General features: G+C 55.2%; 52 protein-coding genes and 1 pseudogene (2 of these 53 cut by a window edge). 27 read left to right on the top strand and 26 right to left on the bottom strand.

Going from position 1 to position 57,671, the window contains the following annotated elements; genetic code table 11:
- From urtA to ACFFLD_RS16165, 6 genes are all read right to left on the bottom strand, one after another.
- Positions 1 to 1,285 carry the 5' portion of an urea ABC transporter substrate-binding protein gene (gene urtA, locus ACFFLD_RS16190; RefSeq protein WP_386042199.1) on the bottom strand. Its footprint begins 107 nt before the window's first position, so only the first 1,285 of its 1,392 coding nucleotides appear in the window; the start codon lies at positions 1,283 to 1,285; its stop codon lies off the left edge, out of view.
- 350 nt (positions 1,286 to 1,635) lie between these two features.
- Positions 1,636 to 3,162, bottom strand: coding sequence for a tripartite tricarboxylate transporter permease (locus ACFFLD_RS16185; protein WP_386042197.1), 1,527 nt, complete (start codon positions 3,160 to 3,162; stop codon positions 1,636 to 1,638).
- A complete protein-coding gene (locus tag ACFFLD_RS16180; protein WP_386042195.1) occupies positions 3,162 to 3,614 on the bottom strand; it encodes a tripartite tricarboxylate transporter TctB family protein in 453 nt (150 codons plus the stop codon). Before ACFFLD_RS16180 ends, ACFFLD_RS16185 begins: the two co-directional genes overlap by 1 nt.
- Positions 3,614 to 4,615, bottom strand: coding sequence for a Bug family tripartite tricarboxylate transporter substrate binding protein (locus tag ACFFLD_RS16175; RefSeq protein ID WP_386042193.1), 1,002 nt, complete (start codon positions 4,613 to 4,615; stop codon positions 3,614 to 3,616). The genes ACFFLD_RS16180 and ACFFLD_RS16175 overlap by 1 nt, the downstream gene beginning before the upstream one ends.
- A gap of 265 nt (positions 4,616 to 4,880) precedes the next feature.
- Complete coding sequence (locus ACFFLD_RS16170) at positions 4,881 to 5,612, bottom strand: response regulator (RefSeq protein WP_386042191.1); 732 nt, start codon at positions 5,610 to 5,612, stop codon at positions 4,881 to 4,883.
- A 56-nt stretch (positions 5,613 to 5,668) separates the two neighbouring features.
- The gene (locus ACFFLD_RS16165) at positions 5,669 to 7,342 is read right to left on the bottom strand and encodes an ATP-binding protein (protein WP_386042189.1); all 1,674 of its coding nucleotides are present in this window, start codon (positions 7,340 to 7,342) and stop codon (positions 5,669 to 5,671) included.
- A gap of 122 nt (positions 7,343 to 7,464) precedes the next feature.
- Here ACFFLD_RS16165 and ACFFLD_RS16160 point away from each other — a divergent pair, with 122 nt between their 5' ends.
- A complete protein-coding gene (locus tag ACFFLD_RS16160) occupies positions 7,465 to 8,214 on the top strand; it encodes a DUF481 domain-containing protein (protein ID WP_386042187.1) in 750 nt (249 codons plus the stop codon).
- A gap of 8 nt (positions 8,215 to 8,222) precedes the next feature.
- On the opposite strand, the gene ACFFLD_RS16155 is transcribed toward ACFFLD_RS16160, so the two are convergent.
- From ACFFLD_RS16155 to ACFFLD_RS16145, 3 genes are read right to left on the bottom strand one after another with little or no spacing between them, the layout of a single operon-like run.
- Positions 8,223 to 8,987: an ABC transporter permease gene (locus tag ACFFLD_RS16155; RefSeq protein ID WP_386042185.1), complete on the bottom strand. Its 765-nt coding sequence runs from the start codon at positions 8,985 to 8,987 to the stop codon at positions 8,223 to 8,225.
- Positions 8,988 to 9,040: 53 nt separating this feature from the next.
- The gene (locus ACFFLD_RS16150) at positions 9,041 to 9,823 is read right to left on the bottom strand and encodes an ABC transporter ATP-binding protein (protein WP_386042183.1); all 783 of its coding nucleotides are present in this window, start codon (positions 9,821 to 9,823) and stop codon (positions 9,041 to 9,043) included.
- Positions 9,824 to 9,825: 2 nt separating this feature from the next.
- Positions 9,826 to 10,902 (bottom strand): ABC transporter substrate-binding protein, encoded by a 1,077-nt coding sequence (locus tag ACFFLD_RS16145; RefSeq protein WP_386042181.1) that lies wholly within the window; start codon positions 10,900 to 10,902, stop codon positions 9,826 to 9,828.
- A gap of 310 nt (positions 10,903 to 11,212) precedes the next feature.
- Between ACFFLD_RS16145 and ACFFLD_RS16140 the strand changes: the two genes are divergently transcribed.
- The gene (locus ACFFLD_RS16140; RefSeq protein ID WP_386042179.1) at positions 11,213 to 12,766 is read left to right on the top strand and encodes a BCCT family transporter; all 1,554 of its coding nucleotides are present in this window, start codon (positions 11,213 to 11,215) and stop codon (positions 12,764 to 12,766) included.
- A 45-nt stretch (positions 12,767 to 12,811) separates the two neighbouring features.
- Here the strand turns inward: ACFFLD_RS16140 and ACFFLD_RS16135 are convergent, their stop codons facing one another.
- Together ACFFLD_RS16135 and folK are read right to left on the bottom strand one after the other, a co-directional pair.
- Positions 12,812 to 13,633, bottom strand: a complete 822-nt coding sequence (locus tag ACFFLD_RS16135; RefSeq protein ID WP_386042177.1) for a flagellin N-terminal helical domain-containing protein — start codon at positions 13,631 to 13,633, stop codon at positions 12,812 to 12,814.
- A 76-nt stretch (positions 13,634 to 13,709) separates the two neighbouring features.
- Complete coding sequence (gene folK / locus ACFFLD_RS16130; protein ID WP_386042175.1) at positions 13,710 to 14,153, bottom strand: 2-amino-4-hydroxy-6-hydroxymethyldihydropteridine diphosphokinase; 444 nt, start codon at positions 14,151 to 14,153, stop codon at positions 13,710 to 13,712.
- A gap of 160 nt (positions 14,154 to 14,313) precedes the next feature.
- Between folK and ACFFLD_RS16125 the strand changes: the two genes are divergently transcribed.
- Complete coding sequence (locus ACFFLD_RS16125; RefSeq protein ID WP_386042173.1) at positions 14,314 to 15,078, top strand: SDR family NAD(P)-dependent oxidoreductase; 765 nt, start codon at positions 14,314 to 14,316, stop codon at positions 15,076 to 15,078.
- An 87-nt stretch (positions 15,079 to 15,165) separates the two neighbouring features.
- On the opposite strand, the gene ybiO is transcribed toward ACFFLD_RS16125, so the two are convergent.
- The 5 genes from ybiO to trhO all read right to left on the bottom strand — a co-directional run bounded on the left by ybiO (position 15,166) and on the right by trhO (position 20,949).
- On the bottom strand, positions 15,166 to 17,553 hold the full coding sequence (ybiO, locus tag ACFFLD_RS16120) for a mechanosensitive channel protein (RefSeq protein ID WP_386042171.1): 2,388 nt from the start codon (positions 17,551 to 17,553) through the stop codon (positions 15,166 to 15,168).
- A gap of 153 nt (positions 17,554 to 17,706) precedes the next feature.
- Positions 17,707 to 18,138: a YqaA family protein gene (locus tag ACFFLD_RS16115; RefSeq protein WP_386042169.1), complete on the bottom strand. Its 432-nt coding sequence runs from the start codon at positions 18,136 to 18,138 to the stop codon at positions 17,707 to 17,709.
- Between the two features lie 17 nt (positions 18,139 to 18,155).
- Positions 18,156 to 18,977, bottom strand: coding sequence for an IclR family transcriptional regulator (locus tag ACFFLD_RS16110; protein ID WP_386042868.1), 822 nt, complete (start codon positions 18,975 to 18,977; stop codon positions 18,156 to 18,158).
- Between the two features lie 125 nt (positions 18,978 to 19,102).
- Entirely contained in the window at positions 19,103 to 19,909 is an 807-nt protein-coding gene (locus ACFFLD_RS16105) for an enoyl-CoA hydratase (protein WP_386042167.1), read from the bottom strand.
- A gap of 86 nt (positions 19,910 to 19,995) precedes the next feature.
- The gene (gene trhO / locus ACFFLD_RS16100) at positions 19,996 to 20,949 is read right to left on the bottom strand and encodes an oxygen-dependent tRNA uridine(34) hydroxylase TrhO (RefSeq protein ID WP_386042164.1); all 954 of its coding nucleotides are present in this window, start codon (positions 20,947 to 20,949) and stop codon (positions 19,996 to 19,998) included.
- A 223-nt stretch (positions 20,950 to 21,172) separates the two neighbouring features.
- On the opposite strand from trhO, the gene ACFFLD_RS16095 reads away from it, so the two are divergent.
- On the top strand, positions 21,173 to 21,862 hold the full coding sequence (locus ACFFLD_RS16095) for a pirin family protein (protein WP_386042161.1): 690 nt from the start codon (positions 21,173 to 21,175) through the stop codon (positions 21,860 to 21,862).
- A 113-nt stretch (positions 21,863 to 21,975) separates the two neighbouring features.
- Here ACFFLD_RS16095 and serA read toward each other — a convergent pair whose 3' ends face one another.
- Positions 21,976 to 23,220, bottom strand: a complete 1,245-nt coding sequence (serA, locus tag ACFFLD_RS16090) for a phosphoglycerate dehydrogenase (protein ID WP_386042158.1) — start codon at positions 23,218 to 23,220, stop codon at positions 21,976 to 21,978.
- A 321-nt stretch (positions 23,221 to 23,541) separates the two neighbouring features.
- Between serA and ACFFLD_RS16085 the strand changes: the two genes are divergently transcribed.
- The 5 genes from ACFFLD_RS16085 (at position 23,542) to ACFFLD_RS16065 (ending at position 28,214) form a co-directional block, all read left to right on the top strand.
- A complete protein-coding gene (locus tag ACFFLD_RS16085) occupies positions 23,542 to 23,829 on the top strand; it encodes an exodeoxyribonuclease VII small subunit (RefSeq protein ID WP_386042156.1) in 288 nt (95 codons plus the stop codon).
- The gene (locus ACFFLD_RS16080; protein WP_386042154.1) at positions 23,823 to 24,716 is read left to right on the top strand and encodes a farnesyl diphosphate synthase; all 894 of its coding nucleotides are present in this window, start codon (positions 23,823 to 23,825) and stop codon (positions 24,714 to 24,716) included. The genes ACFFLD_RS16085 and ACFFLD_RS16080 overlap by 7 nt, the downstream gene beginning before the upstream one ends.
- Before the next feature lie 87 nt (positions 24,717 to 24,803).
- Positions 24,804 to 26,729, top strand: a complete 1,926-nt coding sequence (dxs, locus tag ACFFLD_RS16075) for a 1-deoxy-D-xylulose-5-phosphate synthase (protein WP_386042152.1) — start codon at positions 24,804 to 24,806, stop codon at positions 26,727 to 26,729.
- Positions 26,730 to 26,761: 32 nt separating this feature from the next.
- Positions 26,762 to 27,526 carry a co-chaperone DjlA gene (gene djlA, locus ACFFLD_RS16070; protein ID WP_386042149.1) on the top strand — a complete coding sequence of 255 codons (765 nt, stop codon included), beginning with the start codon at positions 26,762 to 26,764 and terminating at the stop codon, positions 27,524 to 27,526.
- A gap of 64 nt (positions 27,527 to 27,590) precedes the next feature.
- A complete protein-coding gene (locus tag ACFFLD_RS16065) occupies positions 27,591 to 28,214 on the top strand; it encodes a glutathione S-transferase family protein (RefSeq protein WP_386042147.1) in 624 nt (207 codons plus the stop codon).
- A gap of 100 nt (positions 28,215 to 28,314) precedes the next feature.
- Here ACFFLD_RS16065 and cheZ read toward each other — a convergent pair whose 3' ends face one another.
- From cheZ to ribA, 5 genes are all read right to left on the bottom strand, one after another.
- Positions 28,315 to 29,001 (bottom strand): protein phosphatase CheZ, encoded by a 687-nt coding sequence (gene cheZ / locus ACFFLD_RS16060; RefSeq protein WP_386042145.1) that lies wholly within the window; start codon positions 28,999 to 29,001, stop codon positions 28,315 to 28,317.
- A gap of 288 nt (positions 29,002 to 29,289) precedes the next feature.
- On the bottom strand, positions 29,290 to 29,964 hold the full coding sequence (gene trhA, locus ACFFLD_RS16055) for a PAQR family membrane homeostasis protein TrhA (protein ID WP_386042867.1): 675 nt from the start codon (positions 29,962 to 29,964) through the stop codon (positions 29,290 to 29,292).
- A gap of 180 nt (positions 29,965 to 30,144) precedes the next feature.
- Complete coding sequence (locus tag ACFFLD_RS16050; protein ID WP_386042143.1) at positions 30,145 to 30,669, bottom strand: hypothetical protein; 525 nt, start codon at positions 30,667 to 30,669, stop codon at positions 30,145 to 30,147.
- Between the two features lie 22 nt (positions 30,670 to 30,691).
- Complete coding sequence (locus ACFFLD_RS16045; RefSeq protein ID WP_386042141.1) at positions 30,692 to 31,861, bottom strand: zinc-dependent alcohol dehydrogenase; 1,170 nt, start codon at positions 31,859 to 31,861, stop codon at positions 30,692 to 30,694.
- Positions 31,862 to 31,989: 128 nt separating this feature from the next.
- The gene (ribA, locus tag ACFFLD_RS16040) at positions 31,990 to 32,625 is read right to left on the bottom strand and encodes a GTP cyclohydrolase II (protein ID WP_386042139.1); all 636 of its coding nucleotides are present in this window, start codon (positions 32,623 to 32,625) and stop codon (positions 31,990 to 31,992) included.
- Positions 32,626 to 32,884: 259 nt separating this feature from the next.
- Here ribA and hemE point away from each other — a divergent pair, with 259 nt between their 5' ends.
- From hemE to ACFFLD_RS16005, 7 genes are all read left to right on the top strand, one after another.
- A complete protein-coding gene (gene hemE / locus ACFFLD_RS16035; RefSeq protein WP_386042137.1) occupies positions 32,885 to 34,000 on the top strand; it encodes a uroporphyrinogen decarboxylase in 1,116 nt (371 codons plus the stop codon).
- Entirely contained in the window at positions 33,997 to 34,863 is an 867-nt protein-coding gene (gene speE / locus ACFFLD_RS16030) for a polyamine aminopropyltransferase (RefSeq protein WP_386042134.1), read from the top strand. Before hemE ends, speE begins: the two co-directional genes overlap by 4 nt.
- A 255-nt stretch (positions 34,864 to 35,118) precedes the next feature.
- Positions 35,119 to 36,144, top strand: coding sequence for an amino acid ABC transporter substrate-binding protein (locus ACFFLD_RS16025; protein WP_386042132.1), 1,026 nt, complete (start codon positions 35,119 to 35,121; stop codon positions 36,142 to 36,144).
- Positions 36,145 to 36,252: 108 nt separating this feature from the next.
- Positions 36,253 to 37,443, top strand: a complete 1,191-nt coding sequence (locus ACFFLD_RS16020; protein WP_386042129.1) for an amino acid ABC transporter permease — start codon at positions 36,253 to 36,255, stop codon at positions 37,441 to 37,443.
- 16 nt (positions 37,444 to 37,459) lie between these two features.
- Positions 37,460 to 38,560 (top strand): amino acid ABC transporter permease, encoded by a 1,101-nt coding sequence (locus tag ACFFLD_RS16015; RefSeq protein WP_386042126.1) that lies wholly within the window; start codon positions 37,460 to 37,462, stop codon positions 38,558 to 38,560.
- 108 nt (positions 38,561 to 38,668) lie between these two features.
- Entirely contained in the window at positions 38,669 to 39,397 is a 729-nt protein-coding gene (locus ACFFLD_RS16010) for an amino acid ABC transporter ATP-binding protein (RefSeq protein WP_386042866.1), read from the top strand.
- A gap of 208 nt (positions 39,398 to 39,605) precedes the next feature.
- The gene (locus ACFFLD_RS16005; RefSeq protein WP_386042124.1) at positions 39,606 to 40,004 is read left to right on the top strand and encodes a RidA family protein; all 399 of its coding nucleotides are present in this window, start codon (positions 39,606 to 39,608) and stop codon (positions 40,002 to 40,004) included.
- 4 nt (positions 40,005 to 40,008) lie between these two features.
- On the opposite strand, the gene ACFFLD_RS16000 is transcribed toward ACFFLD_RS16005, so the two are convergent.
- Positions 40,009 to 40,596: a histidine phosphatase family protein gene (locus ACFFLD_RS16000; protein ID WP_386042122.1), complete on the bottom strand. Its 588-nt coding sequence runs from the start codon at positions 40,594 to 40,596 to the stop codon at positions 40,009 to 40,011.
- Positions 40,597 to 40,768: 172 nt separating this feature from the next.
- On the opposite strand from ACFFLD_RS16000, the gene phnD reads away from it, so the two are divergent.
- From phnD to ACFFLD_RS15950, 10 genes and pseudogenes are all read left to right on the top strand, one after another.
- Positions 40,769 to 41,761 (top strand): phosphate/phosphite/phosphonate ABC transporter substrate-binding protein, encoded by a 993-nt coding sequence (gene phnD / locus ACFFLD_RS15995; RefSeq protein WP_386042120.1) that lies wholly within the window; start codon positions 40,769 to 40,771, stop codon positions 41,759 to 41,761.
- Positions 41,762 to 41,817: 56 nt separating this feature from the next.
- The gene (gene phnC / locus ACFFLD_RS15990) at positions 41,818 to 42,615 is read left to right on the top strand and encodes a phosphonate ABC transporter ATP-binding protein (RefSeq protein WP_386042118.1); all 798 of its coding nucleotides are present in this window, start codon (positions 41,818 to 41,820) and stop codon (positions 42,613 to 42,615) included.
- Positions 42,602 to 43,414 carry a phosphonate ABC transporter, permease protein PhnE gene (gene phnE / locus ACFFLD_RS15985; RefSeq protein ID WP_386042116.1) on the top strand — a complete coding sequence of 271 codons (813 nt, stop codon included), beginning with the start codon at positions 42,602 to 42,604 and terminating at the stop codon, positions 43,412 to 43,414. Before phnC ends, phnE (ACFFLD_RS15985) begins: the two co-directional genes overlap by 14 nt.
- On the top strand, positions 43,408 to 44,217 hold the full coding sequence (phnE, locus tag ACFFLD_RS15980; RefSeq protein ID WP_386042114.1) for a phosphonate ABC transporter, permease protein PhnE: 810 nt from the start codon (positions 43,408 to 43,410) through the stop codon (positions 44,215 to 44,217). The genes phnE (ACFFLD_RS15985) and phnE (ACFFLD_RS15980) overlap by 7 nt, the downstream gene beginning before the upstream one ends.
- Before the next feature lie 68 nt (positions 44,218 to 44,285).
- The gene (locus ACFFLD_RS15975) at positions 44,286 to 44,714 is read left to right on the top strand and encodes a host attachment protein (protein ID WP_386042112.1); all 429 of its coding nucleotides are present in this window, start codon (positions 44,286 to 44,288) and stop codon (positions 44,712 to 44,714) included.
- 124 nt (positions 44,715 to 44,838) lie between these two features.
- Entirely contained in the window at positions 44,839 to 45,426 is a 588-nt protein-coding gene (locus ACFFLD_RS15970; RefSeq protein WP_386042109.1) for a PDC sensor domain-containing protein, read from the top strand.
- On the top strand, positions 45,423 to 47,534 hold the full coding sequence (locus ACFFLD_RS15965; RefSeq protein ID WP_386042107.1) for a methyl-accepting chemotaxis protein: 2,112 nt from the start codon (positions 45,423 to 45,425) through the stop codon (positions 47,532 to 47,534). Before ACFFLD_RS15970 ends, ACFFLD_RS15965 begins: the two co-directional genes overlap by 4 nt.
- Before the next feature lie 24 nt (positions 47,535 to 47,558).
- Positions 47,559 to 49,667 carry a methyl-accepting chemotaxis protein gene (locus tag ACFFLD_RS15960; protein WP_386042105.1) on the top strand — a complete coding sequence of 703 codons (2,109 nt, stop codon included), beginning with the start codon at positions 47,559 to 47,561 and terminating at the stop codon, positions 49,665 to 49,667.
- 303 nt (positions 49,668 to 49,970) lie between these two features.
- The gene (locus tag ACFFLD_RS15955) at positions 49,971 to 52,079 is read left to right on the top strand and encodes a methyl-accepting chemotaxis protein (protein WP_386042102.1); all 2,109 of its coding nucleotides are present in this window, start codon (positions 49,971 to 49,973) and stop codon (positions 52,077 to 52,079) included.
- Between the two features lie 229 nt (positions 52,080 to 52,308).
- Positions 52,309 to 54,167, top strand: a pseudogene (locus ACFFLD_RS15950) (methyl-accepting chemotaxis protein).
- 24 nt (positions 54,168 to 54,191) lie between these two features.
- Here ACFFLD_RS15950 and ACFFLD_RS15945 read toward each other — a convergent pair.
- Complete coding sequence (locus ACFFLD_RS15945; RefSeq protein WP_386042099.1) at positions 54,192 to 55,118, bottom strand: LysR family transcriptional regulator; 927 nt, start codon at positions 55,116 to 55,118, stop codon at positions 54,192 to 54,194.
- Positions 55,119 to 55,286: 168 nt separating this feature from the next.
- On the opposite strand from ACFFLD_RS15945, the gene ACFFLD_RS15940 reads away from it, so the two are divergent.
- Positions 55,287 to 56,063, top strand: coding sequence for a ferredoxin--NADP reductase (locus ACFFLD_RS15940; protein ID WP_386042096.1), 777 nt, complete (start codon positions 55,287 to 55,289; stop codon positions 56,061 to 56,063).
- A gap of 82 nt (positions 56,064 to 56,145) precedes the next feature.
- On the opposite strand, the gene glnK is transcribed toward ACFFLD_RS15940, so the two are convergent.
- Positions 56,146 to 56,484 (bottom strand): P-II family nitrogen regulator, encoded by a 339-nt coding sequence (gene glnK / locus ACFFLD_RS15935; RefSeq protein WP_027957942.1) that lies wholly within the window; start codon positions 56,482 to 56,484, stop codon positions 56,146 to 56,148.
- A 189-nt stretch (positions 56,485 to 56,673) separates the two neighbouring features.
- Positions 56,674 to 57,671, bottom strand: the 3' portion of a protein-coding gene (locus tag ACFFLD_RS15930; RefSeq protein ID WP_386042093.1) for an ammonium transporter. It continues 250 nt past the right edge of the window; only the last 998 of its 1,248 coding nucleotides appear in the window; the start codon falls outside the window, past its right edge — the gene reads right to left on this strand; the stop codon is at positions 56,674 to 56,676.

Here is a 57,671-nt window from a genome sequence, read left to right as displayed (position 1 = left end):
TCAGGTCACGCGAGCCAGGTAGATAGTCAGACCAGGCGTCGCCCGCCACGGTCGACGGCGTTTGCCAGACGATATCGAACTGGCCGTTGTCCTGGATTTCACCAATCAGCACCGGTTTGGTGATGTGATGGTTGGGCATCATGGCCGCATAGCCGCCGGAAAGGTTCGGCACGGTGACGCCGATGATGGCGTCTTTAACTGCATCCACGTCGGTGGTGCCCGCTTTGCGCACCGCTTCCGCCCACATATTGAAGCCAATGTAGTGCGCTTCCATGGGGTCGTTGGTCACGGCCATATCGTCGCCGGTGTACTCGATCCAGGCATCGATAAAGTCGTAGTTAGCGTCGTTATCCACGCTCATGAAGTAGTTCCAGGCGGCCAGGTGGCCGACCAGCGGGCCAGTATCGATACCGGTCAGTTCCTGCTCACCTACCGAGAAGGCAATGACCGGGATATCGGCAGCGTCGATGCCCTGGTTAGAAAGCTCGGTGTAGAACGGGACATTGGCGTCACCGTTAACGGTCGAGATCACCGCCGTCGGTTTACCCTCTTCGCCAAAGCGACGAATTTCCGCCACGATGTTCTGCCAATCGGAGTGACCGAAGGGCGTGTAATTGACCATGATGTCTTCGTCCGCGATGCCGTGCTCATCTTTTAGGAATGCTTCGAGGATGCGGTTGGTGGTGCGCGGATAGACATAGTCGGTACCGACCAGCGCAAAACGCTCGATACCCACTTCATTAATCAGGTACTCAACGGCCGGAATGGCCTGCTGATTAGGCGCGGCACCGGTATAAAAGACGTTTTCTGACGACTCTTCGCCTTCGTACTGCACCGGATAGAACAGCAGGCCGTTGAGCTCTTCGACTACCGGCAGTACGGATTTACGTGATACCGAGGTCCAGTTGCCGAAGATGACATCAACCTCTTCCTGGGCCAGCAGCTCCCGGGCGCGCTCGGCAAACAGCGGCCAGTTAGACGCGGGGTCAACGACAACGGCTTCCAGTTGGCGGCCCAGCAAGCCACCCGCCTCGTTCTGCTGTTCGATCAACATCTCGACGGTGTCTTTCAGGACCGTTTCACTGATCGCCATGGTGCCCGACAGGGAGTGCAGGATACCGACTTTGATCGGGTCATCATCCTGGGCGATGGCCTGAGTGCTGGCCCCCATCACAGCGGCGGAGAGTAGTGCGATAGCGAGACGGCCGGGGGAACGGCTTGAGCGCGCTTGTGGTTGATAAGAGAGTGTCGAGCGAGAGTGGGTATTGTGTTGCAATGTGGTCACTTGAACCTCCTTGCACCCCTTATGTTTGGGGTTTGTTGATTGGCTTCGCGCTTGGCGCTTTATTGTTAGCTGCCCGAACGCGTCCACTAGCCATTAGTACCTGCAAGGGGTGCGCCAGATTGGCACAAGGCTGACATAAACCTCTTTAATCAATTGTTTGGGAGTTGATTAAAAACTTCCAACCTCTCATAGTGCACCAAGATAAAACACCAACCCAAGGGTAAAGCACTACATCAATGCACCAAGAAGAGACAATGCACCAAATCGGCACCCGAGCTAGTGACCCATAAAAAAACGGGGCGCCGACTTTCGTCGGCGCCCCGTTTTAGCAGGCTTGATAGCGCTAACGCTTAATCGCTATCAGAGTTGCCTGTTTCAATCGGATTGCGCATCCGCCTACGCAGCAGCGGACCGATGATGTAGGGCAAGATCAACCCCATGCCCGCAAAGACCCACAGTCCAATGGCCAGGCCACTGTCCCAAAGTATCATCCAGTCACCGTCAGAGATATCCATGGCATGACGCAGGTTTTTCTCCATCTCTGGCCCTAGCAACAAGCCGAGAATGACCGGCACCAGCGGAATCTCCAGCTTGCGCAGAATATAACCGCCCACCCCGAACGCCACCATGAAGTAGAGATCAAAGGTGGTATTGCTGATCGAGTAAATACCCACGAACGCCACCATGGTAACAATCGGCAGCAGGTACATCGGCGGCACGGAAAGCAGCTTCACGAAGATACCTACCAACGGAATGTTGAGTATCAGGAGCAGGAAGTTACCAATCAATAGTGCCGCGATCACGCCCCAGACGATGTCGGCGTTCTGGGTAAACATCAACGGCCCAGGCGTGATATTGAGCGAGATCAACAGCGCCAGCAGCACTGCGGTCGTACCGCTACCCGGCACACCCAGGGTCAACATGGGCACCAAAGCACCGCTGGAAGCACCGTTGTTGCCAGCTTCTGGGGCAGCAACACCACGCGGGTCGCCTTGGCCGAAATTGCCTTTTTTGCCCAATACACGCTTTTCCAGGGTATAGCTTATAAAGCTGCCCAGGGACGCGCCGGCGCCTGGCAGCACCCCGGCAATAAATCCGAGTACCCCACCACGGAAGCTGGTCGGCAGAATGTCGCGAATATCTCTCCAGGAAAGCGTCAGCTTGTTAACCGACATCTTTTCCTTGCCGCCACCGGCACGTTCCTCAATAAAGAACAGCAGCTCAGAAATGGCGAACAGACCAACAATGGCAATAATGAAGTCGACGCCTTCGAATAGCTCAAGCACGCCGAAGGTGTAGCGCTGCACGCCCGTATTGTCGATACCGACAGTGGCGATCATCAGCCCGATACAGGCAGCCACCACCGTTTTGACGGGATTCTTACCGGTAATACCGCCCAGGGTGGCGAATGCCAACATGAACAGCGCAAAGTATTCCGCCGGACCAAACGTCAGCGCGAACTTAGCCAATAGCGGCGCCAGCAGGATCAAACCGACGGTAGCGACCAGACTACCCACAAACGAGGCAATCGCAGAGATCGCCAACGCCTCGGATGCCTTGCCCTTCTGAGCCATGGGATAACCATCGAGGCAGGTCATCATGGCCGGCTCGTCGCCGGGAATATTAAGCAGAATCGACGATATACGCCCGCCGTACATGGCACCGGCATACACCGAGGTCAGCATGATCAGCGCGGTGTCAGGGGCAAGCCCCAGACTGAAGGCCAGCGGAATCAGGATGGCCACACCATTGGCCGGGCCCAACCCCGGCAAGGCACCGATCAAGGTACCCAAAAAGGCACCTAATAGGGCGAACATCAGGTTATGGGGCTGCAGCGCAACGCCGAAACCATCCATCAGATAACCTAGCGTTTCCATCAGTTCATCTCCAGGAAGGACAGCAGACCCAGCGGTAAGGCGAGATCCAGCGCAAAACTGAACAGGAAGTAGACCACCACCCCGGAGATCGCCCCGGTTAGATAGGCAGCAACCGGGCGCGCGCCCATACGCCAGCAAAGCGTGCCCACGGCCAGGGCTGTGCTAATAATAAAGCCCAATGGCTGCAGCAACATGGCGTACAGAATCAGTACCACTATGGCGACGACCAGCTCGATACCGGTACGACTCCATGGCCAGGCATTGTCGGGGTCAGGGCGTACAATCAAGTACAGACTGGAAATAGCCAATACGACGGCCAGCAGCTTCGGAAAGGTGTCAGGGCCAACCGCCTCGGCCCCACCAAACGGCTCCGGGAACTGAGTAGCGGCCCAGCCGTACGCGACGGCCAGGACGATCATCAGGACCCCAAAGATGCGGTCGTTAAAGGTCATTACTGAATCAACCCGATATCTTTAGAAAGCTGTTCAATTTCGTTGATCTGGTTAAGAACAAACTCTTCGAACTCACCCGCCGTCATGTGAAATGGCATCAACCCGTTCTGCGCCATGACGTTCTGCCACTCTTCGCTCTCGTAAATGGTATCCATGGCGTCGGTCCAATACGCTTCAGCCTCGTCTGAAATATCAGCAGGCATGTAGAAGCCGCGCCAGTTGGGGCCAATGGCGTCAATACCTTGTTCGCGAGCGGTGGGAATATCAGCCAGATCACCGGGTAGGCGCTCTTCTGAAAGCACTGCCAACACGCGCAGATCACCAGACTCCATGAACCCTTGAGCTTCGGTGATATCGCCGGTGAAAGCATCCACGTGACCACCGATTACCTGAGTGAGCGCTTCACCACCATTGTTGTACGAAAGATAGGCAATGCGTGGAAGGTTCTCGACATCAGCGGCCTGCGCGGCAATCAATACTTTGAGATGATCCCAGCCGCCTTTGGCGCTACCGCCAGCGAACTTGACGCTACGCGGATCTTCTTTGAGTAACTCCATCATTTCATTGAGGTCATCGATTTCGGAGTCAGCGCCGACCGCGATAATGCCGTAATCAGCCCCTAACGCACCGATCCAGTTGACCATATCTGCCGATAGCCCGGGGAATTGACCTTGAGCCAAACGGGTAGTGGTGGCCGTCGAGGCTGCCACGAGCAGTTGCTCGTCGCCAGCACGCTTGCTCACGGTGTGTGCAAACGCCACGCCGCCACCAGCGCCGGCCATGTTGATGGTCTGTACATTCGCGGGCACCAGGTCAAGCTCTTGCATGACGTTACCCACGCTACGGCAGGTAAAATCCCAGCCGCCGCCAGGATCGGACGGGGCGATACACTCAACCTTACCTGTCGGCTCAAAAGCGACGGCATTGCTGGAAAAAGTAGTCATGGCGGCTAGCGGCAGAGCCAGCAGAGTCACCAGTTTGAAAGAAGATTGACGAGTCATAGCGTTCTCCACGTATTCAGTGTTGTTGTGTGGGTTATTGTTGTAGCAGCATTATCTTACAGTGAGGTTTTACGCCCCGAACGTTAAAAGAACGTGACCCTGACCGACAAGCTTGTGCGCATAAAAGACAAAAAGTTCTTTTTGGGCATTTTGTTCATTTTGCTCACGGCGATACACGACACTACCCTCATTACCCACGCTCATACGTATACGCTACGTACACGCATAAATACACCCTAGTTTATGGTGAGCCGCGTAGCGCGTCTTATAGCGAATCTAGCCATGCATGGGCAGCCTCAAGCAGGCGGTAACGCCGCTCCGGCCGCCCCACATCGCCGTAGCCTAGCTCGGCACTCACCGCCTGTTCCGCCACTAAAAACTCTAAATAGCGGCGTGCAGTGGAGCGGCTTGCGCCCATGATGCGTGCCATCTGCATGGCGGTGAGGGAATCTGACGCGTCGGCCAGGGCGTCGATGACTCGGCGCAGCGTCAGCCGGTCAATGCCTTTGGGCAGGGTCGGGGATTTAATACGCGAGGGTTCACCAGGCTGCAAGCGCGCCAGCACGTGGTCCAGTTCATCCTGATTCATTTCCACACGGCAGGCTAGCGCTTCACGCTCGCGGCGAAAGCGCGTCAACATTTGCGTCATTCGCGCGGCTTCAATCGGTTTGATCAGATAATCAAATACGCCGCCACGCAGCGCCTCGCTAATCGTCTCGACTTCTCTCGCCGCGGTCACCATGACGATATCCACGTGCACATAGTCACGGCGAATCGCCCACAGCAATTCCAGACCTTCCACGTCGGGAAGATAGGCATCCAGTAAAATCAGTTGAATGCTGGCAGCGCGCTCCGCCATGATCGCCTTCGCTTCGCTACCGTTACGCGCCATGCCGGCCACGTAAAAACCTTCGCTCTGCTCAATAAAGGCGCGATGGATATCAGCAATGCGAAAATCGTCTTCAACGACCAAAATGCCATATTGCCCTGCAGACATTACGTTCCCCCTAGCCGTTGTGATTATTGTCGTTGAGCGCGTGTTGGAAATAGCTTTTAAGATGGCTTCTGGCACAGTGAACGGTCGAGGACGGCGATAAAGCACGCACCGCCCAGCTCGCTCTCTTCCAGCGTCACGGCACCGCCGTGCTGGCGACAGAACCTGGCGACCAACGCCAGACCAATGCCCTGATGCTTACCCGTTTTGGTCGAAAAACCTTCCTGAAAAATCGACTCTGCGAGGTGAGGCGGCACGCCCGCACCATTATCCTCCACTTCCACCAGCAGTTGCTCGCCCAAGTCGGTGAAAAAAAGACGCACGTTAGGCGCTTCACTAGGCCCGTTAAGTGCCGCGTAGCAGGCATTATCCAACAAGTTGCCCACCACACTCATCATCACCTCCTGACCGGTAGGCGTTAACTTGCAGGAGAGCGAGCTCTGCTCATCAATTTTCAGCGTCACGCCCAGCTCGCGCGCCCGCGTCAGTTTACCCAACAGTGTGCCGCTCAGCACGGCATCGGCCACGTGGCGCATTAAGAAGCTCATCTGCGCCTGGGCACGCTCGGTTTCCTGATGGATGAGCGCTAGCGCCTCGGCGCTGCGATCAAGCTGCAGCAGCCCCGAAATAGTGTAAAGTTTATTGGAAAACTCATGGGCCTGGGCACGCAGCATATCAACGTCACGGCTAGCCTGTGTCAACGCCTGAGAGAGATCAATGATCTCGCGGCGGCTACGAAAGGTCGCCACCGCTCCCTCTATCTCGCCCTCATGCAGAATGGGGACACGATTGACCACCACCGGGTGATCACCTAACCACATTTCCTGGTCAAACTCCTGCTCGCCGCGCCTGAGCACCTCCAACAGCCGTGAATTGGGGACAATTTCCCGAATGGGCTGGCCCAGCAGAACATGCTCATCGGCTAAATTGAGAAAGCGCCGCGCCTGTTGATTGACCAAGGTAATCTGGCCTTCGCGATTAACCGCCAAAATACCCTCATGAATCGACTGCAAAATCGCCTCTTTTTCCATAGCCAGCCGTGCGATTTCATAAGGCTCCAGCCCTAAAATGACCTTTTTAAGATGCTGCGACAGCCAGTAAGCCCCCGCAAATCCGAAACAGACCATCAACGCCACCAGCGCCCATCCCAAGCTGGTATAGCGCACCACATCCTTCTCGACGCGGCTCATCATAAAGCCGACAGAAACCAGGCCAATAATATTGCCTTGTGCATCCCAGATAGGCGTTTTGCCCCGCATGGCTGTCCCCAACGTGCCGGTAGCCTCTGAAATATACGATTCACCTTGCAGCAGCGCTGGCCCATTATCCCCGCCCACCATTGGCTGCCCTAAACGCTCGGGTACAGGATGGGAGTAGCGAATCCCCTGCGTATTGCCTACCACCACATAGCGAGCCCCGGTTTCATGGCGAATGCGCTCTGCGATTGGCTGAATAATGCTGGCAGGGTCAGTGATTTCAAAGGCATTGATAATTTGCGGCATTGACGCCACCGCCTTGGCCACGGCCAGGGCGCGCTCGCCCATCTGATGGCTAATGATGTCCGCCTTGCGATGATTGAGATAGGTGCCCTGCGCCAGTAGCATACCGGCCAGCAACAGCCCCACTAGAAGCATTACCTGTAGACGGAAACTGCGTTTATACCAACTGCGCCTTTTGCGCGTTCGGTTCCAGCGCTGCAGGTCGGCTAATGTGCGGGGGCGATAAGCGGTCATAAGTAGACTCGAAAGGCGGACCGCAACATTATGGCACGCGCCAGCAAACGACGTTAATCACCGTCATTTTTGTCATCTTTCACTGATATAATGTCGCCTCGCCGAAACCAAGGAGGGATGTAGTGGCTATTGTTCGATGGATACTTTTGTTGTCCTGCTGGCCTTTGTGGCTAGCCACTGCTTATGCCAATCCTTTCTACGCCCCCCCTCCTCCGCAGGAAGATGCGCCGGTGTTCAGTGGCGATGCCGAACTGGGCTTTACTCGCCTTTCAGGCAATACCGACAGCCAAACATTGATCGGTAAAATGCGCTTAACGTGGTTGACGGGTAACTTCACCTATTCGCTGCGTGGGGAAGTGCGTAACGTTAGCAAGGGTGGCGATACAAGCGCTGAGCAGTACCTGTTGGCAGGCCGTGAACGCTTCGAGCTGGACGGCCCGCATTACCTGTTTGGGTTTGCCCGTTGGGAGAAGGATCGCTTTGCCGGTTATGACCAGCAGTTGTCGGCGATTGGCGGCTATGGACGGCAGATTTTAGCGAGTGACATACATATCTTATCGTTGGAGGCGGGGCCGGGCTATCGGCACGACAGGCTGCGTGACCATGGCAATTATCAGTTGCCGGTGGCCTATACGGCGCTGGATTACGTGTGGAGCGGGTTCTCTGAGTACGCCGACATTCAGCAGGAGATGTCGCTTGAGTATACCAGTCAGAACATTACCTCCCGCTCGCTAACGGCGCTCACCGCCAAGCTTAATTCCAAGCTGTCGTTGCGCTTATCCCATGAGATTAAACACAACTCCGCGCCACCTGACGACACCAGTGAGCGCACCGACACCACCACCACGGCCTCGCTGCTTTATCGTTGGTAAATCTACGTTTACTGGCCGCGATGGGCCCACCCCGTCATGCGTTTTTCTAGTTGGGCAAACAGCTCGTACATCACCATCGCCATAGCACTGATCACCAGCAGCCCAGCAAAGACCAGGCCCATGCGCATTTGCGAGCCAGCGCTCATCATCAAATAGCCAATGCCCTGGTTGGAGGCAACGGTTTCTGACACTACCGTGCCCACAAAAGCCAGCGTAATAGCGACTTTTAACGAGGCAAAAAAGTAGGGTAGCGAGCGTGGCAGGCCGACCTTCAGCAGCACATCCAAACGCCTGGCACCGAGCACCCGCAACACATCTTCCAACTCAGGCTCAAGCGTGGCTAAGCCAGTCGCCACGTTGACGACAATGGGGAAGAAGCAGATCAAGAAGGCAGTGAGTATCGCTGGCACCGAGCCAATCCCAAACCAAACTACTAAAATCGGCACAAAGGCCACTTTGGGAATGGCATTAAAACCGACTAAAAGCGGGTAACAGGCGTTATACAGAAAACGCGACGAGCCAAGAATAAAGCCCAGCACCAACCCCACCGCAACCCCCAGACCAAATCCGATCAACGTGGTCCAGAACGTTTGCCATGAGTGCATACCAATGGGCCCGGCGTAGGTCACCAACGCTTGGGCGGTTTCTAATGCGCTAGGAAAGATAAAGCTTGGGACCTCAAATAGACGAACCGTGACTTCCCAGATAACCACCAGGGCCACCACCGCCAACCAGGGCGCTAACCGTTCTATCAGTTTATTATTTACTGCCATGAATGCTTACCGTCGTAAAAGCACGCTCTAAAAGTGGCCATGCAGGATAACGTTCAGGTACTGCGTACTTCGCCTATTTGCGCACGCAGCTCTTGGACCAGGTCGATAAAAGGTTTTTGGTAGGTTAATTCCAGCGCACGGGGGCGTGGCAAGTCGATCTGGCGACGCTCAATGATGCGACCAGGACGGCGGCTCATGATATAGACGGTGTCGGCCAGAAACGCCGCTTCGCGCAGGTCATGGGTCACGAGCACCACCGTAAACCGCTGCTCTTCCCATAGATCGCGCAGCACACACCACAGCTCTTCGCGAGTAAATGCATCCAGCGCACCAAATGGTTCGTCCAGCATCAGTAGTCGCGGCTGATGAATCAACGCCCGACAAATAGAGGCACGCTGCTGCATGCCGCCAGAAAGCTGCCACGGATACTGGTCTTCATAGCCCTCCAACCCCACGGTTTTAAGCAGCTTGCGTGCCCAGCCAATAAACTCTTCGCGCCGCTTACGAAACTGATGACGATAGGGTTTAACGATTTCCAGCGGTAATAGCACGTTATCCAACGTCGTTCGCCAAGGCAGCAAATTGGCGTTTTGAAATGCCATACCGGAGATCTTTAACGGCCCAATAACCGACTCGCCATCGACCTGAACGGCACCACGAGTGGGTGAGTGCAGCCCGGTACACAGCTTCATAAACGTCGACTTACCACAGCCGGAAGGTCCTACGAAGGCAACGAACTCGCCTTCGTGGATGGAGAGATTGATATCTTCGATCGCATTGCCCGTCGCGTCGTAGGCGAGACTTACGTCATCAAAGCTGACAAACGCTGCCGACATGCCTATTCACCTTCCGACGTGAACAACATGCGCGCTTCCTGGGCAGGTAAGTAGCGTGACGTAAACACCTGTTCTGGCGAGGGTACCGAGGGCAGATCATAAGCGTCGGCCACCAGTTGAATCGCCTGGGCCAACCGCTCCTCATCGACACTGCCTACGCCCTGCTCACGCGCCTCTGGGGTATCGACGACGCTTTCCAGCGCTAGCTTCAGGCGCCGGGTCTCCATTTCCACATCAATCAGACCATCGCGATTTTTAACATACTCAATGGCCGCCTCAGGGTCGGCAATGGTCTCGCCCAACGCACGATTAAAAGCGCGTAGAAAGCCTTGTACGGCGTCAGGATTCGCTTCTGCGAAAGATTCGCTGGCGATGATCGCGTTGCCGTATAGCGGCACACCGTAGTCAGGGAACGGCATGATGGTCAGGTCTTCTTCACTCATGTCACGCTCTTCAAGGTTGAGCAGGCTAGTGAAATAGAAACCGGTAATGGCATCCACATCGCCACGGGTCAGCAGTGTTTCACGTAGGGTAGGATCGACATTTTGCCACTCCACCGCATCGGCTTCTAAATCATTGGCGGCGGCAAACACGCCCCAGGCGCGGTAACCGGTATCAAACGCTGGTGCGGCAATGGTTTTGCCGGCTAAGTCAGCCGGGCTCTCGATACCGCTGTCCTTGCGAGCAAACACCGCGGCAGGCGTGCCATCGTAAACGATATAGACGCCCTGGATGCCAGGGCCCTCGGGGTTCTCGGCAAGAAACTCGACCAGAGCGTTTAGATCGCCAAAGCCCATCTCATAAGCACCTGAGGCTACCCGGTTGATAGCACCGGCTGAACCGCTGCCTGAATCGATTTGAACATCCAGGCCTTCGTCCGCGAAGTAGCCTTTCTCCTCCGCCATTAGAAAAGGCGCGGAGGGACCTTCAAACCGCCAATCCAACTGAAAGCGAATCGAGGTGTCGTCAGCGTGGCCGACAGCAGGAATCAATACCAGTACTGCCGTGCAACCAGACACTAGCGACAAGGCAAAACGGGGTAAAGCAATAGCGTTGCGGAGAGCATTAATGAGCGTCATCGGAACTACCTTGTATACAAACATGTTATGACAGCTGCCATTGCAGCAACACTGCCAAATCTAATTTTATTATTATTTTTCAGCGACTTATTTATCAACCAGGAAGCGCCACTCCTGCTGAATGCGCCACAATAGAGCGATTGCACCCTGATTATGCACCAAGTTAAAACATATTAGACGTTGGTCTATATCGCTGGTATACTATGTTCAGTTTCCTGTCCTCGCGCCATTCTTTGAATGGCGCTTTTTTTTTGCTGCGCTTTCCGCATTTGCGCTGTTTCCTCATGTTCCACCACAGGTGTTCTTATTGATGAACCAACCAACCCCCGATGCTGAAAGCCATCAGCGTTCCTCTCTTGGCGACCCCATCGTACTCACGCTAAGTATTGGATTTATTGTGGCCTTTCTAGGTCTATCCTTTTACGACATCTCGCTTGTGGCTGATGCCATCAGCACAAGTTTCAGTTGGACGGCGCTGGTATTCGGCAGCTACTTTCAGCTCTTGCTGCTACTCACTTTCTTTATTGCCATGGGCATTGCAGCAACCCCGGCGGCCAAGGCTAAAATTGGCAATCTGGATGCACCAGAAATGAGCACGTTCAAGTGGCTTTCGATCATTCTGTGTACGCTTTTGGCAGGTGGCGGCGTGTTTTTTGCCGCTGGTGAGCCCATCTCTCACTTTTTGGTCACGCCGCCCGCCTTTGACACCGAGCCAGGTACGCCCGAGGCGGTGGCTGGCGCCCTGGCGCAAGCATTCACGCATTGGGGATTTATTGGCTGGGCGGTGCTCGGCTCGTTATCCGCTATCGTGCTAGCCCACGCTCACTATGTGAAAGGCCAACCGCTTCAGCCGCGCACCCTGCTTTACCCGCTGTTTGGCGAGCGCCTTCTGCGAGGTCCATTAGGCGGCATTATTGATGCCTGCTGCGTCATTGCCGTGGTGGCCGGCACGGTCGGGCCGATCGGCTTCCTGGCAACTCAGGTAAGCTTTGGTCTGCATGAAGTATTTGAGCTTCCCAATAATTACACCAGCAAGCTGCTCATCTTGGCAGTGCTGGGCGTTATATATGTGCTATCCGCCGTCAGCGGTGTGCATAAGGGCATGCAGATGCTCAGCCGTTTCAACGTTTTCCTGGCCCTGGCGGTCGGGGCGGTGATTCTGGTGTTTGGCCCCACGCTGTTTTTATTCAACAGCTATTTTGCTGGTATGGGCACTTATATCAGCGATTTTCTCCCCATGGCGACTCAGACCGCTGACACCGCCCCTGCCTGGTGGTTGCAGTGGTGGACGGTGTTTTTCTTTGCCTGGTTTATCGGCTTTGGCCCGCTGGTGGCGATTTTTGTGGCACGTATCTCTCGCGGTCGCAGTATCCGCGAGATGATTATTGCGGTGGCAATACTGGCGCCTGTCGCTACCACGGTCTGGTTCACCCTGCTGGGCGGGTCGGGTATCTATTACCAGATGACCGGTGTCTTTGATTTAACCGAGCCACTAAGCAACTTTCAGTTTGATGTGGCTACCCTGGCCGTTGCTCAGTCGCTGCCGGGCGGCGCCTTTATGACCATGGCCATCTTGCTGCTCACGACCATCTTTGTGGCGACGACAGGCGACTCCATGAGCTATGCCATTGCGGTGGTAGGTGCCGGCCATGACGACCCAAGCGCGATCATGCGAGCGTTCTGGGGAATTGCCATGGCGGTGATGGCGGGGGTGCTTTTGCATATGGGAGCGGGCCAGATCGCGGCGTTGCAACAATTTATTGTCGTCACCGCCATTCCCGTCTCGTTCATTCTGTTGCCCTCACTATGGGATGGACCCAAGGCCGCTTATGCCATGGCCCGCGAGCAGGGCATTATTGACTAAGTAAGCGGCGCATATAGTGCTGTCTAACTTATAGCTCTGCCACCCTTACAGTCCTTCCAGCAGCCGTAGAATCATCTGCGGCTGCCGGTTGACCTGCGCCAGCATCGCGATGCCCGCTTGCTGCAGGATCTGAGCCCGCAGAAGGCTGGAGACTTCCCGTGCGTAATCGGCATCCTGAATACGTGACCGGGCAGAAGAGGTGTTGATAATGCTGTTATCCAGGCCTTCAATGACGCTTTCAAAGCGATTCTGCACAGCCCCCATATAGCTGCGTTGACGATCCAGCTTCTTGATCGCCTCATCCACCCTATCTATAGGATTTTCTGTCCCACTACCATCGTTCAGCACGCTTAGGCCTTCCAGCCCTAATCCCTGCAAGTTCATGGCTTCAAAACGAACGGCAATGGTATCGCCCGCGTTCGCGCCGACCTGAATGTTGAGCGATTGAGTCTCATCAATCAGCCCAATCCCATTGAACTGACTTTGCCCTGCGATGCGGTCAATCTCTTCCAAGCGCTGACCAATCTCGGCCTGAATAGAAACAAGATCATTAGACGAGTTGGTGCCGTTAGCCGCCTGTACGCTCAGTTGGCGAATGCGCTGCAGATTATCGTTGATCTGATTAAGAGAGCCTTCTGCTGTCTGCACCATGGAGATGCCGTCGTTGGTGTTGCGAATCGCCTGGTGCATACCATTGATTTGCGCCGTCATGCGATTGGCAATGGCTTGACCAGCGGGATCGTCTTTAGCGCTATTGATACGCAACCCAGAAGAGAGCCGCTGCATGGCGGTCTGCATCGTTTGCTGACTGCTGCGCAGATTATTCTGCACCACTAGGGACATTAGGTTGGTATTTAGGCTGAACAACGCATGCCTCCGGGAGCATTCGCCAGCCTGATGGCTGACAGCTATAGCATTACTATCGGCCTACAGAAAAAAATAATTAGGGATTAGCGGGCATCAGGAAACGACCACTGCCGTCAAGAATTTCATCGATCGGCTTTTTGACGTAGTCGTACTGGTAATACCCCTCGTCCACTATTTGCCCATCCCACGCCACAATGTCCAGATCCATGGTGCGCGGCCCCGACTTTATCGCCCCTCGTACCCGCCCCAAGCGATTTTCCACCTCTTTGAGGTAGCTGCGAAATGCCTCACGCTCCAACGGCGTGCTCACCAGCAGCGCCGCGTTTAAAAAATCAGGCTGCTGCTGGTAACCCACCGGCGGGGTGCGAATAGCATTTGAATAGGCCAGCAACTCACACTCATGGTTAATAATATCGAGAGCTTGAACAAAATAGTGTTCAGGATCGATATTGGATCCCATCGAGATGAAACATTCGTGGCGCGCAGCAGCCCGCTTGGCTGGCAACGTCGTTGGCGACATAGCGACATCCTTTCAAGCAAGTGACGTCTTATCAAGTTGCTTTGCAGGCTTATCAATACCGCCAAGCAGGCCTCACGTGCAAGCCCGGTTATAGGTGATTGACAAACGTTGCGCTCACGCAGACAGTTTTGCTACCCCATTACAATAAAGGCAGGGCGATATGCACCAACAAGCTGCGTTAATAACGGGTGGTGCCACCCGCTTGGGTCGATACTTTTCCGAAGCGCTTGCTGATGCGGGGTACGATATCGCCTTGCACGTTAATCGATCCCGAGCAGAGGCTGAAGATGTCGCTCGCGTTATTCGCGCTAAAGGACGCCAGTGTGAGTTATTCCCCTGCGATTTTTTAAGCGATAGCGCCAGTGAGGAATTAAGCGCCTTAGTGCGCTCGGCAAAACAATGTTTTCCAGGCCTTTGTCTGCTGTTAAATAATGCCTCCGCCTATGAGCCTGCGTCGATTGCGACCACCGAACTCGCCACGCTGGAAACCCAATTTAGAGTCAATCTGTTTGCTCCGCTTTTACTTATCCGTCACTTTGCTGAGTCAGTTCAAGCGGGCCAGGTGGTCAATATCATTGATAATAAAGTGGCCTATCATCAATACCCTTATGCGGCGTATCTTCTGTCGAAAAAAAGTTTAGCCGAGATGACCCGCATGGCGGCGCTTGAGTTCGCGCCCCACCTGCGTATTAACGGCTTAGCCCCCGGCGTGGTACTGCCAGCCTCACGGCGTACCAGCGATTATATTGACTGGCGGCTTGACGGTATCCCCGTCAAGCAACAGGGCACTCCCAATCACTTGGTGCAGGCGCTGCATTATCTGCTCAATAACGATTTTGTGGCCGGACAGATTTTGTTTGTCGATGGCGGTGAGTCGATCAATATTGAGGGGCGACACTCGGAAAACTATCCCGGCAAACGATAGCGGTAAAAACGGGACGCCTTATACGCAACGGGGCCGCCAAAAGGCGGCCCCGTTGCGGATTTAAAACACTCCTTCCATCACGACACGTTAGGTTTCATCCACGTCATCGTGGTCGGGCTTATGATGGTCGGGTTCCTGAATTTCCTGCACCTCTTGCTGGCTGTCGTGCTTCGCAATAGGCGCCTCTTCGACCTTCTTCTCTTTAGCCGTCGACTCCAATACCCGTACGTGTGCAGGCGGTGGATTGCCGTTTTTATTATCGCCAAAGTAAAGCGTAGTGTGCGGGAAGGGGATCTCGATACCCGCCTCATCAAAGCGCAGTTTCACCAGGCGATTATAGGCACGGCCGACGCCCCACTGATCGCCCGGTGTGGTTTTAATCACCACACGAATATTCACCGAGCTATCCGCAAGGGCGGTCACGCCCGCAACCGTCAAGTCGGCCAACAGCTTGTTGCCGAATTCTTCACTCGCTTTGAGGTCCTCAAAGGCCAGCTTGAGTTGCTCAATCGCCTCATCAATGCTTTCGCTATAGCCAATACCGTATTCGCCCACATGGTTACCGTACTCACGCATGTAGTTCGAGACCGTATCGACACTGGAGAATGGCACAATGTGATAAGTACCGGATAGATCGCGGATGCCGACAGAACGGATGCTGAGTCGCTCAGCCGTCCCGGTGACGCCGCCTACCGTGACCACATCCCCGGTGTTCATGGCATTTTCAATCTGGATGAACACCCCGGTGATAACGTCCTGCACCAATTTTTGAGCACCAAAACCTATCGCCAAACCCAGTACACCAGCACCGGCAATTAGCGGGCCTATATTGATGCCAATCTCCGCCAGCACAATCATTCCGGTGATCGTCACCATGGCAATAGCCAGCGCATTACGGAACAAGCTAAGCAGTGTTTTTGCCCGCGCGGAGGGCTCGCCATAACCGGTTTCGGGATTGAGCTTGTGCTCAATCAAACTCGCAAGCCCCAGCCAAACGGCGAGCGCAACAATCAAAATTACCGACACGCTAATGAGGTTACCCACCAGGTTGGCACCGCGCTCGGAGGCATACCAGGCGGCTAAATCAAAGGCGCCCCAGGCATTAAGCACGACCATGATGACCACGATCAAAATAACCGTGCGTAGCACACGCAACGCATTGGGAACGTAGCTATTCAAACGCTTTTCAAGTAGCGGTAGCTTGCGGCGAAGATCGTCCGACAACGTAATACGCCGACCAATGGTCTGGGTAAGGAAAGACGACACCAACAGACCGACGACAATCGCCGCCAATGACTTCAAGGTGGCGAACATGACAAATGGCAGCGCATCGCCAGGGCGCGTTAACGTCAGTACAAAGACGATTAAGAAGTACAACAGCGCGAAAAGATGCCATGTACGGGCAAATAGCTGGAGAGACACCCGGCTCGCGGTTAGCGTGGATTTGGCCGCCATCTCATTTAAGTTATTGCGCAGGCGAAGGCGGTTTTTAAGCACCACCGCTACCGCATAGATAAACGCCAACAGCATGATCAACGTGCCGAGCGCCTGGCCCAGCGAGGCCGCTATATAGAAATTAACCAACGGCACCACGACCATCAGGCCATACCCCACCATGCCGATTAAGCGGGCTAACCAGCGATTCCAGTAAGACGCTTCTGGCGCAGAAATCGGCAGTAAACGCAGCCCTTCATAGCGTGACGAAAACAGCATTCGCACACCCGCCTTGAGCAGTTCAATAATTAAAAAGGCGTTTAAAAACAGTGAGGCGCGAGTAGAAAGCTCCCCAGCTTGGCCGATGGCGAAGGTGGCCAACAAATTGCCGCCCACGTAGGCCAGACCGACAATTAACACATCGACAATCGCCGCAATCACCACACAGACGATCAAACGCAGTACCGGCGTTAAATTACTTCCCTTTAGCGACCAGATACTGATTTTAGTAAATAGCGGTTTCGCCAATCGCCGAAAAATCATAAACATCGCGAACGTGGCGACAATCACAATACCTAGATTGATCGCCGCACTGGTGAACGCGGACATATCGAAAACGCTGTCGCCCTCATTAACTTCGAATAACCCTCCAATGAGCCCTACTACTTGCTCAAACTGGCCACCGACATCGCTCACCACACGGCTGGTTAGCTCTGCTAACTGGCGCGGCAAAGAAACGTCTTCAGGCGCTATTTCGCTCCCTTGTGCGGCGGCTTCAGGAGACAGCTCGTTGGCAACGCCAGCGGGTAGCGCCGTTGCCTGATTACGCAGCATCTCAATCAACTCCTGCCGCGATTGCTCATTCTCCAGGAGACTCGCCAGCGCCTCATAGGACGTCGGCTCGACCGGGGTGGAAGAGGCGTCTCCGTCGGCACTCGCCGATGTACTGGATGTACTCTGCGCCAGTGCTGGCGTCGCCATTAAGGCCAGCATGGCCAGTAGCCAGACCCCTAGCCAGGGTAATAAACGAAGTGGCTTCACACCTTGATCTCCTTTGGTGAGTGTTGTGTTCAATCTAACGGCTAGTTAATTTTAAGCAAGTACACTAGGCACTCGATGATGCACATACTTTACACTGCCAGCGCAGCTGGTTAAAAGTTGTACAGGGTAACATGTGTTAGTTAATGATGGGTTTCATTGGCAGAGCGGGGCTAGCCAATAGTGCGCCAACAGGATGACGACGGCATAGCGAGCGCCTTTAGCCACCACAATCCATGCCAGCGCCCGCCACCATGGGAGGCGAAACACACCGGCCAACACGGTGAGAGGATCGCCAATCACAGGCGTCCAGGAGGCCAGAAGGCTTAACTCGCCAAACCGATGATACCAACGCTCAGCGCGGGCCAAGCTCCTCGGCGAGGCAGGAAACCAGCGGCGGTCCTGGAACTGACGGGCATAGCGCCCCATCGCCACGTTAACCATACTGCCCAGTGTATTTCCCGCCGTCGCCACGGCCCACAGCATCCAAGGCGGCTCGCCTACACACCATAGTCGCGCCAGCCATACTTCCGAGCCTCCGGGCAGTAGCGTGGCGCTGGCAAGCGATACTAGAAACAGGCTCAGCATGGTCTCAGCAGCCGCCGCTAACGCGGCACCTGACCGCCCAACTGCTGAGTGATCTCATCCGCGGTTTGACGAACCAGTGCCCCCAGGGATAACAAGCGGGCTTCGGGAATACGCGCCATGGGGCCGGACACCGAAATGGCAGCAAAAGGCGTCGAATGCTCGTCAAAAATACACGCGGCAACACAGTGCAAGCCAATGGCGTGCTCTTCCCGGTCACAGGCAAACCCTTGCATACGAATTTGCTGCATTTCAGTTTGCAGCGTGTCTGGCTGATAAAGCGTATTAGCCGTCACGCGTACAAGCTCGCCCTCTTCAAGCAGCCTCGTTCGCTCGGCCTCTGGCGTCCATGCCAACAGCGCCTTACCCACGCCAGAAGCATGCAGCGGGGCACGGGAGCCAAGCCGAGTGATCATCCTCATCATCTGAGGAGACTCATGCTGGGCGAGAAATACCGCCGTGGTTCCGTCGCGAACGCCCAGGTTAGCGGTCTCGCCGGTTTCAGCCGTTAAGTGGCGCAGAAAGGGCCGGCTGGTGGCCACCACATCGCGCGCTTCAAGATAGCTGTTGCCGATGCGGAAGGTTTTAACATCGATTCGCCACAACCCCTGCTCATTCTCCTGACTCACAAACCCCTGGCTTTGCAGGGCTTGTAGCAGCCGGTGAGTCGTCGAGGGCGCTAATTCGGCCTTCTCGGCCACCTCAGAAAGGGCCAACCCAAGAGGGCTAGCCGCGAGATACTCCAGCAGCCTCAAGCCACGTACCAGCGACTGGCTATGCCCGCCGCTGGCTTTAGCGGTATTCGCCGGACGACCGGGCGTCCTGCGCTTGGCTTCACTCACCTGATTCTCTCCTAAAAGGCCCATTCAAGGTGGCCTCCCCTGTCCACGCAAAAGCCTCAGGATAACGTGCTACGACACCGCTGTCGCGTTTATGGAAACGGCTTCCACTCATTCTTGCCGTTTTCTTAGCGATGCTGCCACCGCGGTGGCCGCTTCGCTATAAAGGCATCGATCCCTTCTCCAACATCCTCAGCCAGCATATTGCAGGCCATGGTTTCACTGGCAAAGGCGTAGGCTTCATCAAGTGGCAGGCTGAGCTGGCGGGCAAACATGGCTTTTCCCGTCCGCACTGCCACGGCGCTTTTAGCACAAATACTGGCCGTCAGCGCTGCGGTGGCCTCGTCCAATGCATTGTCCTCGGCAACGCGGTTAATCAGCCCCCAATCAGCGGCCTGCTCGGCGCTGATAAATTCACCCGTCAGGAGCATTTCCATCGCGCGCTTAGCTGAAATGTTGCGTGAGAGCGGGACCGCCGGGGTGGAACAAAACAGGCCAACGTTAATGCCGGAAACAGCAAAACGAGCGCTGCGTGCCGCTACCGCCAGATCGCAGCTTGCCACCAGTTGGCAGCCAGCAGCGGTAGCGATGCCCTGCACTTTGGCAATCACCGGCACCGGCAGATGAACAATCGCCTGCATCACTTCGCTGCAGCGGGTAAACAGTGCTTGGTAGTAGGCTTTATCGGGATTGGCACGCATCTGCTTTAAATCATGCCCGGCGCAAAAGGCTTTGCCCTCTGCCGCGAGCACCACGCAGCGCACGTGGCTATCTTCGGCAATATCAGCCAAGGCCTCGAGTAAGGCTTGGAGCATGGCTTCCGACAGCGCATTGAAGCGCTCTGGGCTGTTCATGGTCAACGTCGTGACGCCATGATCATCTCGGCGGTGCACCATAGCGTCAGTTGAAGAGGGGGCGTTAGAGATGATGGGCATGGTCAACTCCTGATATGAGTAACACGTTGCCCATCAGTCTAGCGCACAAGCGTTACGAGCAATGCTTGTGCGCGACGACATTTTTATCAGGATTTTTTCATCAGACGTGTATCACGACCTAGCGGATGTGGTTCGCCACGTGACTTGGCTATGTCAATCTGGCGCTGGCGTTCACGCGCGGCGGCACGGGTTTTCTCCGGTAGCGAATCGATGCAGTGGGGGCAGCTAATGCCCGGCTCATACGCGGAGGACTGCATGTCTTCAGCGGAAATCGGCATGCGGCAAGCGTGGCATTGTTCAAACTCACCTTTGCTTAAATCGTGACGCACCGTGACTCGGTTATCGAACACAAAGCACTCACCCTGCCACAGCGATTTCTCTTCGGGGACTTTTTCAAGATAGTTAAGGACGCCGCCCTTCAGGTGATAAACCTCTTCAAAGCCCTCTTTCAACATAAAGCTGGACGCTTTTTCACAGCGGATACCGCCGGTACAGAACATGGCGACTTTTTTATGCTTTTCCGGGTCGTAGTGCTCGCGCACGTAGTCAGGAAACTCGCGGAAAGTGGTGGTTTTAGGGTCAATCGCCCGAGCAAAGCTACCGATTGCCACTTCGTAGTCATTACGGGTATCAATGACCAGCACCTCGGGGTCAGCGATGATGTCGTTCCACTCTTCCGGCTCAACATAGGTGCCGACGGTGTCATTGGGATCGATATCGGGCACGCCTAGCGTGACAATCTCTTTTTTGAGTTTCACCTTGGTGCGATAGAAAGGAGTTTCGTCGCAATAGGACTCTTTATGATCGATATCGGCAAGACGCGGGTCGGCGGTCAGCCAGGCCAGCAACGCATCGATACCCTCGCGCGTACCGGCCACCGTGCCGTTAATACCTTCTTTGGCGAGCAGCAACGTGCCTTTGACATCGTGCTCGACCATGGTCTGGCGCAGCGGCTCACGCAGCGCTTCAAAGTCATTTAACGTGACGAATTTATATAGCGCCGCCACGACAATCCGCGGCGTATCGGTAGGGATAGACATGCAAGACTCCAGGTAGTCGCCCCCGCAAAGGGCGGACCGGGTTAATAGAACGCGGGTATTCTAGCGCAAACGGCGTGATGCTTGAATCCTGCTGAGTCAATGCCGTTCAGCCAGCGCCATATCGATCAATTTAATCGATGCCATCATACAGAAACCTTCACCCCACTGGTGCGCTTGCAAGCGTATATTGAGCCCCATCCATTACGATCAGTGGGAGCATCTTATGAAGATTCGTCGTGCTAATGAGCGGGGCTACGCCGATCATGGCTGGCTGCGTTCATTCCATACCTTTTCATTTGCCAATTACATGGACCGAAACCACATGGGCTTTCGAGCCCTGCGAGTCATCAACGAGGATCGCGTAGCGGCTGGCCATGGCTTCGGCACTCATCCCCACCGGGATATGGAGATCATCTCCTATGTGCTGGCAGGTGAGATGGAACACAAAGACAACATGGGCAACGGCGAGGTAATGCGCCCAGGCGACGTTCAGCGCATGTCCGCCGGTACCGGCGTGTTGCATAGTGAGTTCAATCACTCTGCCGACAACGAACTGCATTTCTTGCAAATCTGGATTGAGCCCAAGCAATTGGGAATTGCCCCAAGCTATGAGCAGAAAGCCTTTCCTGCTTCTGAACGGCAAGGCCAGTGGCGCCTAGTAGCCTCGCAAGAGGGCCACGAAGGCTCTGTGAGCATTAATCAGGATGTTAATCTGTACGCAGGCTTATTTAACGCTGGCGAACAGGTAACCGCGCCACCCTCACGCTATGCGTGGGTGCATGTGGTGAAAGGCGAAATGAACGTCAACGGCGAAACGCTTCACGCAGGCGATGCCGCTGCATTTACGCCGGATGAGACAATCAATCTCACCGGTAAGCAAGCTGGCGAAGTGTTGCTGTTCGATCTAGCGTGATTATCAAGCAACACGGGCAAGTCCGGTCACTGACCGGAGGAACTTCACAAAGCAAAACGGCGCCTTACTGGAGGCGCCGTTTTTTTATGCCGGTGTGACTCAATACCGCTGTTTTAGCTATTCTGCGACGAGTAGAGCGCCCGAATTTTCAGCGTATGATCTACCTGCTTCAATGCTTCCAGCGCTGGCGGGCCGTAAGCTTTATCGACATCAATGACCACGTAACCCACTTTTTCGTTGGTCTGCAGATACTGACCCGAGATATTGATGTCATTTTCAGACAATACGCGGTTAATCTGCGATAGCACGCCCGGCACGTTGTCATGAATATGCAGCAAGCGATGCTTGTCCGGGTGAGCGGGCAGCGCCACCTCCGGGAAGTTGACCGAGGTAACGGTGGTGCCGTTGTCGGAGTAAGTGATCAGTTTTTCCGACACTTCAATACCGATGTTCTCCTGAGCTTCCAGGGTAGAACCACCGATATGCGGTGTCAGGATCACATTCTCCAGGCCCCGCAGCGGGCTTTCAAACTCTTCCTCGTTGCCTTTTGGCTCAACCGGGAAAACATCGACCGCCGCGCCGTTGAGATTACCCGCTTTCAGCGCCTCGGCAAGCGGTTCGATTTCCACCACGCTACCGCGTGAGGCGTTGATAAAGATCGCGCCGGGCTTCATGGCGGCGATCTCTTTTGCGCCGATCATCCAGCGGGTCGAGGCAAGATCAGGCACATGCAGGCTCACTACATCAGCGCGACCCAGCAGTTCTTCAAGGCTTGCCACCTGGCTTGCATTACCCATGCCTAGCTTGGTGATCACATCATAAAAGATCACATTAAAGCCCAGCGACTCGGCCAATACCGAGAGTTGCGCACCAATGCTGCCATAGCCGACGATACCTAGCGTTTTACCGCGTGCCTCGTGGGAGTTCTTCGCTGACTTCAACCAGCCACCCTGGTGGGCGCGAGCGTTTTTCTCAGGAATACCACGCAGCAGCATGATCGCTTCCGCTAACACCAGCTCAGCCACAGAGCGAGTGTTGGAGTACGGCGCATTAAACACGGCGATACCGCGGATGAGCGCGGCGGTTAAATCGACCTGATTGGTGCCGATACAGAAACAGCCAACGCCGACCAGTTTTTCCGCCGCCTCGAACACGCGCTCAGTTAACTGGGTGCGGGAACGAATACCGATGAAATGAACATCGCGAATTTTGTCGATCAATGCATCTTCATCAAGCGACGTGGGCAGATGCTCGATATTTTCATAACCGGCGTTGTGAAAATTGTCCACCGCGCTTTGGTGGACGCCCTCAAGCAGCAGGATCTTGATCTTGCTCTTGTCCAGGGACGTTTTGGCCATGGCTGAATCAACCTCTATGGTCGGCGGCATGCGCCGTGTATCGGTTCACGGGAGGCGCATATCGTAGCACAATCAGCCCCTTTCAGGCGGGGTTTGAATGATGAAAAGTCTGCGTTCTGATGATGAATCAGGCACAAGTCACATGGTCGGCGAAAGGAAGAGAGCAGACGCCGCCCCCCGGCCTCGGTGTATACTGTCGGGCTATGATTTGAAGACACGCAATGAAGACACCCTTTATAGGCACATTCATCGCCCTGGCAAGACGAGTAGTGAACTGACTGTCGTGCCAGAAGGGCGTCATAAAAACGGTAGGCATGGCCAATGAGCGACACGACACTCCCCCCACAGGATTTTGCCGCGACGGTTGAGCAGCTTGAAACCATCGTTGAACGTCTCGAGTCAGGCGAGCTCTCATTGGAAGATGCCCTGACTGCGTTTGAACAGGGCGTTCGGCTAACCCGTGATGCACAACAGCGCCTGGATAGTGCCGACCTCAAGGTGCGGGCACTCAGCGAAGACAGCGAAGGACAGTTAAACGTAACGCCGTTTGCTGGCCCTGCCGCCGCCCAGGACGCCGCCGATGAAAGCGAGGAAACGCCCCCATGGTAGCCATACCACCGAGTGCGCTGGACACGCTGCGCCATGCCAGTAATGCCCGGGTAGACGCCACCCTAGCGGCGCTGTTTGAACAACGCCCGGCTGTGGCGCCAAGGCTTGAAGCCGCCATGCGCCATGGCCTGCTGGCGGGCGGCAAACGCCTACGCCCGCTGCTTGTGTATATGGCGGGCCACGCGCTTGGCGCTGAAGATGAGGCGCTAGACGCCCCTGCCGCCGCGATTGAGCTCATTCATGCCTACTCGTTAATCCATGATGACCTTCCCGCCATGGACGATGACGACCTGCGCCGTGGCCAGCCCACCGTCCATAAAGCGTTCGATGAAGCGAGTGCGATCCTGGCTGGCGATGCGCTTCAGGCGCTAGCATTTGAAGTACTGGCTAATACTGCCCACCCCCGGCTGGGTGATTTAGTCCATACGCTGGCCTCGGCCTCGGGGCGTGACGGCATGGTGGCAGGACAGGCGCTGGATTTAGACGCCGTTGGCGGCCATCCCGATGTCGACGCCCTCGCCCATATGCACGCTCACAAGACCGGCGCATTGATCGTCGCTGCCGTACGCCTGGGTGGCTTGGTTGCGGTTGCCGACGATGATCCTCGCCTGAACGCCCTTATTCGCTACGCGCGCGCCATTGGTCTAGCCTTTCAGATTCACGACGACATACTGGACGTCACCGGCGATACCATCATCCTAGGTAAAACGTCAGGCGCCGATGCCGCTCGCGCCAAGCCCACCTATCCCAGCCTGCTGGGCCTGGAAGGCGCACAACGCAAAGCGCATCACCTCATTGACGAGGCCATTGCCGCGCTTGCCCCACTCGGTGAGCGTGCTGCACCGCTGGCCGATTTAGCTTATTACATGATCGAGCGTGACCACTAAACAATGTCACTGAATTTATGTCTGTGAAACGATGCCCTTGAAACGATGCTCTTGAAACGATATCCATGAAACAATGTCTGTGAAAACATGCCCATGAAGCTGTTCGACGAGATCCCCCGCGAGCGTCCATCGACGCCGCTGCTCGACTCCTTTGATCACCCCGCTGCCCTGCGGGCCATGAACGACGCTCAACTCGACCAACTGGCCGATGAGCTGCGCGCCTATCTGCTCTATAGCGTAGGGGTCTCGGGTGGCCACTTTGGTGCCGGACTCGGCGTAGTCGAGCTGAGCATTGCCTTGCACCACGCATTTAATACTCCCCATGACCGGCTGGTCTGGGATGTGGGCCACCAGGCTTATCCGCACAAGATCTTGACCGGCCGCCGCGAAACGATGCTGAGCATTCGCCAACACGGCGGCTTGGCGGCGTTTCCCCGCCGTGCCGAGTCCGAGTACGACACCTTCGGTGTAGGCCACTCCAGCACCTCGATTTCGGCCGCGCTGGGAATGGCGCTGGCCGCCAAGGCCCGCGGCGATAAGCGCCGTGTATGTGCCATTATCGGCGATGGCGCCCTGACCGCGGGCATGGCGTTTGAAGCCCTTGCCCACGCGGGCCATGTGGATGCCAACTTATTAGTCGTGCTCAACGATAACGAAATGTCGATATCCGAAAACGTCGGCGGCATGGCGACCTATCTCGCCCGGGTACTCTCCAGCAAGCCCTACCTCAAGATGCGCGAAGAGGGTAAAAAAGTTTTGTCGCACCTGCCCGGGGCGCTGGAGCTTGCTCGGCGTACCGAAGAGCACATGAAAGGCATGGTCAGCCCTGCCACCCTGTTTGAAGAGATGGGCTTCAACTACGTGGGCCCCATTGACGGCCATGATCTCGACACGCTTACCGAGACGCTAGAGAACTTGCGCGACCTGGATGGCCCGCAGTTTCTGCATATTAAAACGGTCAAAGGCAAAGGCTTTTTACCCGCCGAGGCGGACCAGATTGGTTATCACGCCATTACCAAGCTTGAAAAGCCAAGCGCGGCTGCCATTGCGGGCGCGACTAAGAAACCGGTGATCAAGCAAGCCGCCGTCAAGAAAAAGTACTGCAACGTATTTGGCGACTGGCTGTGTGATATGGCCGCCGCTGATCCACGGCTGATGGGCATCACGCCGGCCATGCGCGAAGGCTCAGACCTGATTCGCTTTTCTAAAACGTATCCAGAGCGTTATTTTGACGTGGCCATTGCCGAACAGCATGCGGTGACGCTGGCAGCGGGCATGGCTTGCGAAGGAATGAAGCCGGTGGTCGCGATCTACTCCACCTTTTTGCAGCGCGGCTATGATCAATTGATTCACGACGTCGCCGTTCAGAACCTGGATGTCACGTTTGCTATTGACCGCGCCGGGCTGGTGGGTGAAGACGGCCCGACTCACCACGGCAGCATGGACCTCTCATTTCTGCGCTGCGTTCCCGACATGGTGATACTAGCGCCCGCCGATGAAGCCGAGTGCCGTGCGATGCTCAGTGCCGCCTATCACCACCCGGGGCCTGCCGCGGTGCGCTACCCACGTGGCACCGGCCCTGGCACGGAAATCCCCACGCACCTGGATCCGCTCACGATTGGTAAAGCCGAGCTACGCCGCCACGCCGCCAGCGATGGCGTACGTATCGCGCTGCTCGCCTTCGGCAGCATGAACGGCGCGGCGGCGGAGGTGGCTGAACGGCTCAACGCGACGCATATCAACATGCGCTCCATCAAGCCGCTGGATCGTGATGCCGTACTGGACGCCGCCGACGAGCACGAGCTGCTAGTCACCCTGGAAGAGAACGTGATTGCCGGCGGTGCAGGCAGTGCCGTGAATGAGCTGCTCAACGCTGAAGGGGTGCAAGTGGAAGTGCTTAACCTAGGCTTGCCAGATGCCTTTGTGGAGCACGGGACGCCGACTCAGCTACTTGAAGACTGCTATTTGGATACCGACGGCATAGAGCGCGCAATTCGTGCTCGGCTGCCTTAAACCCTTGCTTTACCGCTACTTTTGAGATTTTTATGCTACTGCTTATTGTAATTTTCGGCCTGATAGGTCTTGCATTCGGAGGCCCCATAGGGCTATTGATTGGCGGTGGCTTAGGCTGGTGGCTAGGGCGACAGCTGAGCCGTCGCCTGAATATCGCCCGTATGCGCATCCAGGAAGGGTTTCTGGAATCTATCTTCTCGGTGATGGGCTGCCTTTGCCAAGCTGACGGCAATGTCACCGAAGGCGAGCTGGATGTCGCCGAGAAGCTATTTGACCAAATGCGTTTACAGGGCGAACAACGGGCCAAGGCGCGCGCGGCTTTTGAGCGTGGTCGTGCCGCTGACTTTGACCTGGACGCAGAATTGGCTACCGTTCAACGGCTTACCCAGCGCCAGCCCGTGCTGCGCCAGGTCTTTATTCAAGTTCAGCTATCCGCCATCGCCGCCGATGGCGTACTTCACCCCGCCGAACACGAGATGATCCTGCGTGTGGCCCGCGGTGTAGGCTGCAGTGATGCTGAAGTCCAGCAGATTGAAGCGATGCTGCACGGTGCTGCCGCCAACTCCCAGGGCGCCAGCGAAGAAGCCCTTAAAGATGCTTACCGCGTACTGGGCGTTTCTGAAGACGCCAGCGATGCAGAGATCAAGAAAGCCTATCGCCGCCTGATGAGCCAAAACCATCCTGATAAACTGGCGGGTAAAGGCTTGCCCGACAGCATGCGGGATGTTGCTCAGGCGCGCACCGGCGAAATCGGCAATGCTTATGAGCGTATTCGTGAGGCGAGGGGGAGCGCTTAGCAAATCGACAATAGCATTGCCGCCCGCTAGATTAAGGACCGATGATTATCGTCAGGAGCTTGTCATGATCACGCTATATAGCTTTCCCCACTCCCGCTCGCATAGAGTGTCGTGGACACTTGAAGAACTCGGTCTTGAGTATCAATGCCGACACGTGGCGTTGGATAAAGGGGAGGGTCAGACGGACGCTCACTTAGCGCGTCATCCAGACGGTAAAGTGCCGGTTATCGAGGATGGTGACGTATGCCTGTTTGAGTCCGCGCCCATTTGCCGTTATCTGGCCGACACCTATGGCGATGGCGCGCTGTTACCAAGCGATCCTGTCGCCCGTGCCCAGGTGGACCAATGGCTCAGCTTTATTGTTACCGAACTTGAGCAGCCGTTATGGAATCAGGCCAAACATACCTTTGCCCTGCCTGAAGATAAACGTATTGCTGCCGTGCTTCCGGTCTGTGCCTGGGAGTTTCAGCGGGCACTAAGTGCTCTGGAACGACGCTATAACGGCCAGGAATATTTGGTAGGGAATACCTTTACCCTGGCGGATATGTTTTTAGCCCATACCCTGTCGTGGGCAGTCAGCATGAAACACCGTTTGCCGGAGAATCTGCAGCGCTACCGCGAACGCCATAACCAACGCCCGGCGATGGCGAAAGCGGCAGAAAAGGAAAAAGCCGCCGCAAGCGCGTAAGCCAAGCAGCCGCATTTCAATGTTGCTTTCCAACGTCGTTTTCCAAGACCGGTTGCCTGCTCCTCGTTAGGGCGTGGCAACGGTCATGGTCAAACGTCCGTTAAAATCCAAGCTCATCCAGTAGATCATCGACCTGATCTTGCCCTGCCACTGCATCCGGCTTGGTTTGTCCTACCTGGGGCCCATTACGTAGCTTGGCATGCTCATCGCGATGGTCTTCACTTTGAACTCCCTCAGTAATGGCGGGAACGTTCTCCACCAATACCTGCACAAGGTGCTCTTCGATTAACTTGATGACCTCCACCATTTTCTTGATGACCTGACCGGTCAGATCCTGGAAGTCTTGCGCCATCATGATTTCAAGCAACTCTTTTTGCGTTGCCGCTGTTGCCTGAGGAAGCGTCTCGCTCAAATAGCGTTGCGTGTCGGCTACCAGGGAAGGATCGCCCTCGACCTGGGTAAGTTTTGCTGCCTCCGTGTGCCAGCGCTCATTAAGAGCCGCCCCATCATTATCCAGTGTATCCTGGAGAGGCTGGGCGCGTTCAACAGCATTTAATGCGCGCTCAGCGGCCTGCTCGGTCATGGACGCCACATAGTTAAGCCGGTCATTGGCATCAGGGATTGCTTGTGCTGCCTGGGAAATTTGCTGATCCAGCCCCAGTTCTTTCATGCTGTCGCGCAGCAGGCGCGTTAAATGGCCAATTCGATGCACCATTTCATCAGTACTGTCTTTTTTCCCTAATACCGACGGCATCGTCGTATCGTGGGCGCTCTTAACAGTGCTCATGACCATCCTCTTGTTGGAAAAATATAGTGAATATCATTTTTGTTACGGTGTTAGCCGCCATTTTTTAGCTATCCGCGATGGTGTTAGGCCGCTCGACGTTAATTACATCCACGTAATTACTCGCCTCTAACTATTACTGTCGGCGTAATCATCTAAAACTTAAGGTTAACCTGTAAGAGAAAGCTACTGGCGGGCATCAAATCTTCTTGGCGACACTGGATTGCCCCGTTTATAAGACGGGTTCATATCGGCAAAGAGGAAAAAGAAGTGATGTGGAGGGGCCAACCGCTAGGCGGCCGATACATGAGGCAGCACAGCGCTATAGACGGCAAAGTAATGGCAGATGCTGCCGACAATGACGAATAGATGCCAAATAGCATGGTTATAGGGAATAGCGCGCACGGCATAGAAGATAACCCCTAGCGTATACACCACACCTCCGACGGCCAGTAAGGTGATGCCCATCGTCGATAGGCTTGCGGCCATCTCTCCGGCGGCCAGCACAATCATCCAGCCCATCAGCAAGTAGATCGCTACGCGCAGTACCGCCAAGCGATGGGGCCAGCACAGCTTGCAGGCAATGCCTATCAGCGCCAGCGACCACACCGCCGTAAACAGTACCCAGCCCGTGGGGCTACGCATATTAACCAGCAAAAAAGGCGTGTAAGTCCCTGCGATGAGTAAGTAAATCGCACAATGATCAAGTAACTGAAAACGCTGCTTCCAGCGTCGATGCTGAGTGCCGTGATAAAGCGTAGAAGCGGTATAAAGGAGCACCAGCGTAGCGCCATACAGGCTTAAACTAACGATTTTCCATGGATCGACATGGGCCGCAAAGCTCGCCGCGGCTATCAGCACCACCATTCCCACCAGGCTGAGTACGGCGCCAATACCGTGAGTAATACTATGCAAACGCTCTTCGAGACGACTAAATTCATCAAGCACTGGGCCGGTATCGGTCATAGATACGTCCTTCAACTAGTCTCCTTTCTTTATAGCCTATTCAAGTAACACAATGATGACATTTCATCTTGAGGCATTCACGTAAGGTAGTTTCTTTGCCCTGAAAGACAAAAACCGAACCCAGAATCGTTACCAGGTTCGGCCTACTATTTAGCCTTCATCGCCCTCCCCTGTAGCCTGCTACAAGGTGGGAGAAGGTAAATCAGCTTTCATATCAGCGGGCACTTCAAAGTCTTGAGCAGCGCCGCGCGCATTCGCCAACCCTTGAGGAAAGCCGCTGCGGTGGCTGTAATCGGGAGTGATACCAGCCTGGTAGGCATGACGTTGGCTTAATGACTTGGCACAAGCGTAATCAAGGGCGGTGATAATCCCAACGGCCGTTAAGGCCAAATAGACGTTCTGCTTTTTAGGATTACGGTCATCTTTTAAGGCATACGACAGTACTGCCAGATCAATGATATCGCCCCCTACCCGACTCCACATGGCGGGCTTGGGATTATCGGTAAGCGCTCCAATGCCGCTCATCACGCCTCTTGCGCCACAGGCGCGCAGGCTATTTTCACGCCCTTCCATGCCAAGCTGACGGGTAACCTTGCCTGGCGCTAACAGCTGGTAGAGACCGATCCCCAGGCTTAGCCAGCCAAGCCCACGGGCGAGTTTGTCTGACGAACCTAGCGACTGAGTCATATCTGTGTGCTTATGCATACCTACCTCCATGGCGGGGGATTCAGGGTTTGAGAACGACCTTGACGCAACCATCCTGTTTATCGCGGAAGGTCTTATACATCTCAGGCCCTTGGTCCAATCCTACAGAGTGGGTAATCACAAAGGAGGGATCGATCTGGCCCTCATCAATGCGCCGCAACAAATCATCGCTCCAGCGTTTAACGTGGGTTTGACCGGTACGCACGGTCAGGCCCTTGTTCATCAGTGCACCGATGGGGAGCTTATCGATAAGGCCGCCGTATACGCCAGGAATTGAGAGCACCCCTGCAGGGCGGCAAACGTAGATCATTTCGCGTAGCACATGGGCTCTATCGGTTTCCATCATCATGGCTTGCTTGACGCGATCATAAACAGAATCAAGTGACCGTGTGGCATGCGCTTCAAGGCCTACCGCATCGATACATTTCTCAGGCCCTTTGCCCTGGGTTAATTCCTGCAGTCGACTCAGTACGCTCTGTTGATCAAAGTTGATGGTAATAGCGCCACCAGCCTCTGCCATCGTAAGCCGCTCAGGGACATTATCGATGACAACCACTTGCTTTGCGCCCAGCAATACAGCGCTTCGCACACAAAACTGACCGACAGGGCCTGCCCCCCAAATCACCACCGTATCAGTCGGTTGAATATCGCACTGTACTGCGGCCTGCCAGCCGGTAGGGAAGATATCCCCCAGGAACAGTACCTGTTCGTCCGTTAAAGTGCTGGGCACTTTAATATGGGTGGTATCAGCAAACGGTACCCGCACAAATTCTGCTTGACCGCCTGCGTACCCACCCGTGAGGTGCGAATAGCCGAACAGGCCTGCGCCACCGTGACCAAACACCTTATCGGCCAAGTCTTTATTACGGTTGGAGCGTTCACACACCGAATAATTACCGCGCTTGCACTGCTCACACTCACCGCAGAAGATAGTGAAAGGAACGACGACTCGATCACCTATCTTTAAATTCTTTGCTTCGCTTCCAACCTCCATCACCTCGCCCATGAACTCATGACCGACGACATCACCCGACTCCATACCCGGCATAAAATGATCGTAAAGGTGAAGGTCAGAACCGCAGATCGCACAGCTACTTACGTTAATAATGGCGTCGCGAGGATGCTCAATTTCAGGATCCGGTACCGTATCGTAACGAATATCGTTTTTTCCGTGCCAACAGAGTGCTTTCATCGCTGCTTCTCCTTAAACATTTTATCCGCATTAGCATCCCGCTATGTATCAACATAGCTCAGCAGGAGGATAAAAAAGGTTAAAAAAAAGCAAGCTGGCGACGCTCTCAACTCATCAAACCGCGGTTATCACCCCTTACGCTCAATATCCACATCGCTTGCGTGGGTAAAATCATCCAGCGCCATCATATGGCCAAGTTTACCCGCCTTAGTGGCAAGATATTGCTCGTTATGGGGGTTCAAACCGGTGGTGATAGGTAGCCGCTCGACCACATTTACGCCGTCACGCGTTAGCGCATCGACCTTGCGAGGGTTGTTGGTCATTAACTTAAGCGACGTAATGCCTAGGTGATTAAGCATCGGCACACACAGGTCGTAACGGCGCATATCGGCACCAAAACCAAGCTGCTCATTGGCTTCAACGGTATCGGCACCTTGATCCTGAAGATGGTAGGCGCGGATCTTGTTTAACAAGCCGATACCACGCCCTTCCTGGCGTAGATAAAAAAGTACGCCCCGGCCCTCATCGGCGATGCGTTTGAGCGCCTCCTGCAACTGGTAGCCGCAGTCACAACGCATTGAAAAGAGCGCATCACCCGTTAAACACTCCGAATGCACGCGTCCCAAAACGGGCTCGTCACCGGTCACATCGCCCAGCGTCAAGGCGATATGATCCTTGCCAGTGGCCTCGTCTTCGAAGCCATGCATGGTAAATGTTGCCCAGGGGGTGGGCAGCCGAGAAGCGGCGATGAAGCGAATGGTCACAGGTTACCTCGCTGATTAACCAAACCAGTTAACCACACCAGTGTTGGCAAAGTGGGCAGCTATTCTAACAGGAAGCAGCGTCCGCCTCACGCGGGTGATGCAGAGAGGTGCGGCTTAATAGCAGAGAAAAATTGACAGGATGCGACGTTTTTTGCCACTGATCACCCCGCCCCAGCTTCTAACTTCAAGTACAATTGCCCTTATAGGATTACCAATACACCCCTGTTCGATGCGGGTAAATTTCTTAAGAGCCAGTTTTATGACCACGACACCGCTACAAAATGATCGTTTCCTGCGTGCCTTGGCACGCCAGCCGGTAGACCGCACGCCAGTGTGGATGATGCGCCAGGCAGGCCGCTATCTTCCGGAATACCGTGCCAGCCGGGCCGATGCGGGCAGTTTCATGGATTTGTGCAGAAACCATGACTTGGCCTGCGAAGTCACCCTGCAGCCGTTAGAGCGCTACCCATTGGATGCGGCCATTCTGTTTTCGGATATTTTGACCATTCCGGATGCGATGGGACTGGGACTCTATTTTGAAACCGGCGAAGGTCCTAAATTCCGCAAAACCGTGCGTACCCAAGAAGAGGTCGCGGCATTAAGCGTTCCCGACGCCGAGCGCGATCTGGATTACGTCATGCGTGCGGTATCCACCATTCGCCGCGAGCTGAACGGTCGCATGCCGTTGATCGGCTTTTCCGGCAGCCCCTGGACGCTGGCGACCTACATGGTAGAAGGCGGCTCCAGCAAGGATTTCCGTCACCTGAAAACCATGCTTTATGACACGCCGGACACCATGCATCAACTGCTGGATACCCTGGCCCACGCGGTGACCGATTATTTAAATGCGCAGATTCGTGCCGGTGCCCAAGCGGTACAGATTTTTGATACCTGGGGCGGCGCGCTCTCGACCCCTGCTTACCTTGAGTTCTCGCTGCGCTATATGGAGCAGATCGTTGCTGGCTTGATCCGCGAGCACGATGGCCGCCGCGTACCGGTGATCTTGTTTACCAAGAATGGCGGCCAGTGGCTTGAGCATAGCGCCTGCGCTGGTGCCGATGCACTAGGCATCGACTGGTCGACCGAGCTCTCAGACGCCCGCGCCCGCGTGGGCCATAAAGTAGCCCTGCAGGGCAACCTTGATCCCAACGTGCTGTTTGCCCGCCCTTCGGCTATTCGCGCCGAAGTCGCCCGCGTGCTGGAAAGCTACGGCCACGGGCCGGGCCACGTATTTAACCTGGGCCACGGCATCAGCCAATTTACCAACCCGGATAATGTCACCGCCTTTATGGAGGCGCTGCACGAGCTAAGTCCTCAGTATCATCGGGATATCCCTAAGTACTCCAACGCCTCTCACTCAGGAGCCGATTCATGAGCGAATTACGCGACGACCAGTGGTTTACCGAAGTGTTTGATAGCCACGGCAGCGCCTTCTCGCTGAAAATTTCTGAAAAGCTGCTGGATGTGCAAAGCCAATATCAGCACCTGGAGGTCTATGCGACCGAGACCTATGGCAACCTGATGGTGCTTGATGGCTGTGTGATGCTGACCGATCGCGATAACTTCCTCTATCACGAAATGATTGCTCACCCGGCGCTGTTTACTCATCAAAACCCTAAACGGGTCGTTATCATCGGCGGTGGTGACTGCGGCACCCTGAAAGAAGTACTGCGCCACCCCGGCGTGGAGCAAGTCACTCAGATTGATATCGACGAAGAAGTCACCAAAGCATCGACGCGCTTCTTCCCCTCGTTGGTAGAATCGAATAATGACCCGCGCGCCGAGCTGCTCTTCGCGGATGGCGTCAAATGGGTAGACGATGCACCGGATGAGAGCATTGATGTACTCATTATCGACTCGACCGATCCTGTCGGTCCTGCGGAAGGCCTGTTTAAAACCGATTTTCTCAAGCGCTGCCACCGCATTTTGAAAAGCGGCGGCGTCATGGTCCAGCAAAGCGAATCGCCGCTGTACCACAGCGGTTCCATTATTCGTGAACTGCGCCGTGATATGCGCGAAGCAGGCTTTGAAAGCGTGGCCACCCTGCCCTTTCCCCAGCCGGTTTATCCCTCTGGTTGGTGGAGCGTGACGCTAGCGGGCAAAGCCATCGAGGTAAATGCGTTCCGCGAGCAAGCGGCCGCAAGCCACGACATGCCTCTTGAGTACTACAGCGTTGACGCCCACCGTGGTGCGCTCGCTCTCCCCCCGTTTATGCGTAAGGCATTCGCCGCCGAGTAAAACCCCTTCCAACGCCCCTTTTTAGCGCCGCCTTCCTCGCTTTGCACCTTTCCAGGGCGATTCGAGATAGGCGGTCGTATTTTTTTTGCATCTAGACGTTCGTCTTGAATTCGTTGAGTAGCGTTGAAAAGCGCTGAATCAACGCCTGTACCCTTGTTGGCATCTTCCTTGCTAGGTTTAGTGACATGCTGCGGCATGCATTACGATTTTAATAACTATTTCAATAACTACTTCTATAACGAAGAGGGAAACTAAATGTTCAATAAAAAACACCTTGCACTACTGGCATCAGCAGGCTCACTGAGCTTGGTGGGAATGGCGACAGCTCAAGCTGACACCCTGTCAGATACCATTGAGCGCGGCGCGGTTCAGTGTGGTGTGAGCGATGGTTTACCGGGTTTTTCTGCACCAGACGATGATGGTAACTGGCAAGGCTTGGACGTTGATGTGTGTCGTGCAGTCGCCGCAGCGGTACTCGGCGATGCGGATGCCGTTAACTACATTTCTCTGAACGCCGTAGAGCGCTTCACCGCTCTGCAATCAGGTGAGGTTGATGTACTTTCCCGTAACACCACCTGGACCACCACCCGCGACACCACACTGGGTCTAAATTTCACCGGGGTTAACTTTTATGACGGTCAGGGCTTCATGGTCGCTCGTGATCTAGGCATTACCGGTGCCGATGAGCTTGACGGTGCGTCTATCTGCATCCAGTCCGGCACCACGACCGAATTGAACCTGGCCGACTACTTCCGTGCCAATGACATGGAATTCAACCCGATCGTTTTTGACACCTCTGAACAAACCGTGGGCGGCTACCAAGCGGGCCGTTGTGACGTGCTAACGTCCGATACCTCTCAGTTAGCGGCGCTGCGCATTCAGCTAGACGATCCTACAGGTTCAGTAATCCTCTCTGACGTTATCTCCAAGGAACCGCTTGGCCCGGTTGTACGTCAGGGTGACGATCTTTGGTTCAACATTGTGAAATGGTCACTGTTCGCGATGATTAACGCCGAAGAGTACGGCGTCACCAGTGAAAATGCTGAAGAGATGCTCAACTCAGAGAATCCCGATGTCGCTCGCCTGCTAGGTCAGGATGGCAACTACGGTGAAGGCATGAACCTTGACGCTGACTGGGCTTATAACATCATCAGCCAGGTAGGTAACTACGCCGAAAGCTTTGAACGTAACGTCGGCATGGGCTCTCCGCTGGAAATCGAACGCGGTGTTAACGCGCTGTGGAACGATGGCGGCTTTCAGTACGCTCCCCCGATTCGCTAAGCGTCTCGCTTGACCCCGGCCCGCCGCGCTTACCAAGTACGTATTTAAAGTACGTAAAGCAGTAGGCGGGCCATTTGATTGACCTTCCGTGTAGCGGAGACGCCACCCATGTCTGTAAGACCCAATGTTCGCCCTGCTGGCCACAAGCCGCCGTTTTGGCGAGATCGCGCTAAACGCGCCCTTATCTTTCAAATCATTTTAGTCGCCGTTGTAGCGGCTTTCCTGATCTATATTATCGGCAATACCCAAGCCAACCTGAATGCCCGTGGTATTACCACCGGGTTTGGCTTTTTAAACAACACAGCCGGCTTCGGTATTGGTCAAACGTTAATCGAGTACTCTTCCCAAAGCACTTACGCCCGCACCTTCTTCATTGGCTTGCTCAATACGCTGCTGGTCGGTGGACTGGGGGTCATAGCCGCCTCGATTATCGGTTTTATTGTTGGTATCGCGCGGCTATCGCCTAACTGGCTGATCGCCAAGTTAGCCAACGCGTATATCGAAACCTTCCGCAACATTCCGCTGCTGCTGCAGATTTTCTTCTGGTACTTCGCGGTTCTGCGCACGCTACCAAGTGCGCGCGAGAGCATGGCGTTTGGAGAAGCCATTTTCCTTAATGTGCGCGGGCTTTACTTGCCTCAACCGCTGTTTGAATCCGGTTTCGGGCTTATTCCTATCACGTTTGTGGTGGCGATCATCGCCAGCATTGCGCTGATTGTCTGGAACAAGCGCCGCCACGAAGCGACCGGCAAACGCTTACCGGTTTTCTGGATGTCGCTGGTGATTATTTTTGGCCTGCCACTGCTGGTATTAGTAGCCACCGGCGTCCCGGTCACCTGGGAAATGCCGGTACTGCGTGGCTTTAACTTCGGTGGTGGGATAACCATCATTCCAGAATTTTTGGCGCTATGGCTGGCACTGTCTATCTACACCGCGTCGTTCATTGCCGAGATTGTGCGCTCAGGCATCCAGGCCATCCCCCATGGCCAAACGGAAGCCGCCCAGGCGTTAAGCCTGCCACGCAAACTGGTATTGCGCCTGGTAGTCATTCCGCAAGCCATGCGCGTCATCATTCCGCCACTGACCAGCCAATATCTCAACTTAATTAAAAACTCTTCACTGGCCACTGCCATTGGCTACCCCGACCTGGTGTCGGTGTTTGCGGGCACTACGCTTAACCAGACCGGTCAGGCTATCGAAGTCATTGCCATGACCATGGCGGTTTATTTGATCATCAGCTTGCTGGTGTCCATGTTCATGAACTGGTTCAACGCTCGCGTTGCACTGGTAGAACGCTAGGCCGGAGGCGACACTAATGATTCACAATAAAGACACCATCCCTCAGCGCCCGGCCCCTAAAGGTACTATTGGCCCGATTGCCTGGCTGCGTGGCAACCTGTTTAACGGCCCCATCAACAGCATTTTTACCCTGCTGGGGCTGTACGTACTGTATTTGCTTGTGGTGCCCACCATCCAGTGGGCGTTCATTGATGCCGACTGGATAGGCACCAGCCGTGAAGACTGTTCACGGGTCGGCGCCTGCTGGGTGTTCGTTAACGCCCGTTTTTCCCAGTTCATGTACGGCCTTTATCCAAGTGAGGAGTACTGGCGCGCCAATATCGTATTTGCCATGTTTGCAGGCATTATCGCCTGGATGGTCATTCCACGCTTGCCGTTTAAGCGCTGGATGGCACTGTTTGCGTTGTTAGCGTTCCCGGTCATCGCGTATGTGCTTTTGCACGGTGGTTATTTTGACTTGCCGCGTGTTTCTACCCACCGTTGGGGCGGCTTGATGCTGACCCTGCTACTGGCCAGCGTGGGCATGATTGGCGCCTTGCCTATCGGCATTGTGCTAGCCCTGGGCCGTCGCTCCAAGATGCCGATCGTCAAAACCTTCTGCGTTATTTTCATTGAGTTCTGGCGCGGCGTGCCGCTCATTACCATTCTGTTCATGGCCTCGGTAATGTTACCGCTGTTCCTGCCTTCGGAAATTAGCGTGGACCGCCTTATACGTGCCTTGATTGGCCTGACACTTTTTCAAAGTGCCTATATGGCAGAGGTGATCCGCGGCGGCTTGCAGGCGATACCCAAAGGCCAGGACGAGGCGGCGGCAGCGCTTGGCATGACCTATTGGAAACGCATGGGTTTGATCGTCATGCCCCAGGCGCTAAAAATGATGATTCCTGGCATCGTCAATACGTTCATATCGCTGTTTAAAGACACTACCTTGGTCATGATCATCGGCCTGTTTGACCTGCTGGGCATTGTGCAAGCAGCGCTTGCCGATCCGCGCTGGCTTGGCTTCTCCCTGGAAGGGTATGTCTTTGCCGCGTTCGTCTTCTGGATATTCTGTTTCAGCATGTCGCGCTACAGCCAGTATTTGGAGCGCAAGCTCAATACCGGCCATAAGCACTAGTTCACGTGCCAGCGCCGCCTCTCTTTACGTTTTAAGTAGGATTTGAACATGACACAAGCAGCCACTAACGCCTCTGGCACCAGCATGTCTAAAAACACGTCTGACCTGATGGTTGAAATGCGTAACGTCAACAAGTGGTACGGCGATTTTCACGTACTGCGAGATATCTATCTTGAGGTCAAGCGCGGCGAGCGTATCGTGGTGTGTGGCCCGTCAGGGTCGGGAAAATCAACCCTGATTCGCTGTATTAATCATCTGGAAGAGCACCAAAAGGGTGAAATTGTCGTGGGCGGCGTCCCCCTCACCCAGGACGTTAAACGTATTGAACAAATTCGCCGCAGCGTTGGCATGGTATTTCAACATTTCAACCTGTTCCCTCATCTAACGGTACTGGAAAACTGCTGTATTGCGCCGATGTGGGTACAAAAAAAGCCCCGTAAAGAGGCCGAAGCGCTGGCGATGGAGTACCTGGAACGGGTGCGTATTGCCGAGCAGGCCACTAAGTACCCAGGCCAGCTTTCGGGCGGCCAGCAGCAGCGTGTAGCCATTGCTCGCTCACTGTGCATGCACCCGGACGTCATGCTGTTTGATGAACCTACATCAGCACTTGACCCTGAAATGATCAAGGAAGTGTTGGATGTCATGGTGGAGCTTGCCGAAGAAGGCATGACCATGATCTGCGTCACTCACGAAATGGGCTTCGCCAAAACCGTGGCCGATCGGGTGATCTTTATGGATCAGGGGCAAATTATTGAAGAGAACGCACCGGAACCGTTCTTCAATAATCCACAGTCAGAGCGTACTCAGCTCTTTTTGAGCCAGATTCTGGGCCATTAATCCACAGCTCCAGCGGCCAGGTAGCTGTTGATAAGTACGTCATCATGGGCCTCTTTTGAGGTCCATGGTGTTTGAAAGGCTTTAAAACAGACGGCTCCCCCACGCGTCAGGCGAGCATAGCGCGGTATTGTTGGGGTTATCGTGCCTCCAACAAGATGGCTCCGTTGCTCCGCACTTCACCACTACATCATTCAAAAAGGGTAAAAGCATGATTGAAAAGCTATTTATTGACCGGGCACCACAACCTATTGCGCCTTTTTCTCATGCCTGCCGCGTAGGCGATCTGGTGTTTATTACCGGCCAAATGCCGACAGTGCCTGAAACCAATGAAATGTTGCTAGGTACTTTCACCGAGCAGACCCATCGGGTCATGCAAAACCTGGCGATTGTATTGGAAGAAGTCGGCAGCGCCTTTGAGTATGTGGTGCAGTCCCGCGTATTTATTACCAATATGGGCCACTTTGACGAAGTGAACCAGGTATACGCGAGCTACTTCCCCCAACCATTACCCACCCGTACCTGTATTGGAGTGACCGGCCTTGCGGGCGGCGCCGATGTGGAAGTCGATATGATCGCCTGGATTCCTCCTACCCAAGACAACGCCTAATTGCCTATAAGAGCGTTACGCTGGCGGGCAGTAATGCGGGCTGTTCACGATGCTGGCTAAGCGGCTTATTAGCCAGCGCCGTCAGCAGGATTTGTAGCGGATCCCCGTGGCTCACCAGCAGAATCGTTTCGCCTGTGTACTGCTGTTCCAACCCCTCTATTACTGCGCGCATCCGCGCCGCGACCGAGCTTACCGATTCCACCCCATGATGCCCATGTTCGGCATCATCAGCATCCCATGCCCATACATCGGGATAATATTCGTCAGCTTGCCCGTCAAAATCACCAAAGTATCGCTCCCGTAAACGCTTGTCGGCGGTCATCTCAAGCTTAAAAGCACGTGTCACACGAGCGGCCGTTTGCGTGGTACGCAGAAAGTCGGAATGCACCACCTGAGTGGGTATTGGCCATGTCCACGCCACCACTAGCTGGGCCATTTGCTGCTCGCCGATAGCTGAAAGCCCAAACGCCTGAATACCACGTTCGGGACTGCTAATAATTAATCCTTGTTGATTTGCCTGGCTATGACCATGGCGCATAAGCAGATAGCGATTGCGCCAATGGTCTGAGAGCGGCTGTAAAGTATTTGACATAAGTTTGTCACAAACCCTAGATTGAAGGTGTCTACTTTCGAAAATAATCATTCTTTGCGCGCAATGTCCACATACGAAACATTTTCGTTTTTGACAGTGGCAAAACGCAGCGAAGAGAACATGGCAATATCTGTAGCAAGACCACAACAATAACGCACAAATGAGGTTTACCATGGCACCTTCGCGCTTTTGCAAGCGTCCGCTTGCACTACTCACAGCAGCATCACTCTTTTTACCTTTCGTTTTGCTCTCAACGCCCGCCTTTGCTGAATGTGAACGCGGCGATCTGGATACTATCTATTGCGATGAAGATGGCGACATGGTCGCTGACCGGCCGTCTGATGAGTCCGAATGGGCCAATCCCGACACGCTGATCTTTGCTTATACCCCCGTCGAAGACCCGGCGATCTACTCGGATATCTGGCAGCCTTTTATCGATCACTTAGCGGAAGTCACCGAGCGAGATGTGCGCTTCTTCGCGGTACAGTCAAACGCGGCTCAAGTTGAAGCCATGCGCAGCGGGCGGCTACATATCGCGGGCTTTTCCACGGGCCCAACACCGTTTGCGGTCAATTTAGCCGGTGCCGTGCCGTTTGCGTTAATGGGATCTGACGACGGCCAATTTGGTTACACCCTGCAGCTGTTTACCCACGTCGACTCCGACATTCACGCGGTTGAGGACCTCAAAGGTAAACGTGTCGCCCATACCTCGCCCACCTCTAACTCAGGTAACTTGGCCCCTCGCGCACTGTTGCCTGAACTCGGCATCACCCCCGATGAAGACTATGAAGTGGTTTACTCGGGTAGCCACGACCAATCGATGCTGGGAGTCGTTGCCAAAGATTATGACGCTGCGCCAGTGGCCTCTGAAGTGGTTGAGCGAATGGCCGCACGCGGCCTTTACGATGAAGAGGACGTGCGGCTGATTTTTGAGTCCGACCGTTTCCCCACCACCTCATATAACTACGCCCACAACCTGCACCCGGATTTGGTCGAAAAAATCGAAGAGGCCTTTTTCAGCTTTGATTTTGTTGGCACCGAGCTGGGCGAAGAGTTTGAAGGCGTCGAAAAATTCATCCCCATTAACTACCAAGATAACTGGAAAGTGATTCGTACCATCCAAGCGGCCAATGATGTGAGCTATACGCCGGAAAACCTGGAGTAAACGTAACGCACCGCCACCGGCGGTGCGGGTATTCTCTTGACGATGGATGCGCACACATGCTGGAAATCACTAATCTGGTCAAACGCTATGGCCATAATGAAGCCGTGCTAAAAGGGCTCGACCTCAAGGTAGAAGGAAATAGTGTTGTTTCTATCGTAGGCGCCTCGGGTGCTGGTAAAAGCACCATGCTGAGATGTATTAATCGTTTGGTCGAACCGACATCGGGCTCTATCAAGCTCAACGGTAATGAACTTGTCAGGCTTAAAGGCGCTGAATTACGCCGCGCGCGCCGCAAGATAGGCATGGTGTTCCAGGGGTTTAATCTGCTGGACCGATTAACCGTCATGGAGAACGTACTGGCTGGACGGCTAGGTTACGTCAATCTCTATCAAGCGATATCTCGCCGTTATCCACAGGCAGATATCGAGCGTGCGTTTGTACTGATGGAGCGCGTGGGCATTGCCCATTACGCCAACAAGCGCGCTGATGAACTATCCGGTGGCGAGCGACAACGAGTAGGCGTGGTTCGCGCATTAATGCAGGAGCCTGAAGTCCTGCTTGCCGATGAACCCACCGCCTCGCTCGACCCGCGCACATCCGAGCAGATCATGATTCTGCTGCAAAGTCTGGCCAGCGAGCTGTCGCTGCCGGTATTGATCAATATCCACAACGTTGCTCAGGCCAAAACCTATACCGAGCGCATTGTGGGCCTGCGCCATGGCAAGATGATCTTTGATGGCTTACCTGCTGATTTTAATAAAGATGCGCTAGATGCCATCTACGGCGGTATTGAAGCACCGGACGATGCCATTACCGACACCCCAGCGGAGGAGCGCTCCCATGACTCCGCCTGACGCGCGCGCCACCGTGCCGCGCACCTGGAAAAAGCCGCCGTTTATAGCCAATCCTATACTGCGCTATGGGTTAATGATGGTGGCAGTGATCTACCTGGTATGGGCCTTTGGCTCGCTTCCCTTCAACTGGGCGCGTATCTCTGAAGGACTGCCCCGCGCCGCACGGATCTTTAGCGGCGGCTTTCCACCCAACCTTGAGCGTTACGAGCTGCTTCTGACCGGTTTCAAGGAGAGCTTTCAGATCGCCATTCTGGCCACGCTACTGGGTGTTTTTCTATCGATCCCCTTTGCCGTGATGGCGGCCCGCAATATTGCTCCAATGCCCGTCTATGTCATTGGCCGAGCAGTGATTATCGTCTCGCGCAGCTTTCATCCCGTGATTGTCGCCATTCTCTTTGTTGCCGCCGTGGGATTTGGCCCGCTGGCGGGTATTCTGACCTTGACGCTCTACTCAATCGGATTTGTGGGTAAGCTGCTTGCCGAAGAGATAGAAGAGATCGACTGGGGCCAGGTAGAAGCCATGAAAGCGGCTGGTGCGGGCTACGTGGCCATTCTGTTTTATGCCGTTTTCCCGCAAATACTGCCACGCCAAGTCGGGCTTTCCATGTATCAACTAGACAGTAATCTGCGCGCCTCTGCGGTCGTCGGGATTGTCGGTGCCGGGGGCATTGGAGGTACGCTCATGAACGCTTTTGGACGCTACGATTACGATTTCGCGTTTGCGATTCTGCTCATTATCATCGCGGTCATTTTGCTCAGCGAAGGTATCAGCGGGTGGGTAAGGAAAAAAATATGGTAGATCACGCACAGCAGCTTGCCGACAGGGTGTGGCAACGCTACGACCGCAAACAGCGCCTTATCCGTTACGCCGTCCTCTTGATCACATTAATGATAGTGGTATGGGCGGTGAGCGATATTGATATTTTCTGGCCCTGGGTATGGGATGCGCCCAATCAAATATCGGCGCTTGGAGCACGCATGTGGCCGCCCAGCTCAGCCGGACTAAATGACATTATCGCGGCACTGATAGAAACGGTGCATATCGCCACTCTGGCGACCTTCCTGACAATTTTCCTGGCACTGCCAGTGGCCTACATTGCGGCTCAAAACACCACGCCCAACCGAGCCTGCCTGTGGCTGGGGCGGTTTATCCTGGTTTCCAGCCGCTCGGTGAACACCATCATCTGGGCGCTGTTGTTTGTGGCCATCTTCGGCCCCGGCGTGCTGGCGGGCATTCTCGCCATCGTGTTTCGCTCCATCGGCTTTATCGGCAAGCTGATGGGCGAAGCGATTGAGGAAATTGACCGACGTCCAGTAGAGGCAATGGAAGCCACCGGTGCATCCAAGGCTAAAGTGATTGCCTACGCGATTGTGCCGCAAGTGATGCCCGCCTTTTTTGCCATCGTCATACTGCGCTGGGATATCAATATTCGCGAATCAACGGTGCTGGGGCTGGTGGGCGCCGGGGGGATAGGCGTTATTTTGCAAGGTGCGATTGATACCTTCGCCTGGCCTACCGTGGCGACCATTTTGATTGCCATTATTGTGCTGGTGCTGATAGGGGAAGCCGTCACCAGCTTGTTGCGTAGCAAAGTATTGTAAGCGTTTGACCTAGCGCCAATCGCTTGCCATGGTTAGAGAATAACCAACGACATGGAGGATGGACAACGATGACAACCTATATCGTGGTAGCCGACGCCGCACGCGCGCGCATTTTTACCCGTGACGGAATGACCCTCACGGAGCAGGAGAGCCTGGTGCATGCTGCAGGGAGACTGCACGAAGGTGACCTGATCACCGACCAGCGCGGCGATGTACAAGAATCCATGTCCAGTACCTCACGCTCGTCAGGCCAAGAGGACGTTGCCTCTCAGCATGAAAACGAGTTATTTGCCAAAGAGGTAGCCAGCCATCTATATAGCGCTCGGGTGGATAACCGTTTAGAGAAGCTCATTGTGGTCGCGCCGCCCAAATTTTTGGGCTTGCTACGCGACAAACTCGATGGTCCGACGCAAAAGCTTGTTATCCATTCGCTTTCAAAAGATTTGAGTAAAGCATCGCTAAACGACATCCAGCATGCCGTTAGCGACCTGCGCTAAAACTTCAACGTTTATTAAACTTTAGCATTAAAGATAACGTCGCTCTCGTCGATAGCTAAAGGGTCACCCTTTTATCTTGTGTGTTCTCAACACACTGATACAGAACTCGACCCAGAGAGCGACTATGCCTGCATCATCAAGAGCCCTTACTCTACTTGACTCCCTGGTCGTTCTTACCCCTATGGTTAATGGCAATGCTCGCCATATCGCCATAAAAAATTATAAAAATCAACATATTAAAATCTATGCCGACGCTGTAAAAGGCAACATGCAGGCCAATCGTGATGCCCCGCTCATTGCGCTGCGTCAGTTAGCGGCTTCAAGCAGTTTAACGTGCACATACATTGCCCCCCCATCAGATGCCATTCTTTCTGATAGTCGGCAGCTTCCCAACGATGACGGTTCACGTCAGCGGCCCCGGTACGAGAGGGCAACAAAGGCTCAGAGCACCGTTATTGCTGCGCCTTATATAGATCCATTCGAGAGATTGATGGTCGCCGTTTTCCGCCCGTTATACCGGATGGGCCAGTTGGTCGCGGTTATCGGCGCGGCTATTTCGATGCGAGACATCATCAAGACGGTATCTGCTATCCCGCCTGCACCGTCTAGCCTTGGTTTTCTAATCACCGAAGTCGGCACGCTGGTTGAGATATCGGCCAACGCCCTCTACCCCCTAAGCAGCTATTCGCACGCATTGGACACCATAATATGAAATTCAAGTCTGTCCGTACGTTAATCACTACCCTCGTGGGAGGCTGTATTCTGCTGGTCATCGCGGCGCTGGTGATATTTTCACTCATTGCCAGCAACCGCTCCCAGGCGCTGGTAAAAGATGAGACCCAGGAGCTGATGGAGCGCAACATCGAGGCTCGACTAACAGCGGTGGCTGCAGCCCGGGCAGAGGATATCCAGGGCGAATTTGACCACGCCTTGACGATTGCCAAGACCCTCGCCGAGACGAATAGCATGCTAGGCCAGGTAGATGAAGATGGCCAACCGTTATTGAGCCTCACCCGGCGCGAGCTTTCCCTTCGTCTGCGTCAGGCGGCGATCAATAACCCCGAGCTGCTGGCCACCTATGGCGCCTGGGAGCCGAATGCATTCGGACTCGATGCGACATATATCGGTCAGGAAGGGCTCGGCTATGGCGACGACGGCCGCTTTCGCCCACTTTGGTACCGCACCGATGGTGGCGAGGTGGAGGGCTTGCCCCTTGATGACGCGCTGGAGAATGAAACGCGGCAATCCGGCGGTACCCGCGTGGGTGAATTCTATCTATGCCCCAGAGATACACTCCAGACCTGCATTACCGACCCCACTCCTTATGACTATGGCGGCACTATCGTCATGGCCACTTCCTTTAGCGTGCCAGTCCTCGAAGATGGTGAGTTCCGCGGCATCGTGGGCGTCGATCTCTCTGCCAACTTTATTCAGACCGTTCTAGAAGATGCCAATCAGTCGCTTTATGAAGGCGCGGGTGAAATGGCCCTGATTGCCCCAGGCGGCAGCTTGACTGCCCACACCGCCCTGCGCGAGTCGCTTGGCAACTCGGTAACCGAGGTATTGGATAGCCCACTTCAGACCCGCATCGCCCAGGCCCAGCAGGGGCAAGTCGTGCGTCACCAGAGTGACGAGACGGGTATGGTCGAGCTCTACTGGCCCTTTACCATCGGCAGCAGCGACAACGCCTGGGTCTTGATGATACGCCTCCCGGAAAGCGCCGTTATGGCAGGGCTTAATCGACTCCAGGATAAGCTTCATGAGCAGAGTCAGGCCTCCACCTGGGCCATGATCCTGATGGGTCTGCTGATCGCTCTGATTGGACTGCTGATCAGTTGGCTACTTGGCTCCAGCATTTCTCGTCCGCTGCGCGAGTTGGCCAACAGCATGCGTGACATCGCCTCTGGAGAGGGTGACCTGACCCAGCGCCTGCCGGTGCGCGGACGCGATGAGGGGGCAGAGCTAGCCATCCAGTTCAACGCCTTTGCAGTGAAAATCCACGACGTGCTGGTCGATGTCCGTGCCAGCAGCGAGTCGGTTCACCACGCGGCCACCGAAATCACTCTGGGCGGTCAGGACCTGTCGCGGCGTACCGACCAGGCAGCCGCCAGCCTGCAGCAGACCTCTTCGGCAATGGAAGAGATCAGCAGCACCGTGGGCCACACTACCAGCGCCTCCAAGGAGGCCAGCGGCCTGTCGCAGAACGCTTCTGAGCTTGCCTCGCGCACCAACGCCGCCTTTGGCCAGGTGGTCACGACCATGGATGAGATTCGCACCACCTCCGACGAGATTCAGGCCATCGTCAAGGTGATCGACGGCATCGCCTTCCAGACCAACCTGCTAGCGCTCAATGCCTCGGTGGAAGCCGCCCGCGCCGGTGAACACGGCCGTGGCTTTGCGGTGGTCGCCGAAGAGGTGCGCATGCTTGCCTCGCGAAGCAGCGAAGCGTCGGCGGATATCCGCCAGCGTATTGGTGCCTCGACCGAGAAAGTCGAGAGCGGCACCCAACTGGTGCGCGACGCCGAACAGGCCATGCACGAACTCTCCGATAGCGTCATTCGCGTTAATCAAATGCTCGGCGATATCAGCACCGCTGCCAGCGAGCAGAACGACGGCATCGGCCAGGTGAGCATAGCGGTCAGTGACCTTGACCAGATGACCCAGCAAAACGCCGCGTTGGTCGAAGAATCGACCACCGCCGCCGAACAACTCAAGGAGCAGGCCGACCGACTCGCCGAACTAGTCGGCGGTTTTACCCTGGCGGATGGGCATAGCGTCAGTGAACCACAACAGCTGCCCGCTCCCCCGTTACGTCACTGATTAACAATAAAGAGAAGTATTGCCATGAAATTTAAATCGGTTCGTACCTTAATCACTACCCTGGTGGGAGGATGCATACTGCTGGTCGTGTCAGCACTCGTCATCTTCTCGGTCATTGCCAACGCTCGTTCCCAGGCGCTGGTCAAGGATGAAACCCAAGCGCTGCTGGAGCGTAATATCGAGGCAAGGCTGACAGCGACTGCCTCGGCGCAGACCGAAGAGATACAGGGCGAGCTTGAACATGCCCTGACGCTGGCCACATCGCTTGCCCACACTAACGCCATGATGGGGCTGGAGGGGGAAAATGGTCAGCCGCTCTTGACCATGAGCCGCCGTGAACTGTCCATGCTGACGCGCCAGACGGTGGTCAACAACCCCGATCTGCTGGACGCCTTTATCGGTTGGGAACCCAACGCCTTTGGCAGCGATGCCCGCTTTGCCGGACGCGAGGATCAGGGCTACGGCCCCGAAGGGCGCTTTATGCCTTGGTGGTACCGCACCGCCAACGGTGACATTGAAGTACTGCCGCTGGGTAGCGACATGGAGAACCAAACACGCGGCGACGATGGTATTCGCAAGGGTGAATACTACCTCTGTACCAAGGAGACTCTGCGCAGCTGTATCGTCGACCCTCACTGGTACGACTACAACGGCGAGCGGCTACTGGTCACCTCGTTCAACGCCCCCATTATGGCCAACGGCGAGTTCCGCGGCAGTGCCGGGGTAGATTTAGCGGTGGATTTTATCCAGGGATTACTGGAAGAGGCCAACCAGTCGCTTTATGAAGGCGCGGGCGAAATCATTCTGGTCGCCTCGCAAGGGGCACTCGCTGCCCACACCGGCGATCCTGAACTGCTCGGCGCGCAGGCAAGTGTACTTCCAGCTTCTCTGCAGGCTGCCATTGCCCGTGCCCAACAGGGCGAGCAAGTACGCAACCTGGGCACTGAAGACGGCATGATAGAACTCTACTGGCCATTTAACATAGATGAGAGCGGCAACCCCTGGGTGCTGGGCATTCGGCTACCTGAAAGCACCGTGATGGCTGGGCTCTATAACATGCAGGAGCAGTTGGATGATCAGGGGCAGGCCTCCATGTGGGGCATGATTCTGATGGGGCTGATAATAGCTCTCTTTGGTCTGCTGGTGAGCTGGCTGCTCGGCACCAGTATTTCACGTCCGCTACGCGAGCTGGCTAACAGCATGCGTGATATCGCCTCCGGCGAGGGTGACCTGACCAAACGCTTGCCAGTGCGTGGGCGTGACGAAGGAGCAGAGCTTGCCACCCAGTTCAATGCCTTTGCGGTTAAAATCCACGACGTGCTGGTCGATGTCCGGGCCAGCAGCGAGTCGGTCCACCACGCGGCCACCGAAATCACTCAAGGCGGTCAGGACCTTTCACGGCGTACCGACCAGGCAGCCGCCAGCCTGCAGCAGACCTCGACCGCCATGGAAGAGATCAGCAGCACTGTAGGTCACACCACCAGCGCATCGAAAGAAGCCAGCGGTTTATCACAGAACGCTTCCGAACTCGCTTCCCGTACCAACGACGCCTTTGGTCAGGTGGTGGCGACCATGGACGAGATTCGCACCACCTCCGACGAGATTCAGGCCATCGTCAAGGTAATCGACGGCATCGCTTTTCAGACCAACCTACTGGCGCTGAATGCCTCGGTTGAGGCCGCCCGCGCCGGTGAACACGGCCGTGGCTTTGCGGTAGTCGCTGATGAAGTACGCAAGCTTGCCGGGCGCAGCAGCGAAGCGTCGGCGGATATCCGCCAGCGTATTGGTGCCTCGACCGAGAAAGTCGAGAGCGGTACGCAATTGGTGCGTGATGCCGAACAGGCCATGCACGAACTCTCCGATAGCGTCATGCGTGTCAATCAAATGCTTGGCGATATCAGCACCGCTGCCAGCGAACAGAACGACGGCATCAGCCAGGTCAGCATTGCGGTCAGCGACCTTGACCAGATGACCCAACAAAACGCCGCATTGGTAGAAGAATCGACCACCGCTGCCGAGCAACTCAAGGAGCAGGCAGAGCGACTTGCCGAGCTGGTCGGTGGCTTTACGCTTGAAGGAGATAATCCATTAGCCAATCAACAGCTGCCTTCACCTGCAACCCGGGTTTATTGATCAGCCACCAACCGGCCCTTACCCAAGGGCCTTATTCCCCAACCGTCATTTTGACCAGCGTGCGACGACCCATTCTTTTTAATGTTGTCGTCGCGCATGCCGATAAGTTACGAAGCTGTTCAGCTTCTTGAGTAACGTCGCTATGTAGCACTTCTGCCTGTCAGCTTTTTGCTTATAGCTTCTATCAATAGTTACTGGCTTAAACCGACTTAAACCATCAGCACCATTAGCAGGCCGCGGGCTTTTGCTGCGTGAATCGCACTTTTCGCTGCCCATGACTCACCTAGCTCTAAAGGAATCAGTATGCATTTTGGCTCGTTGCGGACCTATATGCTTGTGCTAGCAAGCCCCTGCCTGCTGGCGATTGTGGCTGCCCTGGTTATCTATAATCTGGTGGCGACCAACCGTAGCGCCGAAACCGTTGATCAGCACACCCGCGAACAGGCGCAAGCTGCGCTAGACGCCCGATTGAACGCGATTATCGTGGCAGAAGGCGAGCGTATCCAAGGCGAGCTAAACAGCGCGCTTCAGGTTGCTGAACAACTAGCGCGCACCAATGCCCTCTTGGGAGCCATTGATGCAGAGGGCCGGCAAGCGCTTTATTTAAGCCGCCGCCAGCTCTCCAATATCATTCGCCAAACCGTTGCCGATAACCCGACACTGCTGGACGCTTTTATTGGCTGGGAGCCCAATGCCTTTGGCGATGACGTCCGCTACGTCGGTGAAGAGCGCTACGGGCATGACGGTAGCGGGCGGTTTATGCCCTGGTGGTATCGTACCGATGAGGGCTCCCTGGAGGTCCTGCCGCTGGGCGATACCATGGATAGCCAAACCGTACTCGCCAGTGGCGTACGCGAAGGCGAATATTACCTCTGCCCCAAAGAGACGCTGGCTTCCTGCGTTATCGACCCGGCCATTTACGATTACGACGGCGAATCGCTGCTGGTCACCTCTTTCAATGCCCCGATTCTGGTCGATGGCGAGTTTCGCGGCGTTGCCGGTGTCGACCTGTCACTGAACTTCATTCAGAACATGCTGACCGAGGCGAGCCAAGAGCTCTATAACGGCGCTGGCCGGATGATCCTGGTTGCCGGCCGAGGCGGCTTAGTGGCGGATACAGCCGGTAGCGAAGCGCTTGGTCAACCAGCGAGCAACGTACTCAATAACGATATTCTATCCGGCATCGAGCAAGCGAGCTCTCAGGCAAGCTTTCACGGTAATACCCATGACGGCTTGATCCAGCGCTACCATACCCTCACGCTCGGCAATACCGACCAACCCTGGGTACTGGTACTCCAGCTCCCCGAAGAGGTGGTATTTGCCGATATCAATGCGCTGCAAGGCATGCTTGGCGACCAGCGCAACCAAAACGTTCTGGGTATGACCATCATCGGCCTGTTGCTGGCCATTACAGGTATGCTTGCACTGTGGTGGATTGGCGGGCGCATCGCTCGCCCTCTTCGCCGTTTAGCTGATCGAATGCGCGACATCGCCTCTGGCGACGGCGATCTGACCCAGCGTTTACCGGTGCGCGGCCGTGACGAAAGCGCTGAGCTTGCCACCCAGTTCAACGCCTTTGCGGTAAAAATCCACGACGTGCTGGTAGAGGTGCGCACGAGTAGTGAGTCTGTCCACCATGCCGCCACTGAGATTACCCAAGGCGGTCAGGACCTTTCACGGCGTACCGACCAGGCCGCCGCCAGCCTGCAGCAGACCTCGACCGCCATGGAAGAGATCAGCAGCACCGTGGGCCACACTACCAGCGCCTCCAAGGAGGCCAGCGGCCTGTCGCAGAACGCTTCCGAACTCGCTTCCCGTACCAACGACGCCTTTGGTCAGGTGGTGGCGACCATGGACGAGATTCGCACCACCTCCGACGAAATTCAGGCCATCGTCAAGGTAATCGACGGCATCGCTTTTCAGACCAACCTACTGGCACTGAATGCCTCGGTTGAGGCCGCCCGCGCCGGTGAACACGGCCGTGGCTTTGCGGTAGTCGCCGATGAAGTACGCAAGCTTGCCGGGCGCAGCAGCGAAGCCTCGGCGGATATCCGCCAGCGTATTGGTGCCTCGACCGAGAAAGTCGAGAGCGGTACGCAATTGGTGCGTGATGCCGAACAGGCCATGCACGAACTCTCCGATAGCGTCATGCGTGTCAATCAAATGCTTGGCGATATCAGCACCGCTGCCAGCGAACAGAACGACGGCATCAGCCAGGTCAGCATTGCGGTCAGCGACCTTGACCAGATGACCCAACAAAACGCCGCGCTGGTCGAGGAATCAACCACTGCAGCGGAGCAACTCAAGGAACAGGCCGAACGGCTTGCCGAGCTGGTCGGTGGCTTTACACTAGAAGGAGAAAGCACGTCTGACCGACATTCACTACCCTCTCCCGCCCCCGTGAGCTACTAACCAGCACCCACGGCAGCTATTCTGGCCGTCATATTGAATCCTCTCAGGGCCTTTTTGTAAGGCCCTTTTTTTACGTCGTGATAAAGGTGAGCGCACTATTATTATTTGCACAAGATTATCTGCGTACTACTAAAGTTGCATCCAAAAAGGCCGATAGCCTGACAGCGGCTATTAACGACAAGGCGACGCCCCCCCTGTCACATTTACTTTCCCTAACGAGATCTCGTTTATGTTGTCATCCCTGCGCTTGCGCATCCTGCTTATTACTCTAGTGGTCATTACACTGGCCCTCACCATTAACGCCTCGGTCAGTTATTTGACCCTAAAGACACATAACGATGAGCAGGTGGCCCAGCAGTTGGCTTCCATCTCCGTGGGCAACGCCCTGGCTATTGAGGAGTGGGTGGCAGCACGCGCCGCCATGATGGAAGCGGCGCGTACACCAATACTCGATAATGATCCGCTTACGCCTCTGATTCAGCTCGCCGAATCGGGTGGGTTTCTTTCAGCATATTTAGGGCAGCCCGATGGTAGCCTCCTAACCTCTGATGGCTGGATACCGGATGATGACTATGACCCACGAGCGCGCGATTGGTACCAGTCGGCGGTGGCGCAGGATAGAACCATCGTCTCACTACCCTACGTAGATGCCAGTAGCGGCCGTCTGGTAGTTCCCTTCGCCACGCCAGTCAAGCGCGATGGACGTTTATATGGTGTCATTGGCGGCGATGTGGCCATCGATAATCTGGTTAATCAGATCAATGCCATTCAGCCAACCCCTTCGAGCTTCGCGTTTCTGAGCAGCGGCGGTGAGACGGTGGTCGCGCATCCGGAACCTTCGCTCACGCTGCAGCCACTTACCCAACTCAGCGATAGCTTGACGCCCTCTACTATCGAGCGGCTGAGCGCCACCCGTAACGCCTGGGAGCCCGTGGAGGTCAATGGCCGGAGCAAACGGGTGGCGCCACCCCCATTGCGGGTACCGACTGGGAGCTCGGCGTAGCACTTGATGAGCACGAAGCCACTGCCGGTCTGCGCGCCATTCTCAAGTCATCGCTAATGACGCTACTGGTCATCATCGCCGTGACGGCTCTATTGTTGAGCCTGTGGCTCAAGCGAATGTTTGCAGGCCTTGAGCGTGCCCGGGATGCGCTGGATGATATTGCCAGTGGTGAGGGGGACCTGACCCGCCGCCTGCCGGAGCAGGGCCGCGATGAGGTCGCCCAGATAAGCGGTGCTTTCAACCGTTTTGTGAGCAAGATGGAAGCCGTTTTGATGGATGTCCGCGAGAGCAGTGAATCCGTGCATCACGCAGCCAACGAGATTGCCATGGGCGGACAGGATCTCTCCCGGCGTACCGATAACGCGGCCGCCAGCCTGCAGCAGACGTCCGCGTCGATTGAAGAGATCACCAGTACCGTACAGCACACGGCGGCATCCGCCAAAGAAGCCAACAAGCTCTCCCAAACGGCCTCACAGGTAGCCAACGAAGGCGGCCAGGTAGTGGCAAATGTGGTCACTACCATGGAAGACATTACCCACGCCTCGGATAAGATCGGTGAAATTGTCACCTTGATGAACAGTATCTCCTTCCAGACCAACCTGCTGGCGCTGAACGCCTCGGTGGAAGCCGCCCGGGCAGGTGAGCATGGTCGTGGGTTTGCGGTAGTCGCCGATGAAGTACGCAAGCTTGCCGGACGCAGCAGCGAAGCGGCCAATGATATCCAAAAGCTAATCGAAGACTCGCAAAGCAAGGTCAATAACGGCACCACCCTGGTACGTGATGCTGGCGCGACCATGCAGGATATCGTGTCACACATTACCCGCGTGACCGACGTTCTTGAGGAAATCAATGCCGCCACCAGCGAGCAGAGCGAGGGTATCAATCAGGTCAATATCGCAGTGGCCGAATTGGATCGCATGACGCAAGAGAATGCCGCCATGGTTGAGGAATCCACCACGGCCGCTGAGCAGTTGAAAGAGCAGGCCGATCACTTAGCCGTGACCATTGGAAGTTTTAAACTGTCCCAGCGCGCGACGCCACCGCTGACGGAAAGCCACTCGGCGCGTGCATTGCCATCGTTCTAACCAGCTACCTTGACGCGCCACCGGCTAGGGAACCGGTGGCAGCGCTATATCATCGCTACGCTTAGCGCCAGCGGTCATCTCTCGACACAGCCGCAGGAACTCGCGTACACCAGTGGTGAGGTATTTGTGGCGGTGCCAAATAAACGTAAATTGGCGCTTTAGGTCCAACTCTGGGGTGGGTAGCGGCACTAAGCTTCCACGCCGGAAAGCATCTCGCAGCGCCAAGCGTGAAACGCAGCCAATGCCCAGGCCCGACTCCACCGCACGCTTAATACCTTCGGTATGTTCGAGTTCAAGCAGGGTATTAAACCGGCTACGGCGATGGCGGGCGGCGTGCTCCAGCGTCATCCGCGTGCCCGACCCCTCTTCGCGCATGATCCAGTCTTCTCGCAGCAGTTGCTCCAGTTCAAGATGTTGGCGGCCGGCCAGCGGATGGCGCGGTGAGCAAAACACGCATAGCTCGTCCTCTACCCAAGGCTGACTAATGATCATCTCGTCATCGCATTGCCCCTCAATCAGGCCCAGGTCAAGGGAATGCTGGCGCACACCTTCGATAATATGACGCGTATTGCGTACCGAAAGTCGCACCCGGCTGCCTGGGTAGCGCTGCATAAAATCGCTTATCAACAGCGTTGCCAAGTAGTTACCAATGGTCAGCGTGGCCCCCACATCCAGCGCCCCTACGCCCTGCTGGCCACGCAGAAGTTCTTCGATCTCCTCACCGCGGTCAAGCAGCGCTACCGCTTTGGGCAATAGCTGAAAACCCAATGTATTAAGCTTTAGCCGTTTACCGATTCGATCCAGCAGTTGGCAGTCGAACTGCCGCTCAAGCTCCGCAAGCGCCGTGCTGGTCGCCGACTGAGACATGGCCAGCGCCCGCGCTGCATGGGAGACGCTCTCATGCTGGGCGACCGCCACAAAAACTTCCAACTGCCGGAGGGTGTAGTGCATAAACCATGACCTATATCTATTTTTCAGATAACTGTTATCAATATAATTTGCTTAACAGATATACCACCCTTTGCTTAGACTTACTGGCAACATATTTAATTATTTTTATTCTTTTTAAGAATATCACCGATGCCATTTAGCGCTGGCATCCTCGTAGGGAGAAACGCAATGAGTAAGTTTGCTCTGGAAGAAGTGCTTAGTGTTCATCACTGGAACGATACTCTGTTCAGCTTCCGCACCACGCGTGAACGCAGCTTGCGCTTCAAAACCGGTCAGTTTGTGATGATTGGTTTAGAAGTGAATGGCAAACCGTTGATGCGTGCTTACTCGATTGCCAGCCCTAACTACGAAGATCACCTTGAGTTTTTCAGTATCAAAGTGCCCGATGGCCCACTCACCTCACGCCTTCAGCACTTAAAAGTGGGCGACCAGATTATGGTAAGCCGTAAGCCGACCGGCACACTGGTAACCGACGACTTATTGCCAGGTCGCAACCTGTATATGCTCTCGACGGGTACTGGTTTGGCGCCGTTTATGAGCCTAATTCAAGATCCAGACGTATATGAGCGCTATGAGAAAGTGGTGCTTGTACACGGGGTACGCGAAGTGTCTGAACTGGCGTATGCCGACTTCATTACCAAGGAGTTACCGGCACACGAGTACCTAGGCGACGATATTGCTAAAAAGCTCGTTTATTACCCCACCGTGACCCGTGAAGAGTTCCACACGATGGGACGACTGACCGACCATATCCGTACAGGCAAGTTGTTTGAAGACACCGGTCTGCCGCCCATTGATCCGCGCCAGGATCGCGCCATGATTTGCGGTAGCCCTGCCATGCTTGATGACACCAGCGCCCTGCTCGACGAGCTGGGATTGAATATCTCGCCACGCATGGGCGAGCCGGGTGACTACGTCATTGAGCGGGCATTTGTTGAGAAATAAGCCGCTAAAACGCTAGTTATGTCCCCCCGCCAATCGGTTTGATGATATCAACCGGTTGAGCGGGGGGTTGTCATAGGGGCCTTTAAACGGCGTCTTTACCTGTTTCGCCCGTACGGATACGAATAACCTGCTCCAATGGCATCACAAAAATTTTGCCATCACCAATTTTACCGGTATTAGCTACTTGGGTAATGGCGTCAATCACCTGCTCGACCATGTCATCGTCCACCGCTACTTCCAATTTCACCTTGGGAAGGAAGTCCACGACATACTCAGCGCCGCGATAGAGCTCGGTATGGCCCTTTTGACGTCCAAAGCCCTTGACCTCCGTTACTGTAATCCCCTGAACGCCAATGTCCGAAAGTGACTCGCGCACATCGTCGAGTTTAAATGGCTTAATAATCGCTGTGATTAGTTTCATTACCCTATCCTATAACTGGTGGCCGTGATGGGATCGGTTGATACCGCGGTTGGATTCGCAACCGATGACCGCTAACGCCCAGCATACACCGCTATCGTCAGAGAATAAAAAGCCTCCCGCTTAGGGGAGGCTATCTGGAGCACTTCAGCTCAATTGATCATTATTGAATGATTTCCTGGTAGCGCTAATTTATTTTTTAATCCCAAATTCTGGGTAGGCTTCAAGGCCGCATTCAGCGATATCAACGCCTTCATACTCTTCTTCTTCGCTCACACGGATGCCCATGATGGCTTTCAGGATTAGCCATACCACCAGGCTTGCCAGGAAGACCCAGCCGAAGATACCGGCAACACCGATGAGCTGAGCGCCGAATGATGCGCCATCGTTATTCAGCGGCACCGCCAGCACACCCCAGATACCTACCACGCCGTGTACTGAGATCGCACCCACCGGGTCGTCCAGCTTCACTTTATCGAGCGTGACGATAGCCGCCACGACGATAATGCCGCCAATCGCACCAATGATCGTAGCTCCCAGCCCAGAAGGAGACAGCGGGTCAGCGGTAATCGACACCAGGCCTGCCAGCGCGCCGTTCAAGGCCATGGTCAGGTCCGCTTTACGGAACCACAGCTTAGCCAGGATCAGCGCCGCAATAACCCCACCAGCAGCGGCGGCGTTGGTATTCACAAATACTTGAGCCACGTTATTAGCAGAACCAATATCCGACATCTTCAGTTCAGAGCCACCATTAAAACCAAACCAGCCCATCCATAAAATAAACGTACCCAGCGTTGCCAGCGGCATGTTGGCACCAGGGATGGCGTGAATAGAGCCATCTTTACCGTATTTGCCTTTACGCGGACCTAGCACAATTACCCCCGCTAGCGCCGCTGCTGCACCGGCAAGGTGCACAATGCCCGAACCTGCATAGTCAGAGTAGCCCACCTCGGACAACCAACCACCACCCCATGTCCAGTAGCCAGACACCGGATAAATAAAGGCAGTCATCACGACGGCAAAGGCCAGGAATGCCCACAGCTTCATACGCTCGGCCACGGCTCCCGAGACAATCGACATGGCGGTGGCAACAAACACCACCTGGAAGAAGAAGTCAGAGCGCATTGAGTAGTAAGGGGCGTCATCGCCACCGGCGGTGACGGCGTCAACACTGTTTTCGGCGCCGATCA

Source organism: Vreelandella sulfidaeris (genome assembly GCF_042429665.1).
Classification (GTDB): Bacteria; Pseudomonadota; Gammaproteobacteria; order Pseudomonadales; family Halomonadaceae; genus Vreelandella.
The sequence above is the reverse complement of the archived record's forward strand: the minus strand, read 5'-3'. Positions and strand labels throughout refer to the sequence as shown.

Excerpts from the sequence above, each read along its gene's own strand:
- cheZ (WP_386042145.1), bottom strand. The coding sequence starts at position 29,001 with ATGAGCACTGTTAAGAGCGCCCACGATACGACGATGCCGTCGGTATTA.
- ACFFLD_RS16180 (WP_386042195.1), bottom strand. The coding sequence starts at position 3,614 with ATGACCTTTAACGACCGCATCTTTGGGGTCCTGATGATCGTCCTGGCC.
- ACFFLD_RS16045 (WP_386042141.1), bottom strand. The coding sequence starts at position 31,861 with ATGAAAGCACTCTGTTGGCACGGAAAAAACGATATTCGTTACGATACG.
- ACFFLD_RS16000 (WP_386042122.1), bottom strand. The coding sequence starts at position 40,596 with ATGTCAAATACTTTACAGCCGCTCTCAGACCATTGGCGCAATCGCTAT.
- ACFFLD_RS15965 (WP_386042107.1), top strand. The coding sequence starts at position 45,423 with ATGAAATTCAAGTCTGTCCGTACGTTAATCACTACCCTCGTGGGAGGC.
- ACFFLD_RS16150 (WP_386042183.1), bottom strand. The coding sequence starts at position 9,823 with ATGTCGGCAGCGTTTGTCAGCTTTGATGACGTAAGTCTCGCCTACGAC.
- ACFFLD_RS16020 (WP_386042129.1), top strand. The coding sequence starts at position 36,253 with ATGTCTGTAAGACCCAATGTTCGCCCTGCTGGCCACAAGCCGCCGTTT.
- ACFFLD_RS16165 (WP_386042189.1), bottom strand. The coding sequence starts at position 7,342 with ATGACCGCTTATCGCCCCCGCACATTAGCCGACCTGCAGCGCTGGAAC.
- ACFFLD_RS16065 (WP_386042147.1), top strand. The coding sequence starts at position 27,591 with ATGATCACGCTATATAGCTTTCCCCACTCCCGCTCGCATAGAGTGTCG.
- ACFFLD_RS16140 (WP_386042179.1), top strand. The coding sequence starts at position 11,213 with ATGAACCAACCAACCCCCGATGCTGAAAGCCATCAGCGTTCCTCTCTT.
- ACFFLD_RS16155 (WP_386042185.1), bottom strand. The coding sequence starts at position 8,987 with ATGGCAGTAAATAATAAACTGATAGAACGGTTAGCGCCCTGGTTGGCG.
- ACFFLD_RS16015 (WP_386042126.1), top strand. The coding sequence starts at position 37,460 with ATGATTCACAATAAAGACACCATCCCTCAGCGCCCGGCCCCTAAAGGT.
- ACFFLD_RS16095 (WP_386042161.1), top strand. The coding sequence starts at position 21,173 with ATGAAGATTCGTCGTGCTAATGAGCGGGGCTACGCCGATCATGGCTGG.
- ACFFLD_RS15960 (WP_386042105.1), top strand. The coding sequence starts at position 47,559 with ATGAAATTTAAATCGGTTCGTACCTTAATCACTACCCTGGTGGGAGGA.
- trhA (WP_386042867.1), bottom strand. The coding sequence starts at position 29,964 with ATGACCGATACCGGCCCAGTGCTTGATGAATTTAGTCGTCTCGAAGAG.
- ACFFLD_RS16105 (WP_386042167.1), bottom strand. The coding sequence starts at position 19,909 with ATGCCCATCATCTCTAACGCCCCCTCTTCAACTGACGCTATGGTGCAC.
- dxs (WP_386042152.1), top strand. The coding sequence starts at position 24,804 with ATGCCCATGAAGCTGTTCGACGAGATCCCCCGCGAGCGTCCATCGACG.
- phnE (WP_386042116.1), top strand. The coding sequence starts at position 42,602 with ATGACTCCGCCTGACGCGCGCGCCACCGTGCCGCGCACCTGGAAAAAG.
- ACFFLD_RS16025 (WP_386042132.1), top strand. The coding sequence starts at position 35,119 with ATGTTCAATAAAAAACACCTTGCACTACTGGCATCAGCAGGCTCACTG.
- ACFFLD_RS16170 (WP_386042191.1), bottom strand. The coding sequence starts at position 5,612 with ATGTCTGCAGGGCAATATGGCATTTTGGTCGTTGAAGACGATTTTCGC.
- glnK (WP_027957942.1), bottom strand. The coding sequence starts at position 56,484 with ATGAAACTAATCACAGCGATTATTAAGCCATTTAAACTCGACGATGTG.
- ACFFLD_RS16085 (WP_386042156.1), top strand. The coding sequence starts at position 23,542 with ATGAGCGACACGACACTCCCCCCACAGGATTTTGCCGCGACGGTTGAG.
- ACFFLD_RS16080 (WP_386042154.1), top strand. The coding sequence starts at position 23,823 with ATGGTAGCCATACCACCGAGTGCGCTGGACACGCTGCGCCATGCCAGT.
- ACFFLD_RS16010 (WP_386042866.1), top strand. The coding sequence starts at position 38,669 with ATGGTTGAAATGCGTAACGTCAACAAGTGGTACGGCGATTTTCACGTA.
- hemE (WP_386042137.1), top strand. The coding sequence starts at position 32,885 with ATGACCACGACACCGCTACAAAATGATCGTTTCCTGCGTGCCTTGGCA.
- folK (WP_386042175.1), bottom strand. The coding sequence starts at position 14,153 with ATGTCGCCAACGACGTTGCCAGCCAAGCGGGCTGCTGCGCGCCACGAA.
- ACFFLD_RS16145 (WP_386042181.1), bottom strand. The coding sequence starts at position 10,902 with ATGACGCTCATTAATGCTCTCCGCAACGCTATTGCTTTACCCCGTTTT.
- serA (WP_386042158.1), bottom strand. The coding sequence starts at position 23,220 with ATGGCCAAAACGTCCCTGGACAAGAGCAAGATCAAGATCCTGCTGCTT.
- ACFFLD_RS16175 (WP_386042193.1), bottom strand. The coding sequence starts at position 4,615 with ATGACTCGTCAATCTTCTTTCAAACTGGTGACTCTGCTGGCTCTGCCG.
- phnD (WP_386042120.1), top strand. The coding sequence starts at position 40,769 with ATGGCACCTTCGCGCTTTTGCAAGCGTCCGCTTGCACTACTCACAGCA.
- ACFFLD_RS15945 (WP_386042099.1), bottom strand. The coding sequence starts at position 55,118 with ATGCACTACACCCTCCGGCAGTTGGAAGTTTTTGTGGCGGTCGCCCAG.
- ACFFLD_RS16005 (WP_386042124.1), top strand. The coding sequence starts at position 39,606 with ATGATTGAAAAGCTATTTATTGACCGGGCACCACAACCTATTGCGCCT.
- ACFFLD_RS16115 (WP_386042169.1), bottom strand. The coding sequence starts at position 18,138 with ATGCTGAGCCTGTTTCTAGTATCGCTTGCCAGCGCCACGCTACTGCCC.
- ACFFLD_RS16185 (WP_386042197.1), bottom strand. The coding sequence starts at position 3,162 with ATGGAAACGCTAGGTTATCTGATGGATGGTTTCGGCGTTGCGCTGCAG.
- djlA (WP_386042149.1), top strand. The coding sequence starts at position 26,762 with ATGCTACTGCTTATTGTAATTTTCGGCCTGATAGGTCTTGCATTCGGA.
- ACFFLD_RS15940 (WP_386042096.1), top strand. The coding sequence starts at position 55,287 with ATGAGTAAGTTTGCTCTGGAAGAAGTGCTTAGTGTTCATCACTGGAAC.
- trhO (WP_386042164.1), bottom strand. The coding sequence starts at position 20,949 with ATGTCTATCCCTACCGATACGCCGCGGATTGTCGTGGCGGCGCTATAT.
- ACFFLD_RS16050 (WP_386042143.1), bottom strand. The coding sequence starts at position 30,669 with ATGCATAAGCACACAGATATGACTCAGTCGCTAGGTTCGTCAGACAAA.
- ACFFLD_RS15955 (WP_386042102.1), top strand. The coding sequence starts at position 49,971 with ATGCATTTTGGCTCGTTGCGGACCTATATGCTTGTGCTAGCAAGCCCC.
- phnC (WP_386042118.1), top strand. The coding sequence starts at position 41,818 with ATGCTGGAAATCACTAATCTGGTCAAACGCTATGGCCATAATGAAGCC.
- phnE (WP_386042114.1), top strand. The coding sequence starts at position 43,408 with ATGGTAGATCACGCACAGCAGCTTGCCGACAGGGTGTGGCAACGCTAC.
- speE (WP_386042134.1), top strand. The coding sequence starts at position 33,997 with ATGAGCGAATTACGCGACGACCAGTGGTTTACCGAAGTGTTTGATAGC.
- ACFFLD_RS15970 (WP_386042109.1), top strand. The coding sequence starts at position 44,839 with ATGCCTGCATCATCAAGAGCCCTTACTCTACTTGACTCCCTGGTCGTT.
- ACFFLD_RS15975 (WP_386042112.1), top strand. The coding sequence starts at position 44,286 with ATGACAACCTATATCGTGGTAGCCGACGCCGCACGCGCGCGCATTTTT.
- ACFFLD_RS16125 (WP_386042173.1), top strand. The coding sequence starts at position 14,314 with ATGCACCAACAAGCTGCGTTAATAACGGGTGGTGCCACCCGCTTGGGT.